52 protein-coding genes and 1 pseudogene (1 of these 53 only partly in view) are annotated in these 56,154 nt (G+C 62.6%); 28 read left to right on the top strand and 25 right to left on the bottom strand.

The features are described 5' to 3' along the window. Positions 1-353: 353 nt before the first annotated feature. Positions 354-2,033, bottom strand: a complete 1,680-nt coding sequence (locus NMG80_RS05130; RefSeq protein WP_254017142.1) for a tetratricopeptide repeat-containing sulfotransferase family protein — start codon at positions 2,031-2,033, stop codon at positions 354-356. A gap of 141 nt (positions 2,034-2,174) precedes the next feature. Between NMG80_RS05130 and NMG80_RS05135 the strand changes: the two genes are divergently transcribed. The 9 genes from NMG80_RS05135 (at position 2,175) to NMG80_RS05175 (ending at position 11,032) form a co-directional block, all read left to right on the top strand. Further along, complete coding sequence (locus NMG80_RS05135; protein ID WP_254017143.1) at positions 2,175-3,287, top strand: pyridoxal phosphate-dependent aminotransferase; 1,113 nt, start codon at positions 2,175-2,177, stop codon at positions 3,285-3,287. A 236-nt stretch (positions 3,288-3,523) separates the two neighbouring features. Continuing rightward, the gene (locus tag NMG80_RS05140) at positions 3,524-4,171 is read left to right on the top strand and encodes a TetR/AcrR family transcriptional regulator (RefSeq protein ID WP_254017144.1); all 648 of its coding nucleotides are present in this window, start codon (positions 3,524-3,526) and stop codon (positions 4,169-4,171) included. A 61-nt stretch (positions 4,172-4,232) separates the two neighbouring features. Continuing rightward, positions 4,233-5,396, top strand: a complete 1,164-nt coding sequence (locus tag NMG80_RS05145; protein ID WP_254017145.1) for an isovaleryl-CoA dehydrogenase — start codon at positions 4,233-4,235, stop codon at positions 5,394-5,396. An 84-nt stretch (positions 5,397-5,480) separates the two neighbouring features. Continuing rightward, a complete protein-coding gene (locus tag NMG80_RS05150; protein ID WP_254017146.1) occupies positions 5,481-5,867 on the top strand; it encodes an AbrB/MazE/SpoVT family DNA-binding domain-containing protein in 387 nt (128 codons plus the stop codon). Next, positions 5,864-6,247 (top strand): type II toxin-antitoxin system VapC family toxin, encoded by a 384-nt coding sequence (locus NMG80_RS05155; protein ID WP_254017147.1) that lies wholly within the window; start codon positions 5,864-5,866, stop codon positions 6,245-6,247. The genes NMG80_RS05150 and NMG80_RS05155 overlap by 4 nt, the downstream gene beginning before the upstream one ends. Before the next feature lie 4 nt (positions 6,248-6,251). Next, on the top strand, positions 6,252-7,859 hold the full coding sequence (locus NMG80_RS05160) for a carboxyl transferase domain-containing protein (RefSeq protein ID WP_254017148.1): 1,608 nt from the start codon (positions 6,252-6,254) through the stop codon (positions 7,857-7,859). Between the two features lie 2 nt (positions 7,860-7,861). After that, positions 7,862-8,404 (top strand): O-acetyl-ADP-ribose deacetylase, encoded by a 543-nt coding sequence (locus NMG80_RS05165; RefSeq protein WP_254017149.1) that lies wholly within the window; start codon positions 7,862-7,864, stop codon positions 8,402-8,404. A 177-nt stretch (positions 8,405-8,581) separates the two neighbouring features. Continuing rightward, positions 8,582-8,887, top strand: a complete 306-nt coding sequence (locus NMG80_RS05170) for a hypothetical protein (RefSeq protein ID WP_367185924.1) — start codon at positions 8,582-8,584, stop codon at positions 8,885-8,887. 186 nt (positions 8,888-9,073) lie between these two features. Beyond that, positions 9,074-11,032: an acetyl/propionyl/methylcrotonyl-CoA carboxylase subunit alpha gene (locus NMG80_RS05175; protein WP_254017151.1), complete on the top strand. Its 1,959-nt coding sequence runs from the start codon at positions 9,074-9,076 to the stop codon at positions 11,030-11,032. A gap of 115 nt (positions 11,033-11,147) precedes the next feature. Here NMG80_RS05175 and NMG80_RS05180 read toward each other — a convergent pair whose 3' ends face one another. Then, a complete protein-coding gene (locus NMG80_RS05180; protein ID WP_254017152.1) occupies positions 11,148-12,269 on the bottom strand; it encodes a branched-chain amino acid ABC transporter substrate-binding protein in 1,122 nt (373 codons plus the stop codon). Between the two features lie 479 nt (positions 12,270-12,748). After that, entirely contained in the window at positions 12,749-13,015 is a 267-nt protein-coding gene (locus tag NMG80_RS05185; protein ID WP_027152750.1) for an SEL1-like repeat protein, read from the bottom strand. 462 nt (positions 13,016-13,477) lie between these two features. On the opposite strand from NMG80_RS05185, the gene NMG80_RS05190 reads away from it, so the two are divergent. From NMG80_RS05190 to NMG80_RS05210, 5 genes are all read left to right on the top strand, one after another. Then, positions 13,478-13,822 carry a DUF2147 domain-containing protein gene (locus NMG80_RS05190; RefSeq protein WP_254017153.1) on the top strand — a complete coding sequence of 115 codons (345 nt, stop codon included), beginning with the start codon at positions 13,478-13,480 and terminating at the stop codon, positions 13,820-13,822. A gap of 284 nt (positions 13,823-14,106) precedes the next feature. Then, positions 14,107-14,256 (top strand): hypothetical protein, encoded by a 150-nt coding sequence (locus NMG80_RS05195; RefSeq protein ID WP_254017154.1) that lies wholly within the window; start codon positions 14,107-14,109, stop codon positions 14,254-14,256. Between the two features lie 35 nt (positions 14,257-14,291). After that, on the top strand, positions 14,292-14,486 hold the full coding sequence (locus tag NMG80_RS05200; protein ID WP_254017155.1) for a hypothetical protein: 195 nt from the start codon (positions 14,292-14,294) through the stop codon (positions 14,484-14,486). Positions 14,487-14,614: 128 nt separating this feature from the next. Then, entirely contained in the window at positions 14,615-16,075 is a 1,461-nt protein-coding gene (locus NMG80_RS05205) for an AMP nucleosidase (RefSeq protein ID WP_254017156.1), read from the top strand. A 106-nt stretch (positions 16,076-16,181) separates the two neighbouring features. Next, on the top strand, positions 16,182-17,243 hold the full coding sequence (locus tag NMG80_RS05210; protein WP_254017232.1) for an endonuclease/exonuclease/phosphatase family protein: 1,062 nt from the start codon (positions 16,182-16,184) through the stop codon (positions 17,241-17,243). 121 nt (positions 17,244-17,364) lie between these two features. Here NMG80_RS05210 and NMG80_RS05215 read toward each other — a convergent pair whose 3' ends face one another. Both NMG80_RS05215 and NMG80_RS05220 read right to left on the bottom strand, forming a co-directional pair. Continuing rightward, positions 17,365-17,970, bottom strand: a complete 606-nt coding sequence (locus tag NMG80_RS05215) for a DUF922 domain-containing protein (protein WP_254017157.1) — start codon at positions 17,968-17,970, stop codon at positions 17,365-17,367. A gap of 137 nt (positions 17,971-18,107) precedes the next feature. Continuing rightward, positions 18,108-19,787, bottom strand: a complete 1,680-nt coding sequence (locus NMG80_RS05220) for an electron transfer flavoprotein-ubiquinone oxidoreductase (RefSeq protein ID WP_254017158.1) — start codon at positions 19,785-19,787, stop codon at positions 18,108-18,110. A gap of 248 nt (positions 19,788-20,035) precedes the next feature. Here NMG80_RS05220 and NMG80_RS05225 point away from each other — a divergent pair, with 248 nt between their 5' ends. The 3 genes from NMG80_RS05225 to NMG80_RS05235 all read left to right on the top strand — a co-directional run bounded on the left by NMG80_RS05225 (position 20,036) and on the right by NMG80_RS05235 (position 22,620). Continuing rightward, on the top strand, positions 20,036-20,680 hold the full coding sequence (locus NMG80_RS05225) for a hypothetical protein (RefSeq protein ID WP_254017159.1): 645 nt from the start codon (positions 20,036-20,038) through the stop codon (positions 20,678-20,680). Positions 20,681-20,808: 128 nt separating this feature from the next. Continuing rightward, the gene (locus tag NMG80_RS05230) at positions 20,809-21,696 is read left to right on the top strand and encodes a uracil-DNA glycosylase (protein WP_254017160.1); all 888 of its coding nucleotides are present in this window, start codon (positions 20,809-20,811) and stop codon (positions 21,694-21,696) included. 111 nt (positions 21,697-21,807) lie between these two features. Continuing rightward, the gene (locus tag NMG80_RS05235) at positions 21,808-22,620 is read left to right on the top strand and encodes a helix-turn-helix domain-containing protein (protein WP_254017161.1); all 813 of its coding nucleotides are present in this window, start codon (positions 21,808-21,810) and stop codon (positions 22,618-22,620) included. On the opposite strand, the gene NMG80_RS05240 is transcribed toward NMG80_RS05235, so the two are convergent. Next, entirely contained in the window at positions 22,621-23,523 is a 903-nt protein-coding gene (locus NMG80_RS05240; RefSeq protein WP_128172792.1) for a DMT family transporter, read from the bottom strand. Between the two features lie 277 nt (positions 23,524-23,800). Here NMG80_RS05240 and pepN point away from each other — a divergent pair, with 277 nt between their 5' ends. Together pepN and NMG80_RS05250 are read left to right on the top strand one after the other, a co-directional pair. After that, entirely contained in the window at positions 23,801-26,446 is a 2,646-nt protein-coding gene (gene pepN / locus NMG80_RS05245) for an aminopeptidase N (RefSeq protein ID WP_254017162.1), read from the top strand. Between the two features lie 331 nt (positions 26,447-26,777). After that, positions 26,778-29,102 (top strand): PAS domain-containing sensor histidine kinase, encoded by a 2,325-nt coding sequence (locus tag NMG80_RS05250; protein WP_254017163.1) that lies wholly within the window; start codon positions 26,778-26,780, stop codon positions 29,100-29,102. A gap of 100 nt (positions 29,103-29,202) precedes the next feature. Here NMG80_RS05250 and NMG80_RS05255 read toward each other — a convergent pair whose 3' ends face one another. The 16 genes and pseudogenes from NMG80_RS05255 to NMG80_RS05330 form a co-directional block, all read right to left on the bottom strand. After that, on the bottom strand, positions 29,203-32,160 hold the full coding sequence (locus NMG80_RS05255) for a bifunctional [glutamine synthetase] adenylyltransferase/[glutamine synthetase]-adenylyl-L-tyrosine phosphorylase (RefSeq protein WP_254017164.1): 2,958 nt from the start codon (positions 32,158-32,160) through the stop codon (positions 29,203-29,205). Further along, positions 32,160-33,629, bottom strand: coding sequence for a sensor histidine kinase (locus NMG80_RS05260; RefSeq protein ID WP_254017165.1), 1,470 nt, complete (start codon positions 33,627-33,629; stop codon positions 32,160-32,162). The genes NMG80_RS05255 and NMG80_RS05260 overlap by 1 nt, the downstream gene beginning before the upstream one ends. Position 33,630: 1 nt before the next feature. Next, entirely contained in the window at positions 33,631-34,305 is a 675-nt protein-coding gene (locus NMG80_RS05265; RefSeq protein WP_023800810.1) for a response regulator transcription factor, read from the bottom strand. A gap of 326 nt (positions 34,306-34,631) precedes the next feature. Then, on the bottom strand, positions 34,632-36,161 hold the full coding sequence (locus NMG80_RS05270; protein ID WP_254017166.1) for a Do family serine endopeptidase: 1,530 nt from the start codon (positions 36,159-36,161) through the stop codon (positions 34,632-34,634). Between the two features lie 130 nt (positions 36,162-36,291). Beyond that, on the bottom strand, positions 36,292-36,759 hold the full coding sequence (locus tag NMG80_RS05275; protein WP_254017167.1) for a cytochrome c-type biogenesis protein: 468 nt from the start codon (positions 36,757-36,759) through the stop codon (positions 36,292-36,294). Further along, positions 36,756-38,747: a heme lyase CcmF/NrfE family subunit gene (locus tag NMG80_RS05280; RefSeq protein ID WP_254017168.1), complete on the bottom strand. Its 1,992-nt coding sequence runs from the start codon at positions 38,745-38,747 to the stop codon at positions 36,756-36,758. The genes NMG80_RS05275 and NMG80_RS05280 overlap by 4 nt, the downstream gene beginning before the upstream one ends. 77 nt (positions 38,748-38,824) lie before the next feature. Then, positions 38,825-39,268, bottom strand: a complete 444-nt coding sequence (ccmE, locus tag NMG80_RS05285) for a cytochrome c maturation protein CcmE (RefSeq protein ID WP_254017169.1) — start codon at positions 39,266-39,268, stop codon at positions 38,825-38,827. Between the two features lie 3 nt (positions 39,269-39,271). Further along, complete coding sequence (gene ccmI / locus NMG80_RS05290) at positions 39,272-40,405, bottom strand: c-type cytochrome biogenesis protein CcmI (protein WP_254017170.1); 1,134 nt, start codon at positions 40,403-40,405, stop codon at positions 39,272-39,274. 245 nt (positions 40,406-40,650) lie between these two features. Then, on the bottom strand, positions 40,651-41,091 hold the full coding sequence (locus NMG80_RS05295) for an RT0821/Lpp0805 family surface protein (protein WP_254017171.1): 441 nt from the start codon (positions 41,089-41,091) through the stop codon (positions 40,651-40,653). 177 nt (positions 41,092-41,268) lie between these two features. Then, positions 41,269-42,738 carry an ATP-binding protein gene (locus NMG80_RS05300; protein WP_301942692.1) on the bottom strand — a complete coding sequence of 490 codons (1,470 nt, stop codon included), beginning with the start codon at positions 42,736-42,738 and terminating at the stop codon, positions 41,269-41,271. Continuing rightward, positions 42,722-43,387, bottom strand: a complete 666-nt coding sequence (locus NMG80_RS05305) for a response regulator transcription factor (RefSeq protein ID WP_023800820.1) — start codon at positions 43,385-43,387, stop codon at positions 42,722-42,724. Before NMG80_RS05305 ends, NMG80_RS05300 begins: the two co-directional genes overlap by 17 nt. Positions 43,388-43,491: 104 nt before the next feature. After that, positions 43,492-43,791 carry a hypothetical protein gene (locus NMG80_RS05310; protein ID WP_254017172.1) on the bottom strand — a complete coding sequence of 100 codons (300 nt, stop codon included), beginning with the start codon at positions 43,789-43,791 and terminating at the stop codon, positions 43,492-43,494. A gap of 172 nt (positions 43,792-43,963) precedes the next feature. Continuing rightward, positions 43,964-44,374, bottom strand: a complete 411-nt coding sequence (locus tag NMG80_RS05315) for a DUF3168 domain-containing protein (protein WP_254017173.1) — start codon at positions 44,372-44,374, stop codon at positions 43,964-43,966. A gap of 135 nt (positions 44,375-44,509) precedes the next feature. Further along, positions 44,510-44,776, bottom strand: coding sequence for a DUF1488 family protein (locus NMG80_RS05320; protein ID WP_254017174.1), 267 nt, complete (start codon positions 44,774-44,776; stop codon positions 44,510-44,512). Between the two features lie 12 nt (positions 44,777-44,788). Then, positions 44,789-45,037: a hypothetical protein gene (locus NMG80_RS05325; RefSeq protein WP_023800824.1), complete on the bottom strand. Its 249-nt coding sequence runs from the start codon at positions 45,035-45,037 to the stop codon at positions 44,789-44,791. A gap of 429 nt (positions 45,038-45,466) precedes the next feature. Next, positions 45,467-46,219, bottom strand: a pseudogene (locus NMG80_RS05330) (trimethylamine methyltransferase family protein); the annotation flags it as partial. A 221-nt stretch (positions 46,220-46,440) separates the two neighbouring features. Between NMG80_RS05330 and NMG80_RS05335 the strand changes: the two are divergent. After that, positions 46,441-46,695, top strand: a complete 255-nt coding sequence (locus NMG80_RS05335; protein WP_254017176.1) for a hypothetical protein — start codon at positions 46,441-46,443, stop codon at positions 46,693-46,695. A 320-nt stretch (positions 46,696-47,015) separates the two neighbouring features. On the opposite strand, the gene NMG80_RS05340 is transcribed toward NMG80_RS05335, so the two are convergent. Next, positions 47,016-47,282 (bottom strand): DUF1488 family protein, encoded by a 267-nt coding sequence (locus NMG80_RS05340; RefSeq protein ID WP_027152775.1) that lies wholly within the window; start codon positions 47,280-47,282, stop codon positions 47,016-47,018. Next, a complete protein-coding gene (locus NMG80_RS05345; protein ID WP_254017177.1) occupies positions 47,279-47,551 on the bottom strand; it encodes a hypothetical protein in 273 nt (90 codons plus the stop codon). Before NMG80_RS05345 ends, NMG80_RS05340 begins: the two co-directional genes overlap by 4 nt. Positions 47,552-47,798: 247 nt before the next feature. Between NMG80_RS05345 and NMG80_RS05350 the strand changes: the two genes are divergently transcribed. From NMG80_RS05350 to NMG80_RS05365, 4 genes are all read left to right on the top strand, one after another. Next, entirely contained in the window at positions 47,799-48,113 is a 315-nt protein-coding gene (locus tag NMG80_RS05350; protein ID WP_254017178.1) for a co-chaperone GroES, read from the top strand. A gap of 178 nt (positions 48,114-48,291) precedes the next feature. After that, positions 48,292-49,911, top strand: a complete 1,620-nt coding sequence (gene groL, locus NMG80_RS05355) for a chaperonin GroEL (RefSeq protein ID WP_254017179.1) — start codon at positions 48,292-48,294, stop codon at positions 49,909-49,911. A gap of 109 nt (positions 49,912-50,020) precedes the next feature. Beyond that, complete coding sequence (locus NMG80_RS05360; protein ID WP_254017180.1) at positions 50,021-50,410, top strand: hypothetical protein; 390 nt, start codon at positions 50,021-50,023, stop codon at positions 50,408-50,410. A 99-nt stretch (positions 50,411-50,509) separates the two neighbouring features. Continuing rightward, positions 50,510-50,674 (top strand): hypothetical protein, encoded by a 165-nt coding sequence (locus tag NMG80_RS05365; RefSeq protein WP_167366301.1) that lies wholly within the window; start codon positions 50,510-50,512, stop codon positions 50,672-50,674. A gap of 18 nt (positions 50,675-50,692) precedes the next feature. Here NMG80_RS05365 and NMG80_RS05370 read toward each other — a convergent pair whose 3' ends face one another. Then, on the bottom strand, positions 50,693-52,246 hold the full coding sequence (locus NMG80_RS05370; RefSeq protein WP_254017181.1) for a trimethylamine methyltransferase family protein: 1,554 nt from the start codon (positions 52,244-52,246) through the stop codon (positions 50,693-50,695). Positions 52,247-52,417: 171 nt separating this feature from the next. Here NMG80_RS05370 and NMG80_RS05375 point away from each other — a divergent pair, with 171 nt between their 5' ends. The 4 genes from NMG80_RS05375 to NMG80_RS05390 form a co-directional block, all read left to right on the top strand. Further along, positions 52,418-53,056, top strand: a complete 639-nt coding sequence (locus NMG80_RS05375) for a TetR/AcrR family transcriptional regulator (protein WP_254017182.1) — start codon at positions 52,418-52,420, stop codon at positions 53,054-53,056. A gap of 172 nt (positions 53,057-53,228) precedes the next feature. Beyond that, a complete protein-coding gene (locus NMG80_RS05380; RefSeq protein ID WP_254017183.1) occupies positions 53,229-55,388 on the top strand; it encodes a transglycosylase domain-containing protein in 2,160 nt (719 codons plus the stop codon). A 109-nt stretch (positions 55,389-55,497) separates the two neighbouring features. Continuing rightward, entirely contained in the window at positions 55,498-56,082 is a 585-nt protein-coding gene (locus tag NMG80_RS05385) for a DUF1214 domain-containing protein (RefSeq protein ID WP_254017184.1), read from the top strand. Next, a protein-coding gene (locus tag NMG80_RS05390; RefSeq protein WP_254017185.1) for a DUF1254 domain-containing protein crosses the window boundary here: on the top strand, positions 56,075-56,154 show its 5' end (the start). 469 nt of this gene lie beyond the right edge of the window; the window shows 80 of its 549 coding nt (coding positions 1-80); it begins with the start codon at positions 56,075-56,077; the stop codon falls past the right edge of the window. Before NMG80_RS05385 ends, NMG80_RS05390 begins: the two co-directional genes overlap by 8 nt.

Below are 56,154 nucleotides of genomic sequence, written 5' to 3' on the forward strand. Positions count from 1 at the left end.
GCTTCTGCCTCAATACCTTTCGAGCCGACAGCAAAAAGGACACCATGCGTGGCAAAATGATGCGTGCAGGCTGGAACGATGCTTATCTCTTCCAGCTCATGACTCAAATGCGATAGCCCTGCTCTCGTGGGGGAGATGTCCGGCAGGACAGAGGGGGGCGCTGTCCCTCCAGCGTCTCGAACTATTCTGCACCGCAGCAGCGCTTGGACGGAACAGGATAGGGCGTCGCTGCGCCTGCGAAGGCATGGTGGCCTGCGGCCAATCGCAGATGTCGGGCATCTGGTGGCTGAAGATCGGCTGAACCTATGCGCTTGCGACCCTCGCGACCCGCGCAATGCGGACCATCCCCCCGGTCAAATCTCTGCAAGATCGCCCAGCGATTGTATCAGCGGCTGAATTTCGTTTTCATAATTCTTCCAGCGCTTGACCGACGATCTGTAAATCGGTTGGCGAACCTGCCAGCGGCTGGGCGTGTTGACCGAACCATCCCGATCGAAAAAGCGCAGGCAGGCGTCATCCCAGGGCAGCCCGAGATAATCTATCAGGCGGCGTGACTGGGCTTCCTGGTCCTCGACCAGCGTTTCGTAGCGGTTTTCGAAGATAAGGCCCGGAAAAACCTCGTTCCAATGCTGCATCAGGCGGTCATACTCGCGATAGTACAGGCCTAGTGTTTTCAGATCGGTATTGTAGCTGTGTGCCTCGCTGAAGTTGAGAACAAAGCAGGAGACGCAATTGTCGATGGCGTCACGACGGCAATGAATGATGCGTGCGTTGGGGAAGAGAAGCCCGATTAGGCCGATCAGTTCAAAATTGTGCGGCATCTTATCCACGACGCGAAGCGCGGCAGGCGCCCGCTCCCGCAAGTAGGACAGGTGCTCTTCGGCCAAGGTTCTGGACAGGTCTTCTGTAATCGACGTGACTGGCTGGTGCAAATCTCCAGCCGATGATGTCTTGAGACCGATCGCATTCGCGACCCGCCTTAGTTTGCTAAGCTCCCCCGCACCATGAACATCGGGATGGCTGGCGCAGATCTGCTCCGTGAGCGTCGTTCCCGAGCGGGGCATGCCAACCACGAACACGGGCAGTTCGGAAGGATTTCCATAGCCGGCCCTGGCAGCCAAAAAGTCCGGCGTGAAGGTTTCAATCATCGAATCGATCCACCGACGATACAAATCTATGTCGAACTTGTAGCCGGAGGCCTGTTTCGCCCTGTTGAAATGGTCGAATGCCTCATCATAGCGCTTGAGGTCGTTCAGCACCTTGCCGGCGGCGTGATGGAGTTGCTGCGCGGCTTTCGAACCAAGTTTCGGATTGCCAAGTTCACCAAGGATGGATTGCAGCTCCTCGGGCTCCTCGGTGAACTTTCGCGTCTGTACAAGGTCGTTGTAGGCGGCCGGCACCCCAATACGGCGATCGATCGCTTCTTTCAGATAGACGGCGGCTTCATCCATACGCCCCAGGCCGCTGAGCGCGCCGGCCAGCCCGGCTCGCACCTTGGGATGATCGCGGTTGATTTTCAGCGCCTTCTCGTAAAGCGGCAAAGCCATGTCGGGCTTGTCAAACGCCGTGTAGGTGAGGCCCAATGCGCAAAGTGCTTCGATAAGGCCGGGCTGCAGTTCCAGGGCATACTGCATATGCTTGATTGCTGGCGCATACTCGCTGACCTTCACATAGGCCTCGCCCAGACTGAGGTGGTAGTATGGGTTTTTAGGTTCCTCGCCGACCGCCCGTGCGAAATATCGCAAGGCCCTCTCGTCATCGTAACCCAGGTATATGGTCCCCAGAATGTACAAGGCGAGCGGATGGTTTGGCGTGCGCGCCAGAACCCGAAGGCATAGGTCCTGGGCCTCGTCGAGCCGCTTGGCCTGCTGAAAGGCATATGCCTGTTTCAGCAGCGCGTCGTCGGCCTGCGCACGCGATTGGGCGTTGCCTTTCTGCGGGCTCACTAAAGGCTTCGCTATCGGCACCTTCGCTTTCGGCGCGGGTCCGGGCTTGATGTGCTTTGACCAGGCAGGTGGGAGTCGATTGTTCATGATATCTCGCTTGCAAGAAGAAATATCTCGCTAGCAAAAAGTGAGGGGGGAATCCAGCATGCTGGCTCCAGCCAAGGCGGGAGCTTGCGCGGCCACCTGTGCCGCGCTAGCAAGAAGGCCCTTTTCGAGCGAGCCTTTGCCATGCGCCAGCGCCCTCCCCTCACGCCGATCATCAGCGCGCTACCTTCGACGGTGCCGTTTGTCGGCCCGGAGGCGCAGGAGCGTGATCGCGGTCGCGCCTTTCGCGCCCGTATCGGCGCCAATGAGAGCAGTTTTGGCCCCTCGCCGCGCGTCATCGCCCGCATGGCCGGCATCGCCGGCGACATGTGGATGTATTGTGATCCAGACAATCACGATCTGAAGCTGGCTGTTGCCGCGCATCTTGGCGTTGGCGTCGAAAACGTGGTGGTCGGCGAAGGCATAGACGGGTTGCTCAGCCTGGTGGCGCGCATGCATGTGGCGCCGGGCGACGCGGTGGTCACCTCGCTCGGCGCCTATCCGACCTTCAATTTCCATATTGCCGGCGTCGGCGGCCGGCTGGTCGCGGTGCCTTACGAGAACGACAGGGAAAGCCTCGACGGCCTGTTGGCGGCGGTGCGCAACGAAAATGCGCCGCTGGTCTATCTGTCCAACCCGGACAATCCGATGGGCAGCTGGTGGGAGGCTGCGGAGCTCATCCGCTTCATCGAAGCCCTGCCGGAGACCACCATGCTGGTGCTCGACGAGGCCTATGGCGAATTGGGCCCGGCCTCGGCGCTGCCGCCAATCGACGTGTCGCGGACGAACGTCATCCGCATGCGCACCTTCTCGAAAGCCTACGGGCTGGCCGGCATCCGCTGCGGCTATGCGGTGGCCGACGCCCAGGCGATCCGCGATTTCGAGAAGATCCGCAACCATTACGGCGTCAGCCGCATGGCGCAGATCGCTGGCGTCGAGGCGCTGGACGATCAGGACTATCTGCAAAGCGTGGTGGCGCGGGTCGCTTCCGGCCGCCGGCGCATCGCTGAGATCGCCGAGGCCAATGGGCTGAAGCCGCTGCCCTCGGCAACCAATTTCGTCACTCTGGACTGCGGCGGCGACGGCGCCTTTGCGCTGAAGGTGCTGCAGGCGCTGCTGTCGCGCGATGTGTTCATCCGCAAGCCGATGGTGCCGGTTCTCGACCGCTGCATCCGGGTCAGCGTCGGCCTCGGCCACGAGCTCGACATTTTTGCCGAGCAGCTGCCGGGCGCGCTGGCGGCGGCACGGGGGAACTGAAAGGCCGAACAGACGCGCGCTCTTCCTTCTCCCCTTCTTGTGGGAGAAGGCGGCCGAGCGAAGCTCGGTCGGATGAGGGGTGTTCCAGCTTGGCACCGACGGCGCTCCGTCCAACACCCCTCATCCGGCTCGGCGCTACGCGCCGATCCACCTTCTCCCACAAGGGGAGAAGGGAAGACCACTGCTTGAATTAATTGAACGTTCGTTTTATTATCCGCCTCCTCAACGAGGTTTCCATGGCGCGCACGACCGGTTCCGACGGCGAAAAGACCGAAGCAGCGGTCCGCGAGGCGGCGGTCAGCCTGATCGCGCGCCTTGGCTATGAGGCAATGTCGATGCGCCAGCTGGCCGCCGAGGTCGGCGTCCAGGCGGCGGCGCTCTACCGTTATTTTCCGACCAAGGAAGACCTGTTGTTCACGCTGATGCGCGAGCACATGGCAGGGCTGATCGAGGCGTGGGACGCGGCGCGCCCGGCCGCGGCCGATCCGGCGACCCGGCTCGCCGCCTATGTCGAAAACCACATCGCCTTCCACATCGAACGCCGCCATTCCACCCATGTCTCGAACATGGAATTGCGCAGCCTGTCGCATGACCGCCTGACGCAGATCCTCAAGCTGCGCACCGCCTATGAGAAGGAGCTGCGCGTCATCTTGCGCGACGGCGCGGAAGCCGGTGTCTTCGACGTCGAAGACACAGGGCTGACAGCCATGGCGCTGATCCAGATGATGACCGGCGTTATCGTCTGGTTCCGGCCGGGCGAGCGGCTATCGATCTCGGAGGTAACCGCCACATATCTTTCAATGACGATGCGCCTGGTTGGAGCAAAGGCCCATGGCGGGACAACGACCTGCAGCGCCGCAGCCGGCGAGCAAAGGACGCTGTAGCATTTTGATTTTGCGCCCTTCCCGAAATTGAATTTCGGGGCCGTGCGCCGGGAGGAAAGGCATGTACACGCACACACTCAACTTCGGGCTCGACGAAGACATCGAAGCGCTGCGCGACCTGGTGCGGCGCTTCGCCCAGGACAAGATCGCCCCGATCGCCGCCGAGATCGACCGCTCGAATGAATTTCCGGCGCATCTGTGGGCCGAGCTCGGTGGGCTCGGCCTGCTCGGCATCACCGCCGATCCGGATTTCGGCGGCACCGGCATGGGCTATCTCGCCCATGTCGTCGCGATGGAAGAGATTTCGCGCGCCTCGGCCTCGGTCGGCCTGTCCTACGGCGCCCATTCCAACCTCTGCGTCAACCAGATCAATCGCTGGGCAACGCCGGCGCAGAAGCAAAAATATCTGCCTGTGCTGTGCAGCGGCGAAAAGGTCGGCGCGCTGGCAATGTCGGAATCCGGCGCCGGCTCCGACGTCGTGTCGCTCAAATTGCGTGCCGAAAAGCGCAACGACCGCTACGTTCTCAACGGCACTAAGATGTGGATCACCAACGGCCCGGATGCCGAAACACTGGTCGTCTACGCCAAGACCGATCCGGCGCTCCAGTCGCGCGGCATCACCGCCTTTATCGTCGAAAAATCGATGGCCGGATTTTCCGTCGCGCAAAAGCTCGACAAGCTCGGCATGCGCGGCTCCAACACCGGCGAACTGGTTTTTTCGGATGTCGAAGTGCCGTTCGACAATGTACTGCATGAGGAAGGGCGTGGCGTCGAGGTGCTGATGTCGGGTCTCGACTACGAGCGCACGGTGCTCGCCGGCGGCCCGCTCGGGCTGATGGCGGCGTGCCTCGATGTGGCGGTCCCCTATGTGCACCAACGCAAGCAGTTCGGTCAGCCGATCGGGGAGTTCCAGCTGGTGCAGGGCAAGCTCGCCGACATGTATACGACGATGAACGCCGCGCGCGCCTATATCTATGCCGTCGCCGCTGCCTGCGACCGCGGCCAGGCGAGCCGCAAGGACGCCGCCGCTTGTGTGCTGTTCGCCGCCGAGAAGGCGACGCAGATGGCGCTCGACGCCATCCAGCTGCTGGGCGGCAATGGCTACATCAACGACTATCCGACCGGCCGGCTTCTGCGCGACGCCAAGCTCTACGAGATCGGCGCCGGCACCAGCGAGATCCGCCGTTGGCTGATCGGGCGGGAAATCATGGCGGAGGGGGTCTAATGGCGCTATCTGCGGAATTTGCCATTCGTGAGAACTTGTGCCATATTTTCCAGAATATGACATATTTCTGGAACGAGGCGGACCATGAGAACGGAAAAGGCTGGGTTAGACGAGAATCCGCAAACGCGCTTCGACGCAGAAGCTCAAAAAACTCCGCTCCGGGTGCCAGCGAAACGCGAGCGCGTCAGACTTGGCGAGGGGGGGCGTTTCGTCATTCCGGCTGCAATGCGCGAGGAGATGGGCGTGAAGCCTGGTGAAGACTTGATCCTTCATGTCGAGAACGGCGAGTTGCGGGTAAGGTCGTGGCTTCGAAATCTCAGGCGCGTCCAGGCCGAATTGTCAGCGTTGAAAAAGCCGGGCGAAAGTGTCGTCGACGAATTTCTGAAGGAGCGGCGGGAAGAACAGCGCCGAAGCGACAAGCGTTTCGACCGGCTGCATGCCGAAGGAACGGCGAGAAAGGGAGCGAAGTGAAACCCTACGTCATGGACAGCTCGGCGGCGCTTGCGATCCTGCTCAACGAGAAAGGCACCGACATTGCCTTGGGTTTCGCGCCGGATGCGCAATGCAGCTCCGTCAATGCAGCCGAAGTCATCGCCAAGCTGATCGACAAGGGACGCAGCATGGAAGAGGCCGCTGACGACCTCGCCAGCCTAGGCATGCCGGTCGCTGTTTTCGATGAAATGATGGGCATCGTCGCCGGTCAGCTTCGCGAACTGACGCGGCATCGCGGCTTGTCGCTGGGCGACCGGGCCTGCCTAGCGCTGGCAATTCGCGAGAATGCCATTGCCGTCACCGCCGACCGCGACTGGGGCGACCTCGATATCGGCTGCAAGATCGAACTGATCCGGTAACATCATGCCCACCCTCACTTCGCAGATCTCACCCGCCTCCGCCACCTTCCGCGCCAATGCCGAGCGCATGCGGGCGCTGGTCGCCGACATTGCAGAAAAGGTGGCAACCGTCGAGCGTGGCGGCTCGGAGGAAGCGCGTGAGCGCCACCAGAGCCGCGGCAAGCTTTTGCCGCGCGAGCGCCTTGCCCAGCTGCTCGACACCGGCTCGCCATTCCTCGAGATCGGCCAGTTCGCCGCGTGGTCGATGTATGGCGAAGACATCGCATCGGCCGGCATCATTACCGGTATCGGCCGCGTCGAAGGCACCGAAGTCATGGTCGTTGTCAACGACGCCACGGTGAAGGGCGGCACCTATTATCCGCTGACGGTGAAGAAGCATCTGCGCGCCCAGGAGATCGCGCTGCAGAACAGGTTGCCTTGCGTCTATCTGGTCGACAGCGGCGGCGCCAACCTGCCCAACCAGGACGAGGTGTTTCCCGACCGCGACCATTTCGGCCGCATCTTCTACAACCAGGCCAACATGTCGGCTGCGGGCATTCCGCAAATCGCCTGCGTCATGGGTTCGTGCACGGCGGGCGGCGCCTATGTGCCGGCGATGTCGGACGAGACGATCATGGTGCGCAACCAGGCCACCATCTTCCTTGGCGGCCCGCCGCTGGTGAAGGCCGCCACCGGCGAAGATGTCAGCGCAGAGGAACTGGGTGGCGCCGATGTGCACACCCGGCTTTCCGGCGTTGCCGACCATTATGCGCTGGACGACGAGCATGCGCTGGCGATCGCGCGCCGCATCGTCAGGAACCTCAATCGAAAGAAGCAGATCGGACTGGCACTTCGCGATCCGACCCCGCCGCTTCATGCAGCCGATGAGCTCTACGGCATCGTGCCGACGGATCTGCGCCAGCCCTATGACGTCCATGAAGTGATCGCGCGCATCGTCGACGGCTCCGAGTTCGACGAGTTCAAGCAGAACTATGGCACCACGCTGGTCACCGGCTTTGCCCATCTTGAGGGCATGCCGGTCGGCGTCATCGCCAACAACGGCGTGCTGTTCTCCGAAAGCGCGCTCAAGGGCGCGCATTTCATCGAGCTGTGCTGCCAGCGCAAGATCCCGCTGATCTTCCTGCAAAACATCACCGGCTTCATGGTCGGGCGAAAATACGAGGCCGGCGGCATCGCCAAGGACGGCGCCAAGCTGGTGATGGCCGTCGCCACGGCCCGCGTGCCGAAGGTAACCATGATCATCGGCGGCTCGTTCGGCGCCGGCAATTACGGCATGTGCGGACGCGCCTATTCGCCACGCTTCTTATGGATGTGGCCGAATGCCCGCATTTCGGTGATGGGTGGCGAGCAGGCGGCCACCGTGCTGGCCGTCGTCAAACGCGAGGGGATCGAGCGCAAGGGCGGGCAATGGAGCGCGGAGGAGGAGGCAAAATTCAAGAAGCCGATCCTGATGAAATACGAGCATGAAGGCCACCCGCTGTATTCCTCCGCCCGGCTCTGGGACGACGGCATCATCGATCCAGCCAAGACGCGCGAGGTGCTGGCGCTCAGCCTATCAGCCGCGCTGAACGCCGGGATCGAGGAGACAAGCTTCGGCGTGTTCAGGATGTGACGATGAGCGAGGTCGACCCCAGGATTCGCGTTCATATCGGCGACATCACCAAGCTGCCGGTCGATGCCATCGTCAACGCCGCCAACACCTCACTTCTGGGCGGCGGAGGCGTCGACGGTGCAATTCACCGTGCGGCCGGCCCCGAACTCCTGGCCGAATGCCGGACACTCAATGGCTGCAAGGTCGGCGACGCAAAACTCACCAAGGGTTACAGGCTGCCGGCACGCTATGTCATCCACACGGTCGGACCGGTTTGGCAAGGCGGCGGCAAGGGCGAAGCCGAGCTGTTGGCCTCCTGCTATCGCCGGTCGCTCGAACTCGCCGCCGCCAAGGATTGCCAGATCGTGGCATTTCCGGCGATCTCGACCGGTGTATACCGGTATCCAAAGGACCGGGCGACGCAGATCGCCATTGGCACCGTGAGCGCCTTTATCAGCCACAACGCGGTTCCGGAAACCGTCATTTTCTGCTGCTTCGAACAGCGAACGGCGGAACTATACCAGCAGGCGTTGCTGCGCCTGACAGAGCGCGAACGGCATAGGTAAGAAAATCCCTTCATAGTTTTCACACTTATTTTAATTCCCCGATCTGGCCAGACGAAAGAATCGCGGTTATTGCTTATCGCAAATACCAATGGGGATTGGGCGAAGATGAGACTGCAGATATTTCATAAAACAACTGTGTCGGTACTTGCGGGGTTGCTTATATTAGTAGCGCCTGGCGTGGGAGCGGCGGAATCGCTGGCGGGGAACAAAGGCGACGGCCGTTTCGCCGTCAATTTTCCGCCAGGTTCGACCGGAGATTGCCCGAAGGCCTACAAAGCCTATGTCGCGGCCAGCGGCCATTCGGCCTATGCGACGACCTTCTATTCGCGCGTCAGCGACCTCTATATCATCTGTGGCTCCAAGCTCAACGCACCCTCGCAACAGGCCGCGGAAGAGATTGCGTTGCGAAATTGCCAGGCCGGCTTGACGAGGTGGAAGCTCAAGACCACGGCCGGCGGCTGCGCCATCGCCGCCTCCAAATAGGTTGCAGCAGCGACGGGCGCAAATACCAGTGGGACGGGCGAAGATGAAACTGCAACGTTTTCAGACGTAGGCAGGCCTGGCTTACCGATCCTTTGACAACGGCCGGACCGCAAAGCAGGGTGTTGCCACAGCTCGGGTGAAGGAGCATTCGCGCCGTTGGCGGTAAGCTCTGGCTTTGGAGGTCCCATGTTCGCCAAAATCCTGATCGCCAACCGCGGCGAGATCGCTTGCCGGGTGATCCACACGGCACGTAAGCTGGGCGTGCGCAGTGTTGCCGTCTATTCCGACGCCGACGCGGGCGCCTTGCATGTCGAGAAGGCCGACGAGGCGGTGCATATCGGCCCCTCGCCTGTCGGCGAAAGTTATCTGCGCGGCGACAGGATTGTCGCGGCGGCTTTGGCCACCGGCGCCGAAGCCATCCATCCCGGCTACGGTTTTCTGTCGGAAAACCCTGATTTCGTCGATCAGGTGACAGCGGCCGGGCTCGTCTTCATCGGCCCGTCGGCCGCCTCGATCCGCGCCATGGGGCTGAAGGACGCGGCCAAGCGGCTGATGGAGAAGGCCGGCGTGCCGGTCGTGCCAGGCTATCACGGCGAGGCGCAGGAGATCGTGCTGCTCGCCTCCAAGGCACGCGAGATCGGCTATCCCGTGCTGATCAAGGCGCGCGCCGGTGGCGGCGGCAAGGGCATGCGGCGCGTCGAACATCCCGACGACTTTTCCGAGGCGCTGTCGGGTGCGCGGCGCGAGGCCAAGGCCGCTTTCGGCGACGACCGCGTCCTGGTCGAGAAATATGTCGAGAAGCCGCGCCACATCGAGGTTCAGGTTTTCGGCGATATCTTCGGCAATGTCGTGCATCTCTACGAGCGCGACTGCTCGGCGCAGCGCCGCCACCAAAAGGTCATCGAGGAAGCCCCCGCCCCCGGCATGACGCCGGCATTGCGCAAGGCGATGACGGAGGCGGCGGTGAAGGCCGCCAAGGCGATCAACTATTCCGGCGCCGGCACCATCGAGTTCATCGTCGACGCCTCGCAAGGGCTGAAGGCCGACCGCTTCTGGTTCATGGAAATGAACACCCGCCTGCAGGTCGAGCACCCCGTCACCGAAATGGTCACCGGCACCGACCTGGTCGAGTGGCAGTTGCGGGTGGCGTCCGGCGAAAAGCTGCCGAAGACACAGAGTGAGATCACGCTCTCCGGACACGCCTTCGAGGCGCGCATCTATGCCGAGGACGCGGCAAAGGGTTTTTTGCCGGCGACCGGCACGCTGCATCACCTGAAGTTTCCGGATACAGCGCCCGAGGGCGCCAGCATGCGGATCGAGACCGGCGTGCGGACCGGCGATGCTATCTCGCCCTTCTACGACCCGATGATCGCCAAGGTGGTCGTGCACGGCAAGGGCAGGCAGGCGGCGCTCGGAGCCCTGGGCGCAGCTCTTTCGCAGACGGAGATCGCCGGCTCGACCGTCAACACCGCCTTTCTCGCCGCCCTCGCCGCTGACGCGGATTTTTCGGCAGGCGACGTCGACACCGGGCTGATCGACAGGCACCAGCAAGCGCTGACCGCAGTGCCGCCGCCGAGCAGCGAGATCGTCGCCGCGGCCGCGCTTGCGGCGTCCGGCGCCGAGGGTCAGGCGCCGACCCGCGATCCGTGGTCGTCGCTTGCCGGCTATGCGCATTTCCACGCGATCACGCGGCGCACGCGGCTTCGCTACGGAGAGGACGATATCCTCGCGCTTGTGTCGATGCGGCCGGACGGGCGCTTCCAAGTGGCACTGGACGCACCTTATGACAGCGCGCTTGATCTTCGCGCTGCCCGTCGCCTCGCCAGCTGGCCAGGTCATGTCACAGTCTTTTCGGGTGCTGTCGGCTACAGCTTCGCGGTGCCGGACCCGTTGGCAAAGGCCGACGAAATCGCCGCCGGCGCCGACAGCCTGCGCGCGCCGATGCCGGGTCTGGTCAAGCTGGTGCGCGCGGCAAAAGGCGAAGCCGTCATCAAGGGCCAGCCGCTTTTGATCCTGGAAGCGATGAAGATGGAGCACACGATTTCCGCCACTCATGACGGGACGATCGCCGAGATCGCAACAGAGGGCGCGCAGGTCACCGACGGGACGGTGCTGGTGCGTTTTGCCGAGGAAGCCCACAGCTGACCGCTGTTCATCCACGAGGCGACGTCGGAAGACACGCTCCACAAACGCATGCCCAAAATGAAAATGGCCGGATCTGCCCCGGCCATCTCCGATAATCGCTAGGCGACGCCAGCCATTACGGCTTGATCGGCGCGTATTTGCCGTCGTGCCACTGGTTGATGTCGTAGCTGACATTCTTGAGGTCGCCCTTTTCATCGAAAGTGACAGGGCCGACGACGGTGCTGATCGGCTCACCGTTCTTCAACGCTTCGGCAACCTTGGCCGGGTCGTCGCTGCCGGCGCGCTTGATACCCTCGGCAAAGGCCTGGATCACGGCATAGGAGAACAGCGTAAAGCCCTCGGGCACGAAGCCGCCCGCCTTGATCTTTTCGATAGCCTGCTTGGCTTCGGGCTTCGCCTGCGGATCCGACGGGAAGACGAACATGGTGCCTTCGCCGGCCGGGCCGGCAACCTGCCAGAATTCCGGCGTGGCAATCGAGTCCGGCATGATCAGCTGGAACTTGAAGTTCTGTTCCGCCGACTGGCGAAGGATGAGGCCGGCCTCTGGGTGGTAGCCGCCGAAATAGACCACATCCGCCTTCAGCTCCTTGAGCTTGGTGACAAGCGCCGAGTAGTCCTTTTCGCCGGCGTTGATGCCCTCGTAGAGGATCTCTTTGAGACCGTTCTGGTTCATCGTTGCCTTGACGGCGTCGGCCACGCCCTGCCCATAGGCGCTCTTGTCATGCATGATGACGACCTTCTTGCCGGCGTATTTCTTGGCGATCCATGGACCGATGAAGGCGCCTTGCGCATCGTCGCGCGTGTAAAGGCGCATGATCGTCGGCCAGCCGGCTTTCGCCGCCGCGTCCGTCAGCTCTGGGTTCGACGAAGCCGGACTCATCATCAGCGCACCGGCTTCGGCATAGACGGCCGAGGCCGGGATGCTCGAGCCCGAGCAGGCATGGCCATCGATGAACTTGACGCCGTTGGCGACGATGCGGTTGGCGACCGAAACCGCCTGCTTCGGATCGCACTGGTCATCCTGGACGTCGAGCTTGATCTGGCGGCCGTCGACGCCGCCGGCGGCGTTGATCGCATCGGCGGCGGCTTGCGCGCCCTGCTTGAACTGATCGCCGATGGTGGCAAGCTGTCCCGTCATCGGTCCGACCACCGAAAAGGTGATGTCTTCGGCGATGGCAACCGGCGCACTCATCACCAGGCCGACGATGGCCGCGCTCAAAATAACCAACTTTTTCATGGCGATACAACTCCTCCACTCGCGCACGGCCGCTTCGGCCGCGCCTCTTCCAGAATAGGTGGGAGAATTTCACCCCTCGCCAAGCCTGTCTAGGCGCATCGGCGGCACTCGATTGGGCCTGCCGCCTTTCTGTTTGACATGATCTTTTTCCAAAAACCGGTTTCCACTTTTGGGATCATGGTCCGAAGACGCAAAAGCCGCGCCGGCCTTGTTCCGGCCGGTCGCGGCATTTGTCGATCGAACAATCCCGAACGCTCCCACGCGCGCCCCGAAAACCGCTCGCCTTCCCTGTCCGTCGCGCAGCTTGGCCGTATCCGGTCTGCAGCGTTCTTGTCATTGTTGGTCCGGCCGTCTTGCGCGGCCTTGGTCTTGCCGGTCCGGCCGTCTTGCGCGGCCTTGAAGCGTCCCTGTCAGTGATCTCAATGCCTGATGAACGAAGAGGCCCGATGAACTGAGGGCCTGATGAACTCAGGTCAGACTTAGTGCATCGTCATCCATTCGCGGGCTTCGCGCAACGCCCTGGCGATCTCGACCTTCGACATGGCCGCCGACAGTTCCGAGCGCAGTTCCGCTGCCCGGACCGAGCCCTTGATCGCAGCGATGTTGAACCATTTGTGGGCGGCGACGACATCGGTCTCGCAATCGCGGCCGGTCGCATACATCATGCCCAGTTCGAAAAGAATGTCGGCCTGGGCAGTTGCCCCCATGGCGCCGAAGCCGGCTTCAGGCATTTCAAAACGTGCCATTTCAATCCCCTGTTCTAGCCCCTGTCAGGCTCCCGAGAGCTGCGTCGTTCTGTCCCTTGGAGACCCTTGGGGCGGCCGCTCTTTCGATGCTTTCGAGAATGAACCGAAGGCTTGAATCCGTCGTTAAACGTCGTGCTTAATTTGAGGAAAACAAAGCTAAAACAAGAGGTAAACGCGGAAATTCATTAACGATGCAAAACCAGCAATTGCGCCGGTTTGGGCTAAAATTGACGAAAATTTGCGAGGCGAAAATCAAGACTCCGCTAACCACGGGAGACAAAGCCAGCACGCAAGGCGTTTCATTTCTCGCTGACCAGACCGCTTCGGGCGGCCGGAAAATCCCGAAGTCTTCCGCAGCGGCACCGCTTTTGTTTTGCCGGGAGGTGGATTAGCTTACGTTTGCGTAAGAGGCAGACTGGCGGGGCGCAACATCCGTCCGGATGTCCCACAGGGAGGAGAAACATGTTTCGCAAAATCAGCATGGCCGTTGCGGCCACATTGATCATGGCCGGCACGGCTTGGGCCGACCCGATCGAAGGCAACTGGAAAACGCAAGCCGGTTCGACCGCCGCCATCGCGGGCGGCGGCGGCGCATTTTCCATCACGCTCAAATCTGGCAAGTTTGCCGGCAAGCGCATCGGTTCGTTCAAGGTGTCCGGCGCCAACAAATATACTGGGACGATAACCGACCCGGAGACCGACAAGACCTATTCGGGCAAGGCCTCGGTCTCAGGCGCTTCGCTCAAGATGAGCGGCTGCGTACTCGGCGGGCTGATCTGTAGGAGCCAGACCTGGCACAAGCTCTGATCGTTTCGACTGCACCAAAATGAAAACGGGGCCGCGAAGGCCCCGTTTTTGTTCGCGCCTCTGTGTTTGGGCCACCGATCGATCGCGCGGGCTGCGCCTACTGCGCCCTAACAGCAATTTTTGCGCATCCTTCGTCCCCTGTCGGCGAGATTTGGGTCGGCAAGATTTGGTGGACGGTTGGCAGCCGGCACTCCGTCTAAATTTGAACCGCAGATGAACGCCGGCATCAGAACCGGTTCAGTTGCATCAGGGCATTCTCATGCGTGTTGAAGGAGAACCACGCCATGTTCGCCCGCCGCTTCACCATCGTCTGCCTGCTGATGAGCCTGTTCGGCATGTCGTTCGCCATCCTGGTTGCCGAGGGGCGCCCGGCCCGCAACTGGGACCAGGCCAATTCCTGCCGGTTCGGTTGCCCGAGCCACCTTCGCCATTGACGCCGACAAAAACCCTCAGAGAGAAGCAACAAGCCATGAACCGCATCGTCGCCAACGCCCTCAACACCCTTCGGCTTGTGCCGCGGGCGACGCTCATCCTGATGGTTCTTGCAGCGCCGGTTCTGGCCGTGCCCACGATGCGCGCCGATGCCGACTTGATGATCGAAGCGCCAGCGCTGAAGAAGACCGGCGTCGGGTTTGTGCTGTTGGTCAGCCTGCGGCGTGGTTAGGCAATCTGCCTTCATCGAAACCATTCAAAATAAAAACGACCCTTCGGCCCCCTCCCAACCGCATCTCCAAGCCTCTATATTGGGTCATGGAAAAGCGAATCTATCCCCAAGCCATAGACTCAGTCGTGATGCCGGAGCCGTTTGGCCGGCAGATCTTCAATGATGCAGGAAAGGCCGTCGCGGCCTTGCAGGCGCTCTACGACCGCAACACCAAATTCCTGCGCGATTCGTTTACGGCGCTCGCCGCAGGCGGCAACAACAACAAGCGCTACCGGGCGTTTTATCCGGAGGTCGGTGTCACCACGACTTCGTTCACCCAGATCGACTCGCGGCAGGCTTACGGCCATATGCCGACGCCCGGGCATTTCTCGACCACCATAACCCAGCCCGCCCTTTTCGAACGCTATCTCATCGAACAGCTTCGCCTGATCATGCGCAATCACGGCGTTCCGGTCACGGTTTCAGAATCGACGACGCCCATTCCGCTGCATTTCGCGTTCCTGGAAGGCTCCCATGTCGACGGCGCGGCAGCCGAGCGCATCAGGCGGCCGATCCGTGACCTGTTCGACGTGCCGGATCTCGACGGCACCGACGACCAGATCGCCAACGGCACGTTCGAAGTTGCGCTAGGCGAAGCCAGGCCATTGGCGGCGTTCACGGCGCAACGCATCGACTACTCGCTGCACCGGATGTCGCACTACACGGCGACCAGTCCCCAGCATTTCCAGAATTTCGTGCTGTTCACCAATTACCAGTTCTACATCGACGAATTCGTCGCCCGTGCGCACGATCTGATGGCGAAAGGCGGCGGCGGATACGTCGAATTCGTCGAACCGGGAAACGTCGTCACCAAGGCTGGACAGAGCGCGCCCAGCCATGGCGTGGCGCCGCTTCGCCTGCCGCAGATGCCGGCCTATCATCTGAAGAAGCCGAACCATGGCGGCATCACCATGGTCAATATCGGAGTCGGCCCCTCAAACGCCAAGACGATCACCGACCACATAGCGGTGCTCAGGCCGCATGCCTGGGTGATGCTCGGCCATTGCGCCGGCCTGCGCAACAGCCAGGCGCTGGGCGACTATGTGCTGGCGCATGCCTATGTGCGGGAAGATCATGTTCTGGACGACGACCTTCCGGTCTGGGTGCCGATCCCGCCGCTGGCCGAAATCCAGGTGGCGCTGCAGGAGGCAGTCGCCGAAGTCACCGGCCTTTCCGGCTATGACCTCAAGCGTATCATGCGCACTGGCACCGTTGCCACCATCGACAACCGCAACTGGGAGTTGCGCGACCAGCGTGGGCCGGTGCAGCGGCTGTCGCAATCACGGGCGATCGCGCTCGACATGGAGTCGGCGACGATCGCCGCCAATGGCTTCCGCTTCCGCGTACCCTACGGTACGCTGCTTTGCGTCTCCGACAAGCCCCTGCATGGCGAATTGAAGCTGCCAGGCATGGCGACCGAATTCTACAAGCGGCAGGTGGCACAGCATTTGACCATCGGCATCAGAGCGATGGAAAAACTGGCCGAGATGCCGATGGAACGGTTGCATTCGCGCAAGCTCAGAAGCTTTTCGGAGACGGCGTTCCAGTAGCACCGCTCGGCCTGCGACCTTGGCAACAGCGCGGCAGAGCATCTCGTAAGCTTGATTTGGGCTGCATTTCTGCCGATAAGCAAAGTAGATGGCACGCGCTCGAAAGATGATAATGTCGGCGGCATTCGTAGCAATGCTCGTCTTCTCGTTTGCGCTGGTGGCCGGGTTTTTCGGAACGCTGCATCCGGCCTTCGATTCCTTCGCTCATTTCCGCGTCCATCTTGCCGTGCTGATGGCGCTTTGCGCGCTGCCGCTGCTGGCGACCTCGTTTCGCCTGCAGGCGGCCACGGCGCTGCTCTTTGCGGTGGCTGCCTTTGCCACCACCTCGGACGCCCTGTCGGTGCCCCGCCTGTGGCCGGTCCAGGCAGCCTACGAAGCCGAGGCCGGCGACCAATCGGTCTACCCCGGTGATCACGCGGTCCACCCCGGTGACCAAGCGGTCTACCGCCTGCTGCAGATGAACCTGCGGTTCAACAATCCAACGCCTGAAAAAGTACTGTCGCTGATCGGCCGGACCCAGCCTGATGTGATCACGCTCAACGAGGTGTCCGACATGTGGAAGGCGAAGCTTGGCCTTCTCGCCAGCGCCTACCCCCACCGGATCCTCTGCCCCTACCCCAATGGCGTGTTCGGCGTTGCGCTGCTGTCCAGACGGCCGTTTGCCGCCACCACGCAACCGCGCTGCGATGGCCGCGGCGCGATGGCCATGGCGACGGTCGATTTCGGCGGAACCGACGTCGACGTCGCCGCCTTGCACCTCACCTGGCCATGGCCGCGCAACCAGCCACGGCAGATCGGCGGATTGTCGGGGGAGTTCGCCTCGCTCGGCGAGACATCGATCATGGCATGCGACTGCAATGCCGTGCCGTGGAGCGCCGCCGTCCGGCGCGTCGCAAGTCTTGGCAAGCTGACCGTGGCGCCTTCGCCGGGGCCGACCTGGCTCCCTATCAAGCTGCCGGAATTCCTGCGCTTCGCCGGCCTGCCGATCGACCTTGTTTTCAGCAAGGGCGCGGTTCTCATCCATTCGGTGTCGGGGCTGGAAAACACCGGCTCCGACCATCTTCCGGTGATGGTGGAGTTCTCGCTCAGGCCGGAACAGAAGAAGCCGGTCGACGAACACGAAACCGCGACGGCATCTGTGAGACAGAACGGCAGGACCCGAAGCTGAGCCCCTAAAGCGCGTCGGGCCGCATGGATTCATGCGACGCGCTTTAAGTTCTTGGTTTCATGCATGTCGTTACCGCAAAACCGCTGCGCACCCTCGAGGGCATGCTTTTGCGCGACATGCATTACTGCTTGCGCAACAGCGCCCTGATGAGGTGCTCGACATGGCCGCCGTCGCGATGCTCGCGCGCGTCGAAGGCGTTCTGTTTCGCCTCGTATTCGGCATAGACGGCCTTGATCCGGCGCCTCGCCTCGCGGTGCGTCTTGCTGCAAAACAAGTTGTCGGCGAACTCCAGTCCAGTGATCGATCTTTCGGTCGCCCGCATCATTGTCTTGGCGATGCGGCCATGGTTATGCTCGTGAGCACGAACGCCCGCGAAAAACCGCTTCCAGCGCTTCTGCAGCGCCGGTGTCGCGGCTGAGGCCAAACGCGGCAAGGTGTAGGTGAGATCGAGTGTGCCATTGGCCTGCCGCAGACGGCAGACACCACCATCCCTTATGACGTCAAGGTCCCAGTTTACGGTATAGGCGGTCAGCGCGATGGCGTGCGTCATGAAGCCGTGCCGCTTCGGACCGTTGCGGTCCATAGCTTCGATCAGGGCGGCGCCCGTGGTTCCAGTGATGTCATAGCTCCGGGTCTTGACCAGCACCTTCGTGTCAGCCAACGCCGACGGCGCGAAGCCGCACAAGCCACCAATCGCCACAAGGCACGTCAGAACCGCCAGGCGCATGGTCATCTCCCCGGGTCAGGAGGAAAGGGAACCACAAGCGCCGCGCCGCTTCAACTTCTTTTAGACGCCGCACATATAATAGGCTTTACGGGCTTTCATTTGGTAACGTCGAGACGGCCGGCAGCCGTTCTGGCGGACTACATATTCTGGTAGACAGGTCCTTCGCCTCCTTGCGGCGGCACCCAGGTTATGTTTCGGTTCGGGTCCTTGATGTCGCAGGTCTTGCAGTGGACGCAGTTCTGCGCATTGATGACGAAGCGCACGTCCTTCGCTGCGAGATCGGCGGCGGCGTTGCCATCCTTGTCGACCCATTCGTAGACGCCGGCCGGGCAGTAGCGTGTCGAGGGCCCGGCATAGACATCGTGTTCGGAACGCTGCTGCAGGTCCATATCCGCGACCACCAGATGGACAGGCTCGTTTTCCTCGTGGTTGGTGTTGGAGAGGAACACCGAGGACAGGCGGTCGAAGGTGAGCACGCCATCCGGCTTCGGATAGGCGATCTTCTTATGCTTGGCGGCCGGCTCCAGCGTCGCATAATCGGCCTTGCCGTGCTTCAGCGTGCCAAAAGGCGAGAACCCGAACAGCGAATTCAACCACATGTCGAGGCCGCCTATGCCGACGCCGACGACGGTGCCGAAGCGCGACCACAATGGCTTGACGTTGCGCACCTTCTTCAAATCCCTGCCGATGTCGGTCGCCCGCCATGCCGCCTCGTAGGAAGCCAATTCGTCATTGCCGCGGCCGGCACCGATCGCCTCGGCGACATGCTCGGCCGCCAGCATTCCGGAGAGCACGGCATTGTGCGAACCCTTGATGCGCGGCACGTTGACGAACCCGGCAGCGCACCCAATCAGCGCGCCGCCCGGGAAGGACAGTTTCGGCACCGACTGCCAGCCACCCTCGGTGATGGCACGGGCGCCATAGCCCAGCCGCTTTGCGCCCTCGAACGTGCCCCTGATCGCCGGGTGGGTCTTGAAGCGCTGGAACTCGTCGAACGGCGACAGATAGGGGTTGTTGTAGTTGAGGTGGACGACGAAGCCGACCGCGACCTGGTTGTCCTCCAGATGGTAGAGGAAGGAGCCGCCGCCGGTCTTCATGTCAAGCGGCCAGCCGAAGGAGTGCTGGACAAGGCCTGGCCGATGGTTCTCCGGCTTGACCTGCCAGAGCTCCTTGAGACCGATGCCGTATTTGCCGGGCTCGCGACCGTCGGAAAGATGGTACTTGGCGATCAGCTGCTTGGCCAGCGAGCCGCGCGCGCCCTCGCCGATCAGCACATATTTACCCATCAGCGCCATGCCCGGCGCGAAGCCCGGGCCATGCGTGCCATCCTTCTCGACGCCCATGTCGCCGGTGACAACGCCTGTGACCGCGCCCTCGTCACTGTAAATGAGGTCCACGGCGGCAAAGCCCGGATAGATCTCGACGCCAAGCGCCTCGGCCTTGGTCGCCAGCCAGCGACAGACATTGCCGAGCGAAACGATGTAATTGCCGTGGTTGTTCATCAGCGGCGGCATCAGGATATTGGGCAGACGGAACGAACCGGCGGGGCCGAGGACCAGGAAATGGTCTGCAGTGACCGGCGTCTTGAACGGATGTCCCTCCTCGTCACGCCAGCCCGGCAGCAGCCGGTCGATGCCGATCGGATCGACGACGGCGCCGGATAGGATGTGGGCACCGACTTCGCCACCCTTTTCCAGGACGACGACGGAAAGCTCGGGATTGACCTGCTTGAGACGGATCGCGGCGGCGAGGCCGGCCGGACCGGCGCCGACGATGACCACGTCGAATTCCATGCTTTCGCGTTCGATCTCGCTCATCAACCCCTCACTGGCTGCCGCATTTGCGCATCTTGCTGGCTTATCCGCTGCATAGCGCATCAATTCGCGACGCGAAACCGGCGCTGACGTGACAATACCGATTTCGTTAAAAAGGTCGCGCATCGTACTACAAGATCGCGATTTGCGGTCACCGGAACATCGATCCGGGTCAAGCCATTCCAAAGAGAGCCGTTGCCCTGACGTTTTTTAATTGTTCGGCGGCTTGCTTATCGGCCATACTTCGAACCATGCGCAAATACCGGCCATCCGGCTTTTCATCGACGCGCTTTTTTTCGTCGCCCGGACGGATTTGCCGGGCGCTCGTTTTGGCCCTTTTGCCGCTGGCGTCTGTTGGCGCCCACGCCGAGCCGCAAAGGGTCTGGGTGGCCGGAGCCTACTCCTTTTCCGACGAGTTGGGCGGCTTCCGTATCACCAGCGCCTCGGGCATCGGGACAAAGGAGGACCCGCTTGTCATCACCGAAGAGCTGAATTCGGCGACACCAGTGACACTGACGATCCGCACGACGAAGCCGATCCAGCCCTTCGGCACTGCGGGCCAATTTGCCAACGGCCTCATGTATATGCGCATCGACGTGCTCAACAACAGCGGCCAGGCCTGGGTCGAGTTCCAGTTCGAGCTCCAGGAGATACTCCACCGGCCGAGCGTGTTCGGCGACGGCCTGTCGTTCGACCAGCGCAACAAAACGCCTGACAACATCGGGTCGAGCAGCTTTGCCGATTTCGATCGCGACTTCGAACCCTATGACCGGTTGCTGTTCAAGAGCGGCAAGATCGACCCGTTGAAGACAGCAAAATTCGATTACCTGATCACCGACTACACACCGCGCTGGACGTTCTATCTGGTGCAGGATCCGCGTATACCGTCGAGCTGAGCTACTTCGTCATTCCAGGGTCTTCGCAACGCCGCTTCGCTCCTGCTCCGCCCCAGGATGTCGAAATCATGAAGCATCGCGCCAATCACGATGTTGCAAATTCCTGCCGCGCAGCTGAATGTGAAAGCATGACTGCCGTTTCCCGAGACAACCGACCTGATATTGCCGACCTGCTGGCCTTCTACGCCAGCGCCGGGGTCGATGAAGCGCTCGAAGAGGAGCCGCTGAACAGGTTTGCCGAGGCTGCGTCAAAGCCGCCTGAGCGGGCGCCAGCGACAGTTACGCCGCCAACCGGTGAAAACGCAGCGCTCCCACGCTCGACAAGCCTGTCACGCGCCGGAATGGGTGAATGGCAAGCTGCGGCACCGGCGGTGCGCGCGCCGTCCGGTACGGCGACAGTGCCCGACGAGCAGCAAGCGGCATTAGCTCGCCAATTGGCGACGACGGCGACGACCCTGGACGAGCTTCGCCAGTACATGGCGGCTTTCGACGGCTGCAACCTCAAATTCACCGCCAAGAACCTGGTATTCGCCGACGGCAATCCGAATGCCGCGGTAATGCTGGTCGGCGAGGCGCCCGGGCGCGACGAGGACATCGAGGGATTGCCGTTCGTCGGCCGCTCGGGCCGGCTGCTCGACCGGATGCTGGCCGCGATCGGCCTCGACCGGACCTCGGCCTACATCGCCAATGTCATCCCCTGGCGGCCGCCGGGCAACCGCACGCCGACGCCGCACGAGACCGAGATTTGCCGGCCGTTCATCGAACGGCAGATCGAGCTGGTCAATCCGAAGGTGCTGGTCAATTTGGGCGGCCCCTCGGCAAACACCCTTCTCAACACCACAGAGGGCATCCTGCGGCTGCGCGGCAACTGGCGCGTCCACACGACCGCCGCCGGCATTGCCATTCCAGCCATGCCGACGCTTCATCCGGCCTATCTCTTGAGAACCCCCGCGCACAAGAAGCTGGCATGGCGGGATTTCCTTGAAGTGAAGGCGAAACTGCGGACGCTGGGTTGAAGGTTCGAGATTGGCTGTCATCACCGCTTTCGCCAATATCCGAAGTAGATGCTGTACCAATAACCTCCCCGGTAATTGAAATGCATCCGCTGCCGGCCTAGTCATGCGCTCATGACAGCAACCCAGACTTCCGCCGGCAGCCTCATTCGCGAATGGCGCATGCGTCGGCGCATGAGCCAGCTCGATCTCGCCATGGAAGCCGAAATCTCGCAACGGCATCTGAGTTTCGTGGAAAGCGGCCGCGCGGCACCCTCGCGCGACATGGTGCTGCATCTGGCCGAGCAGCTGTCGATCCCGCTGAGGCAGCGCAACCAGCTCCTGCTGGCCGCAGGCTTTGCCCCTAGCTTCAGCGAGCGTTCGCTCACCGATGCCTCGCTGGCGCCGGCGATGGCGGCGGTCGAGATCGTGCTCAAGGGGCACGAACCCTTCCCAGCACTGGCTGTCGACCGGCACTGGAACCTGGTGTCGGCGAACGCCGCCATCGGCCCGTTCTTGGCCAATGTCGCCGAGCCTTCCTTGCTGAAGCCGCCGGTCAACGTGCTGCGGCTCAGCCTACACCCGGGTGGCGTCGCGCCGCGCATCGTCAACCTGGCCGAATGGCGTGCGCATCTTCTCGACCGGCTGAAACACCAGAACGACGCCACTGGCGACCCGGTTCTGGTCGAACTGGAGCGCGAGCTTCGGACCTATCCGTCCGGCCTGAACGGCGCACGGCCGGTGCCGGTCGAGCCGAACGCGATCGTGCACCCGCTGCGGCTTGCGCATGGCGATGCCGTGCTGTCGTTCATCAGCACCATCACCGTGTTCGGCACGCCGCTCGACGTGACGCTGTCGGAACTGGCGATCGAATCCTTTTTCCCCGCCGATGAGCAGACAAGGACCGTGCTGGTGCGATTGGCGAACGAGCGGACCGAGCCGTCCTGATCATCCTTGCGGCGGGGTCGCCTGGCGGGTGCGGGCACGTTCAAGGCCCAGTTGCCGCTCGCGCCAGATGATGAAGATGCCCGCGGCAACGACGATCACGCCGCCGATGAGCATATGAACCGTCGGGACATCGCCGAAGGCGAGATAGCCGACAACGATGCCAAGCAGCATCGACGTGTATTCGAAAGGCGCTACGACCGAGGCCTCGGCATGTCGATAAGCTGCCGTCATCAGAATCTGAGCGAGCCCGCCGCAAAAGCCTGCAGCGATGAGCAGGCCCGCCTGCGCCGGTGTCAGCGCCTGCCAGCCGAACGGCAGCGACAGCAACGCCAGCAGGCTCGCCGTCACCGAAAACCACAGCACGATGGTTGCCGTCGGTTCGCTCTGGACGAGGTTGCGCACCAGCAGCATGGCGACGGCCGAGATCGCAGCCGCGACCAGTGCGGCGATGACGCCGAGCACCTCTTGATCGCCGAGTGCTGCGCCCGAACCCAGCAGCGTCAGTTCCGGCCATGAGATGACCAACACCCCGACCAGTCCGACCGCAACCGCGCTCCAGCGATAGACGCGGATCGCTTCGCCGAGGAAGATCGAACTGAACACCACCACCAGCAGCGGCTGTGCGTAGTTCAGCGCGATCGCTTCCGGCAGCGGCAACCGTATCAGCGCGAAGAAGCCGAGCCCCATGGCGCAGACGCCGACAACGCCGCGCGCAATGTGGTTGAGCGGGCGCTTGGTCGAAAACGCGGTGCCAAGTTTTCCCTGGAAGGCCAGGAAGACGACGATCGGAAAAATGGCAAAAAACGAGCGGAAGAAGACGATCTGGCCCGCCGGCACCGTGCCCGCCGCCTTGATGCAGGACGACATGGCGACAAAGACCGCCACCGAGACGATCTTGAGCATGATCCCTGTCAGCGTATTGTGCCCGCCGGGATGATCCGCCGGGTTCACTTGGCAGCTGCTTCCTGGTCCTCGCGACGCAGCACGGAGGCACCGACGCCGAAATTCGGTGTGACGACGGTCATGGATACCTCGCGACGATGATTGGAAAACGAGTGCCTGAAATAGGCGCTGCGCCAGTTTTGTCGAGTGACGGTTTCGTGTAAAGAGCGCGTGCTTCAAATTTCTTCGACCAGCGGATCCACCTGCCGCTGCCGGAATCGACAGGAAACCTCACGAAATGCGCACGGACACCGGCCAGGTCTTCAAGCTCGAAGACTATCGCCCCACCGACTATCTCATTCCGGAAACCGGCCTGACTTTCCGCCTGTCGCCAGAAGCCACACGCGTCACCGCCGTGCTGACGGTCGAGCGCCGCGACGGCGTCGCGGCGTCAGTACCGCTGGTGCTGGACGGCGATGGCCTGACGCTCGGCCGCGTCGCAATCGACGGCCAGACACTTGCGCCGACCGATTTTTTCGCCACGCCCGATCAGTTGACGATCACCACGCCGCCCGCGGCAGCCCGCTTCCAGCTCCTGATCGAAACCGAGCTGGCGCCGGCGCACAACGAGGCCCTGATGGGCCTCTATCGCTCCAGCAACGTCTATTGCACGCAATGCGAGGCCGAGGGCTTTCGGCGCATCACCTATTTTCTCGATCGCCCGGATATCCTGTCCATCTATACGGTACGCATCGAGGCGCCGCACCACGAGGCGCCACTGCTTCTTTCCAACGGCAACCCGGTTGGCAGCGGCGAACTTGCCGACGGCTGGCACTATGCAGTCTGGCACGACCCCTTCCCCAAGCCGTCCTATCTGTTCGCCCTGGTCGCGGGCGCTCTCGGCAAGGTCGCGGACAGCTTCGTCACTTTGTCCGGCCGCGAGGTCGAGCTCGGCATCTTTGTTGAGCCGGGCAAGGAGCGGCTCGCTGGCTACGCCATGGACGCCCTGAAACGGTCGATGAAATGGGACGAGGAGGCGTTCGGCCGCGAATACGACCTCGGCGTCTTCAACATCGTCGCCGTGTCCGACTTCAACATGGGCGCGATGGAGAACAAGGGCCTCAACATCTTCAACGACAAGTATGTGCTGGCCGACCACGAGACCGCAACGGACGCCGATTTCGCCAATATCGAGGCGATCATCGCGCACGAGTATTTCCACAATTGGACTGGCAACAGAATCACTTGCCGCGACTGGTTCCAGCTTTGCCTGAAGGAAGGGCTGACGGTTTTCCGCGATCACGAATTCTCCGCCGACCAGCGATCGCGAGCGGTGAAACGCATTGCCGAAGTGCGCACGCTCAAGGCACATCAGTTTCCCGAAGACCAGGGACCGCTGGCGCATCCGGTGCGACCGCGCCGCTACCGCGAGATCAACAATTTCTACACAGCGACAGTCTACGAAAAGGGCTCGGAAGTGGTGCGCATGATCCGCACCATTCTCGGCGCCGAGACGTTCCGGGCCGGCATGGATCTCTATTTCGAGCGCCATGATGGCGAGGCAGCAACGATCGAGGACTTCATCAAGGTGTTCGAGGATGTGTCCGGGCGCGACCTCTCGCAATTTTCGCTCTGGTACCATCAGGCCGGCACGCCCAATCTGACCATCAGTTCGACCCACAATGCGGCGGCCCAGGAATTCACGCTCGAGATCGAGCAGTCGGTACCGCCAACGCCGTCCGAAAGCCGCAAGCGGCTGATGCATATTCCGCTGGCCTTTAGCCTGGTCGGCGCCGACGGCAAAGCAATAGAATATAGCGGCGTCGAGGGCGCCAGCGTCGAGGACGGCGTCATCCATATCCGCAAGCGCCGGCACATGGTGCGCTTCTCGGGCGTCGCCGAGCGCCCGGCGATGTCGCTCAACCGCGGCTTCTCGGCGCCGGTGACGCTTTCCGTCGAGCAGAGGGCCGACGATCAGTTCTTCCTTGCCGGCCATGACAACGATACCTTCTCACGCTGGCAGGCGTTCAACACGCTTTTGACCGAGGTGCTGATCTCAGCCTTCCGCCAGGTCCTTGACGGCAGGCAGCCAGGTTTCGCATCGCGGTTGATCGAACTTGCCGGCAAAATAGCCGGCGACGAGACACTCGAACCGGCCTATCGGGCGCTGGCTCTGGCGCTTCCGAGCGAAGCCGATATCGCCCGTGACATAGGCAAGAACATCGACCCCGATGCCATTTTCTCGGCCCGCGAGGCGCTGACGGTCGCGATCGCCGAGGCGAACCGCGAGATATTCTCCGACCTCTACGATCGACTGACCGACAAGGACGAGTTCAGGCCGGATGCGGCCAGCGCCGGTCGCCGGGCGCTGCGCAACACCTTGCTCGACTATCTTTCGCTGCTGCAGGGAGGTGCGGCGCTTGCGGCTCGGCATTTCCAGTCCGCGACCAACATGACCGACCGCGCCGCCGCATTGAGCGTGCTTGCGCTCCGCCATAACGGTTCGCCGGAGACGGTCAAGGCGCTTGCGGACTTCGAAGCGAAATATGCGACCGATCCGCTGGTGATGGACAAATGGTTCCAGATCCAGGCGAGCGTGCCAGGCCCGCAAACCATTCATGCGGTGCGCGCCCTGACCGGCCACCCGGCCTTCTCGATGGCCAACCCGAACCGGGTGCGCTCGCTCGTCGGCACGTTTTCCAGCGCCAACCAGACCGGCTTCCATCGCGCCGACGGCGAAGGCTACCGGTTTTTCGTCGAAACGGTCCTGCAGGTCGAAAAGCGCAACCCGCAATTGGCCGCCAGGCTGGCGACGGCACTCAGATCATGGCGCTCGCTCGAACCTGCCCGACAGGGCAAGGCAAGGGAAGCGCTGCTTTCGATTGCCAATACCGAGAACCTGTCGGCCGATTTGCGCGACATCGTCGAGCGCACGCTGGCGTGATCCCTCCCCCTTGAGGGGAGGGTGGACAGCCGCCGAAGGCGGATGGACGGGTGGGGTCGCTGCGGCAGTGCGCGGCCTCGACCGACGCCACCCGCCCCGACCTTTGATTCAAAGATGGAGCGCTTCGCCGGGGACCCCTCCCGGCCCTACGGGCCACCCTCCCCTCAAGGAGGAGCGAGATCGGCGGCTTTAGCCACTATTTTAGTCGATTTTTAATCTTTTTTCGCCCCGCCTCTGGACAAGCCGAATCACCTTTGATTCTTTAGGTGAAGATTCGGAAGTGCGGCGTCGCCGGATCGTCAAGCAGATTTAGTATCGGGGAGAGCCATTTATGGCCAAGGCGGACGCGTGGGGCGCGCCCGGAGGCACGGGTTTTGAGCGTGAGGCGGGAAGCGACGGTCTCGCCGGCAACGCTCGGCTCATCGCCGAACCCGCCTACCGACGGCTCCTGGCAGCCGAGCCATTGCTGCGCCGATCGATACCGGCCCTCATCATCATTTTCCTGCTTGTCATCGCGGCGCTGCGGTTCCTGTCGCTGATGCACGAGCGCGACGACGTGGAACGCGACGCCAAGGCGATCCTCTCGCTCGCGGCGGGCCAATTGGCCAGTTCGATTAGCGTCGATGCGAGCACGGCCTCGACGCCTGGCGCGACGCAGGACCTGTTGGAGGGCATCAGCCGTCAGGGCGCCATGGGCCGAAGCCACGTGCTTGCGGTCACCGACAGCGCGTTCAAGATCGTTGCCGTGACACCGCAATCGACGGGCTGGGAAGGGCGGTCGCTCGACGCCATCGCCCAGGGCGGTCAACCGCTGTTCATGTTCGGCGATCGCGCCGGGGTGATGGAGGTCAGCATCGGCGGCCAGGACTGGTTTGCCGCGGTGAGCCTGGCAAATGGCAGGAATGGTGCTGCCGCAGCGCTCGTTCCGCAGGATGCGGTCTTCGACACGTGGCGCAAAACCGTTTCGCTCAACGTCACGCTGTTCGTGCTGACGGCCGGCGTGCTGATCATCATTCTCTATGCCTATTTCGGCCAGGCGGCGCGCGCCCAGGCCGCCGACCGCATCTATCTCGAAGCGCACCAGCGCATCGACATGGCGCTGGTGCGCGGCCGCTGCGGCCTGTGGGACTGGGACATGGTGCGCGGCAAAATGTACTGGTCGCGTTCGATGTACGACATGCTGGGCTATGAGCCCTGCGACACGATGCTGTCGTTCGGCGAGGTCGACGGGATCATCCATCCCGACGACGGCGACCTGTTCCAACTCGCCAACAGGATCGTCGCACGCGAGATCGACCATATCGACCAGGTGTTCCGGATGCGCCACGCCGACGGACAATGGGTATGGATGCGCGCAAGGGCGCAGGTGATCGACCCGGAAGCGCCGGAGATCCAGCTGATCGGCATCGCCGTCGACGTCACCGAGCAGCGGCACCTGGCGCTACGCTCCGAGGCCGCGGATCTTCGCCTGCGAACGGCCATCGAAAACATCAACGAATCCTTCGTGCTCTGGGATTCGGCCCAGCGCCTGATCATGTGCAATTCCAAGTACCAGCAGGACAACGGCCTGTCGGATCGCGACGTGATGCCGGGCGCCTCGCGCGCCGTTCTCGAAGATCGCATGCTTGCCTTCGCCTCGGAGCGCCGGCTTGCCAACACCAACGGGCAGCAAGGCGGCGTGACCTTCGAGCGGCAGCTTGCCGATGGCCGCTGGCTGCAGGTGAACGAGCTGCGGACCAGGGACGGCGGCACCGTCTCGGTCGGCTCCGACATCACCCAGATCAAGCTGCACCAGGAGAAGCTGGTCGACAGCGAGCGCCGGCTGATGGCGACGATCCATGACCTCAGCCTTGCCCGCCGGGCAGAGGAAGAACGCTCGCGCGAACTGGTCGAGCTCAATCACAAATACATGAAGGAAACCGAGCGAGCTGAGGCCGCGAACCGGGCCAAATCCGAGTTTCTGGCCAACATGTCGCATGAATTGCGCACGCCGCTCAACGCGATCATCGGCTTCTCCGAGCTGATGGAACAGGCGCTGTTCGGGCCCTTGGGTTCGCCGCGCTACGAGGAATATGCCACCGACATCAACGGCAGCGGCAAGTATCTTCTGGGCGTCATCAACGACATCCTCGACATGTCAAAGATCGAGGCCGGCCAGTTCTCGATGGATCAGGAGGAAATCGACCTCTGCCCGCTGATGCGGGAAACGGTGCGCGTCATCTCGCTGCAGGCGGCGGAAAAGTCGATCACCGTCGAAACACGCATCCCCGATTCACTGACGCTGTTCGCCGACCGCCGGGCGATCAAGCAGATCATCATCAACCTGCTGTCAAATGCGGTGAAGTTCACCGGACAGGGCGGCCGCATTGCGGTAAGGGCCCGCAACACGTCCAGCGCTCTGGTCCTGACGATCGAAGACAATGGCTGCGGCATCCCGAAGGAGGCGCTGAGCAAGCTCGGGCGGCCGTTCGAACAGGTGCAGAACCAGTTTTCCAAGAGCCATGCCGGTTCCGGCCTTGGCCTTGCCATCTCACGCTCGTTGGCCGAGCTTCAGGGCGGCGCCTTGAAAATCCGCTCCACCGAAGGCACCGGCACGATCGTGTCGGTGCGCATTCCGACCAGGAAGCCGACGCAGCTGGTCAGAGCCGCCGCATGACTAGTGAATAGTGAATATCAGTAGTCAGTAGTGAATATCTAATTCCATTCACCATTCACCATTCACTACTCACTACTCACCATTCACTACTCACTACTCACTACTCCTTCGCACGAAGCAAAAGGTCGAAATCCTTCCTGACCTTTTTCGACGTCTCCTTGAGGTGCGCTTCCAGCACGCCGAAATCCGGCAGGTCGGTGACCGCCAGAAGCAGATCCGAAAGCCCCGGCGGAACGTCGTCCCGTTCGAATGCGCCGGTGAGGCAGAGCCGCGTCATCTGGGTCAGCGCCAGATAGAGCGTATAGGCACCGCAAAGCTCCTGCCTGACCTGCGCCTCGGCGAAATCTGGCGCCAGCCTCGACAGCACGTCCGCTGTCCCGGTGACCCGGCGGCCGGCTTCGACCTTTCGCGTTATCACCGCCACCTGCGCGATGAATTCGAGATCGATGAGACCACCCGGGATCAGCTTGATGTCCCAGAGATCGCGCGGCGGCTTCTCCTTCTCGATCATCGCGCGCATCTCGGCCGCCTCGGCGATCACCTTGGCGCTGTCGCGCGGCAGGGCAAGCACCTGTGCCACTTCAGCCTCAACCTCGGCGCATAGCGCTTGATCGCCGCCGATCGCGCGGGCCCTTGACAGCGCCATATGCTCCCAGGTCCACGCGTCCCGGCGCTGGTACTTCTTGAAAGCATCAACATGGGTCGCCACCGGCCCCTTGTTGCCGGACGGCCGCAAGCGAAGGTCGAGTTCGTAGAGAACGCCCTCGGCGGTCGGCGCGGACACCGCAGCGATCAGCCGCTGCGTCATCCTGGCGTAATAGTGAGACGGGGCGAGCGGCTTGCCGCCATCGGATTCTTCGGCATCGGCGTCGTGATCATAAAGCAGGATGAGGTCGACATCTGAGCCGGCCGTCAATTCGCGGCTGCCGAGCTTGCCCATGCCGAGCAGCGCAACCGTGCCGCCGGCGATGCGACCGTGGCGTAGCGCGAACTCGGCGATGACCGCCTGCAGCGCCGCGCCGATGGTGAGATCGGCCAGATCGGAAAAGGCACGGCCGGCGCGGGCCGGATCGATCGAGCCGGCAAGCAGCCTGACGCCGATCAGGAATTTTTGCTCGGACGCAAAGATGCGCAAGCGGTCGAGCACGTCCTCATAGGCCCTGTCGCCCTCGAGGAACGCCGAAAGACGGCCGGACAGATAGGCGCGGTCCGGCAGTTCGGTCAAAAGGGCCGGATCAAGCAGGCCGTCAAACACGTGCGGGCGGCGTGTGATGATGGCGGCCAGCCGGGGCGCTGCGCCCATGATGGTCGCCAGCAGCTTCAGCAGAGCTGGATTGGAGTTGAGCAGCGAGAAGAGCTGAATGCCGGCGGGCAGACCGGCAAGGAATTCGTCGAAGCGTATCAACGCCTCGTCCGCCCGGCGCGTCTGGCCGAAGGATTGCAGCAGCGCCGGCGTCAGTTCGGTCAACCGCTCGCGCGCCTCGGCCGACTGAGTGACGCGATAACGGCCGAAATGCCAGCCGCGGATGACGCGGCAGATGTCGCTCGCCCGCTGGAATCCCAATCTCTGCAGGGTCTGCAATGTATCGGGGTCGTCTACATCGCCGGTAAAGACCAGATTGCCGATGCCCGCCGAAAGCTCGGGCGCGGTCTCGAAAAGCGCTGCGTAGTGGCGTTCGACCTGATGGAGTGCGGCGCGGAACGCCTCGGCAAAGGTCGCCGCATCGGTAAAACCGAGCATGCGGGCAATGCGTTCGAGCCCTTCGTCATCTTCCGGCAGTATATGGATCTGCTCGTCGGCGACCATCTGGACGGCGTGCTCGACGCGGCGCAGGAGCCAGTACTGCCTTGTGAGCGTATCGCGCGCATCGGCCGTGATCCAGCCGCGTGCCGCAAGCTGGCCAAGCATCGGCACCGTCTCGCGGCCGCGCAGTTCGGAGAAGCGGCCGCCGGCGATGAGCTGCTGGGTCTGGACGAAGAACTCGATCTCGCGGATGCCGCCGCGTCCGAGCTTGACGTTGTGGCCCTTCACCGCGATCTCGCCAAGACCCTTGTGTGCGTGGATCTGGCGCTTGATCGAATGGACGTCGGCGATCGCCGCATAGTCCATGTATTTGCGCCAGATGTAGGGCTGGAGGTCCTTCAGGAACGCCGTGCCGGCGGCGACATCGCCGGCCACCGGACGCGCCTTGATCATCGCGGCCCTCTCCCAGTTCTGGCCCCGCGCCTCGTAGTAGCGCAGCGCTGCCTCGACCGGGATCGCCAGCGGCGTCGAACCGGGGTCGGGACGAAGCCTGAGGTCGGTGCGGAAAACATAGCCGTGTTCGGTGCGGTCCTGGAGAATGCGGACCAGCCGGCGCGTCAGGCGCGAAAACAGCTCCGTCGCATCGAGCGGATCGACGACTGCTGGCGCTTGCGGGTCAAAGAAAACGACGAGGTCGATGTCGGAAGAGAAGTTCAATTCATGCGCGCCAAGCTTGCCCATGCCGAGTAGGATCCAGCCCGACCGGCGCGCCGGATCCTCAAGGTCCGGCAGTTTGAGCTTGCCTTGTCCGTGCGCGTCGCGAAGCAGGAAATCGACAGCAGCGCGGGTGCAGGCGTCGGCAAGATCGCTCAGCCGCCGTACTGTGATTGCTGTTTCGGCCTCGCCCGCAAGATCGGCCAGCGCGATCAGAACATGCGCTTCCGCTTTCCATTGCCGCAGTTCCATCATCAGGCTGCTTTCGGCCATGATTTCCGACCGCGCGGCCTTGTCGATCGCGGCGCCGATCGATGCCAGCCGGGCCTCGACGTTCTCATCTAAAAGCGCATCCAGGATCTGCGGGCGGCGGCGCACCGTATCGCGCAGGAACGGCGACAGGTCGAAAACTGCCGCGAGGAACTCCTGGACGGCGCCCTTGCCGGCCAGGAATTTCGCCAGCCGGGCAAACCCCTTTTCCTGCGCTGCGTAAGCGATCTCCGACAATTCCCGCCGGGCTCGGTTCTGATCCAGAGGCACGAGCTTTGCCGCCGGCTTTAGAAGCCAGTTGGTGTGTTCCGCAGCCGCCTTCACCGCCATCAGCGATCCTCCCGTACGGGAAAACTCATGACCACCGACAATCCAGGATTGCCGGGCAGGAGATCAAGCCGCCCGTTGTGGAATGTCATGATCGCCTTGGCGAGGCTGAGGCCGAGACCGGAACCCGGCTGCGAGCGGCTCTTCTCCAGCCGCACGAATCGCTCGGTCGCCCTGGCGCGATCGGCATCGTCGGGAATGCCCTGGCCGTTGTCTGTGACGGAAAGCCTGATTTCGCTGCCGACGCGATCGAGCGCCACGCGGACCGTCGGCTTGGCTGTCGAGTCGATTGAATATTTGATTGCGTTGTCGACGATGTTCGATAGCGCCTGACCAATCAGCTCGCGATTGCCTTCAACGGCGAAGCCATCCTGCACCGAGGTCTCGAGTGTCACTCCCGCCTCCTCCGCCACCGGCTCGTAGAGCTCGACGACATCGCGCACGGAAGCAGCCAGATCGACCCGGCTGGTGCTTTCTGAGGAATAGCCCGCCTCCAGCCTTGAGATCATCAGGATGGCGTTGAAGGTCTTTATCAGCTGGTCGGACTCGGCGATGGTCGCTTCCAGCGCCTGCCGGTAGTCGGTGGGGGTGTGCTTGCCGGAGAGGGTCGCCTCGGCGCGGTTGCGCAGCCGGGTCAGCGGCGTCTTCAGATCGTGGGCGATGTTGTCGGAGACCTGCTTCAGCCCTTCGTTCAGCGTGGCGATCCTGGCCAGCATGGAATTGAGATTTTCGGAGAGCCGATCGAACTCGTCGCCGGCCCCGGTGACCGGCAGCCGGCCGGAAAGGTCGCCGCCCATGATCCGGCGACTGGCCTGCGACACCGAGTCGATGCGCTTCAGCGCCGCGCGGCCGACGAAGAACCAGATCAAAATTCCGCCAAGCGCCATCATGCCGAGCGCCAGCGTCAAGGCGCGGCGGATGACGGCGCGGAACCGCTCAGGCTCGCCGAGATCGCGACCGACCAGCATGATCATCTGATTCGGCAGGCGCAGCACCAAGGCAATGGCGTTGTGGCCCTTCTCACCTTCGACCTGGACTTCGCTCTGGCTGGATTCGTTCGGGTCGGCGATCGCGTTGCGTTGCCGTTCGAGCTCGCCCTCGCCGAAGCGCCGGTAGGAAAACGGCTCCGTCGTCCAGCCCTCGGCCTCGAGAACGCCGGGCTCCAGGCTCTGCACGTTTCCGGTCAGGATCTGGCCGTTGGCGTCGGCGATCAAATAGAGATTGGCGCCGGGCTGGCGGGAGCGCTGCTCGACCACGCGGACCAGCAGCGGCAAGCCGCCGCGCTGATAGACCCGGGCGAGGCCGAGCACCTCGTCGTTGATGGTCTCCTGCGTCTGGCCGGTCAGCATGCGCGCCGACAGGGAGGTCATGTAGAAGACGAGCAGCACCGCACAGATGGCGAACAGCAGGAGATAGAGCGCCGAAAGCCGCGCTGCCGTCGTCTTCATGATGGCCGGCATGGAAAGAGCCATGCTAGCCGCTCTTGAGCATATAGCCGGCGCCACGAACCGTGTGCAGGATCGGCTTGTCGAAGCCTTTTTCGATCTTGCCGCGCAGCCGCGAGACGTGAACGTCGATGACGTTGGTCTGCGGATCGAAATGATAGTCCCAGACATTTTCCAGCAGCATGGTGCGCGTCACCACCTGGCCGGCATGGCGCATCAGATATTCGAGCAGGCGGAATTCGCGCGGCTGCAGCGTAATCTCGCGGGCCGCGCGCCGCACCGAATGCGACAGCCTGTCGAGTTCGAGATCGCCGACCCGGTAGACGGTTTCGGCCTCCCTGGCGCTGGCGCGGCGGTTCAGCACCTCGACCCGGGCCAGAAGCTCGGAAAAGGCATAGGGCTTGGTCAGATAGTCGTCGCCGCCGGCGCGCAAGCCGGTGACCCGGTCGTCGACTTCGCCGAGCGCCGACAGGATCAGCACCGGGGTAGTCTTGCCTCGGGATCTCAGACCGGCGATGACCGACAGGCCGTCGCGGCGCGGCAACATGCGGTCGACGACCATCACGTCATAGTCGCCAGAGTCAGCGAGCGCGAAACCGGTTTCGCCGTCGCCGGCGACATGGGCGGTATGCCCGGCCTCGGTAAAGGCTTTCTGGAGGTAATCGGCCGCTTCGCGATCGTCTTCTATGACGAGAATCTTCATAGGACCGTTATACGCGATTTCGCTGGAAGATTGAGTGGCCGGCATATGCATCATGGCCTGGAGGTGTATCGCGAACAAAGTGATTCAAGAACGAGCAGTAAGTCTTTGTTTTGGAATGTTGTTGGACCCGAGCCGCGGCATCCTCGGATTTGGCCGAGATGATTTGTTGTTTGAGCATATCATGCTCTATTCGAGCGGCAGCGGGCGATGGGAGCCCGCTGCCGCTGGGGCGGAACACGATGACTGACTAACGTATTCAAGCCCCGTGCTTTCCCATGCGACGGCTCGGGGTGTTTGAAACCGCCGCATCGGAAAAGTCTGGAACGTCAGCCCTTGGCGACAGGCAGCGCGACGAAACGGTTGCTGTCGTCACGGGTGATCTGCATCAGCACCGCCTTGCGGCCCGACTTCACCGCGTCGGCCATGGCCCTAGCGACGTCGTCGGTGCCATTGACCTCCGTCGAATTGACCGAGGTGATGACGTCGCCGGGCTGGATGCCGCGATCGGCGGCATCGCTGTCGGGATCGACATCGGTCACCACAAGCCCTTTGCCATCGTCGGACCTGGTGACGGTGAGACCGAGATCGGCCAGCGTATCGGCCTTTGGCGGAGCTGAAGGCTGCTGGTCGGCGGAAGCCTGCTTGTCAGTCGAAGGCAGCGTGCCGAGGTCGACCTTGACCGTTTCACTCTTGCCGTCGCGCCACAGCGTGACGTCGACCGGCTTGCCGGGCGGGTAGGCGCCGATCAGACGGGCGAGCTCCTTCGGCGAAGCGACATCCTTGCCGTCCACCTGAGTGATGACGTCACCAACCGATATGCCGGCCCTCTTGCCGGGACCATCGTCCTGGGCGCTGGAAACGAGCGCCCCCTTATCGGACTTCAGCCCGAGCGATTCGGCTATTTCGGAGGTGACCGGCTGGATCTCGACGCCAAGCCAGCCGCGCTGGACGGTGCCGTCCTTCATCAGATCCTGCACGACCTGTTTGGCGGTCGAGGCGGGAATGTCGAAGGCAATGCCGACGCTGCCGCCGGACGGCGAGAAGATCGCGGTGTTGATGCCGACGACCTGGCCGTTGAGGTTGAAGGTCGGGCCGCCCGAATTGCCGCGGTTCACCGAGGCATCGATCTGGATGAAGTCATCATAAGGACCGGCGCCGATGTCGCGACCACGGGCCGAGACAATGCCGGCGGTGACCGTGCCGCCGAGGCCGAACGGATTGCCGACGGCCACGACCCAATCGCCGACGCGAACCTTTGAATCATCGGCGAAGTCGACATAGGTGAACTTGCCGTCGCCTTCGACCTTGAGCACTGCGAGATCGGTGCGCGGATCTGTGCCGACCAACTTGGCGTCGAGTTCCTTGCCGTCATGCATCACCACCGTGAAGGACGAGCCCTCTCCAACGACATGGTTGTTGGTGACGAGGTAGCCATCCTCGGAGATGAAGAAACCGGAACCCTGGGCGACCGGCCGTGGCTGACGGTCACGGTGTCCGAAACGTCGCATTCCATCTCGACCATCCTGATCACCAAAGCCACGGAACTCCCTGAAGAAGCGGCGCAATTGCGGATCATCGGGAAGGTTGCCGAAGGCATCGGGCAGGTCGGAGCCATCGTCGGCGGTCGATTCTATCTTGGCCTTGACGCGGACACTGACAACCGCCGGGGAAACGCGCTCGACCACGTCGGCGAAGCTCGGGACCTGCGGTGCCTCGACACGCACGGCCTCGGCCAGCACCGGGGCGGTCCCGGTGGCAACCGCGCCGAAGCCGATCGCGCCGGCAATGGCCACTGATGCGGCGGCAGCCATCAGTCGTTTGCGGGTGCGGGAATGTGAATTGGGGGCAATTTTCATGGGTCTCGTATCCTCTTTCAAGGGATGCGCTTCGGTCGGCATCCTCGGGCAAGAGAAATAGAGGCGCACACATTACGGCGCCATTTCCGGTGCATGAAACTTTGGTAATGTTTGCGGGCGGCCGCCGTCATCAGTCCCGGTGCAAAATAGTATCCAGCTCCGCCTGTTCCTCGGCGGTCAACGTATTGGTTGCCGTCGAACGGCGCGACCGGGTGGTCAGCACGATAAAAATCCCGCCGGCAAGCAGCAGAAGGACCGGCGTGCCCCAGAGCAACGCGTTGCGCAGGCTGAAGCGCGGCTTCAACAGCACGAACTCGCCGTAGCGGGAAACGATGTAGTCTATCACCTGCCGGTCTGTGTCGCCGGCGACGAGGCGCTGGCGCACCAGCACGCGCAGGTCGCGGGCAAGGTCGGCATCGGATTCGTCGATCGACTGGTTCTGGCAAACCATGCAGCGCAGCTCTTCCGAAAGCGTCCGCGCCCGCGCCTCGAGCGCCGGGTCGGCCAGAACCTCGTCGGGCTTCACCGCAAGTGCGGCGCCGGCAAACAACAGCGTCAGCAGCAGGATCAGGGAGGCCAGTGAAAATCTTGCGGTCATGGCAGGCTCGCGGAAGGCACGGCGCCCGCCGACTTGCGGCGGCGCGACGGTGCGCCGACGCGCAGCCGCCGGTCCATGAGCGACATCGCAGCACCTGCCATCATGACAAGGCCGCCGCCCCAGATCAGCGTCACCAGCGGCTTCCACCACAGCCGCACCACGACGGAGCCGTCGGTCGCCTCGTCGCCAAGCGAGAGGTAGAGCTGGCTGAACCCGATCGTCTTGATACCGGACTCGGTCGTCGTCATCTGCCGGACCGGATAGGAGCGCTTGGACGAGGTGATCATGGCGGTGGTGCTTCCATCGGCGCCGAGCAGGGCGAAGCGGCCACGATCCTCGCTGTAATTTGGCCCCTGGGCCGGATAGAGCCCTTCGAAACGCAGCGTGTGGCCGGACAGTTGCACAGTCTCGCCTGCATGCATCGACAAGATCTTCTCGGTGCCGAAGCAAAGCGTGCCGACGATGCCCAGCGTCGTCAGCCCAAGGCCGAGATGGGCGAGCGCGGTGCCGAAGACCGAACGCGGCAGGCCGGCGAAGCGCCTGAGCATGATGCCGGGCGCGACACTGCCAAAGCCGGACTTGACGGCAATATCGGTGAGCGCGCCGCAGATCAGCCAGAAGGCCAAGCCGACGCCAAGTGCAGCGAACACCGACGCGCCGTCGATGAACAAGGCCGTCACCAGCACGGCCAGAAGCGCTGCGGCGAAGGCCGCCATCAGCCGCTGGGCGACGGCGAAAATGTCGCCGCGCTTCCAGGCCAGAAGCGGCCCGAACGGAACCACGACCAGAAGCGGCACCATCAGCGGGCCGAATGTCAGGTTGAAGAATGGCGCGCCGACCGAAATCTTGTCGGCTGAAACGGCCTCGACGACCAGCGGATACAGCGTGCCGATCAGCACAGTGGCGGTGGCCGTGGTCAGGAACAGGTTGTTGAGGACCAGCGCCCCTTCGCGCGAGACCGGATGAAACAGGCCGCCGGCCGTCAACCTCGAGGCGCGAAAGGCGAACAACGCCAGTGATCCGCCGATGAACAGTGTCAGGATGCAGAGAATGAACACGCCGCGCGTCGGATCGGTGGCGAAGGCGTGGACGGAGGTGAGCACGCCGGAGCGCACCAGGAAGGTGCCGAGCAGCGACAGCGAGAAGGTCAGGATCGCCAGCAACAGCGTCCAGATCTTCAGGGCCGAGCGCTTTTCCATGACGATCGCCGAATGGAGCAGCGCCGTGCCGGCCAGCCAAGGCATGAACGAAGCGTTCTCGACCGGATCCCAGAACCAGAAACCGCCCCAGCCAAGTTCGTAATAGGCCCAGTAGGAACCCATGGCAATGCCGCCGGTCAGGAACATCCAGGCGACCAGCGTCCATGGCCGCACCCAGCGCGCCCAGGACGCGTCGATGCGGCCTTCGATGAGGGCGGCGACCGAGAAGGAAAAGCAGATCGAGAACCCGACATAGCCGAGATAGAGCAGCGGCGGATGGATGGCGAGGCCGAGATCCTGCAGGATCGGGTTGAGATCGCGGCCCTCGATCGGCGCCGGGTTGAGCCTGGCGAACGGATTGGACGTCGCCAGGATGAACAGCAAGAAGGTGGCGCCGATCGCGCCTTGCACCGCCAGCACGTTGGCTCGAAGGGTCGCGGGAAGATTGCTGCCGAAAGCAGCGACGAGCGCCCCGAAGAAGGTCAGGATCAGCACCCAGAGCAGCATCGAGCCCTCGTGATTGCCCCAAGTGCCGGTGATCTTGTAGATCAGCGGCTGCAGCGAATGCGAGTTGTCCCAGACGTTGGCCACCGAAAAGTCGGACGTCGCATAGGCCGTTGCCAGCGCCGCGAAGGAGAGAGCGGTCAAGGCAAAGCCGGTCACCGCGACCGGACCGCCGACGGCCATCATCTTCTGGTTGTTGATGCGCGCCCCGAACAGCGGCACCAGCGTCTGCACCAAAGACAGCGCGAACGCCAGGACCAGTGCGAAATGTCCGGTTTCAACCATTGTGTCCAAGCCCGCCAGGTTTTTGTTTTGTCGAAGGGTCTTGCCGCAAAACCGTGGGACACTTTTGCGGAACCTGCTTAGTCACTTTTGCTCTCCTGCCACACGCCCTTGGATTTGAGGCCGTCGGCCACCTCCTTGGGCATGTAGTTCTCGTCGTGCTTGGCCAGCACGCTGTCGGCGACGAAGACGCCGTCCGGCCGAAACGCGCCTTCAGTGATGACGCCCTGCTCCTCGCGGAAAAGGTCGGGAAGAATGCCGGTGTAGGTGACCTTGACCTGCTTCTGGTTGTCGGTCACCGAAAAAGCGACGGTTGTCCCCTGACCGCGCTCGATCGTGCCTTTTTCGACGAGGCCGCCGAGCCTGATACGCTGCCCGGGCTGCAGGCTGGCGGTGGTCAGATCGGCGGGCATGTAGAAGTAGGAGGCCTTCTGGCCGAGCGCGTAGAAGGTCAGGCCGGTGGCGGCACCGAGGAAGGCCAACCCTCCGGCGATCACCGACAGTCTCTTCTGCTTGCGCGTCATTCTTTACTCCGTCGCCGTCAGGCCAAGCGAGACGGCAAAGGCGGTGAATTTCTTTGCTTCGTCACTATCGGAGCCAAAAACGGCGATACCGCGATTGAGCGCGTCGCGCGCCTGATCGGCCTTTCCCAGCACGACATAGGAACGAATAAGCTGCATCCATCCTTCCGCATCGCGCGGATTTTGCCGCAGTTTTTCATCAAGCCTCGCAACCATGGTGTTGATCATCGCTTCCCTATCCTGCGGCGACATCGACGAGGCGGCATCGACATCCCCGGCGTCCGGGCCTTTTGCAGGGTCTCCCGAAGCGACGCTTCGCCTGGCGGATTCGGCCAGTGCCTGCTCGACGGCGCCGCGCCAGGCTGAGTCCTGCGGCAAGGCCGCGAGCATTTTCTGCCAGCCAGCCGTCGCCTCCTCAATACGGCCTTCCTGCGCCATGCCCATCGCCAGATAAAAGCTGGCCTTCGGATTTGCCGGATCGAGTTTCAGCGCCGCCTCGAAGGCGGCCTGAGCGTCGGCCGAGACAATGCCGCCCGCTGCGCTGGCGATCGCCTCGCCGAGGCCGGCCTGGCGGGCTGCGCTGTCGCCGTCGAGGCGAATGGCGTTGCGGTAGGCTGTCACCGCGTCGGAGAACCGCTGCATGCGCAGATAGATTGGCGCCAGGACATCCCAACCCCTGCCGTCGGACGGGTTGGCGGCAAGATGGGCCTCGGCACGTGCAACCAGTTCGTCCACCGAACTGTCGGCGGGATTCTTGGCCAGTCGCTCGCTGAGCGGCTGCGACGGCAGATCGGGCGAGCCGAGTTGGCTGTACAAGCCCCAACTGACCAGCGGAACCGCCAGGACAGCGGCCGTCGCAACCAGCCTGGTCGCCATCGACGGCTGCCGAGCCGCTGCTTTGTCAGCGGCATTGTCGAGGCGAAGGATGCGGCGGGCGATCTCCGCACGCGCCTCTTCGGCCTCCGCCGGCTGGATCAGGCCACGCGCCACGTCGCGGTCAAGCTCGGACAGCTGGTCGCGATAGACTTCAAGGTCATGATCGCTGCTCGCCGAACCACCCTTCGGGCCGCCGGCCAGCGGCAGCAGAACCGCCAGGCTTGCACCCAGCGTGAGAATGGCAGCTATGACCCAGAACAGCATGCTTCTTCCAATAACGGCAGAGCCCTGCCCTGCCAACACAGGCGTCCTGCGACGCTTTGACGGCAGATGCGTCGCATGTCCTTGATTGATGTCAACCGGACCTAAAGCGCGTCGCGTTCGACCGGCGTAATGCGACGCGCTTCAGGTTGTTGTTTTCATGCCTGTCGTTGTCGCAAAACCGCTGCACACCCTCGGTTCAAGCCCGAGGGCATGCTTTTGCGCGACATGCATTATCCGGCCGGTCGTCACGTCAGCGGCGTCCAGCTGCCATCGGCGTTGCGGCAAGCGGTTCCGCGCGCGGCAGCGCCGGCGGCGCCGGTAAAGACCGTATGGGTGTATTGTCGGCAGTCCTGCGAGCCGACACGATAGGGCTGGGCGGGCACGACTTCACCGTAATGCGCCGACCGATCGCTCTTCCACGTCACCTTCTGGCCGCTCGCCGTGTACTCGAGCGCCTTGTATTCCGCCTCCAGCGCCTTGCGTTTTTCGGGATCGCTCAAGCCGGTACCGATCGATCCGCTGACGAGGCCGCCCCCCATGGCGGAAATGACCGTCGTCGCGATCTTGCCGTCGCTTGGTGGCGTTGCGGCCGGCTGCGGCGCCACCGTGGGGCCAGGGCTGTTGCGCAGCGTCGTGCAGCCCGAAACGGCCAGCAGTGCGGAAACGAGCGCTACGCGAATCTTCATGCCAACAACCGGTTTTCTTGAGTTAAAGCTGGGGCCGCGCCATCGGGAAGTCGGCGTGGCCATAGTGTCGATGTTTGTCGGAAATTTGGCCGCGGCAGACGGCTCCGGGACCAGTCGACATGCCGCAATATCACGCACCGTCGATCAATGTCGACTGGCCCAGCAAAAAGCATAAGTCTAGTGAAGGCTCCGCAATCGAACCACCGCCTTCAACCCGCCCATACTGGACCGTTCCAGAGCCAGAACGCCTCCATACTCGTTGACGAGGTCGGCGACAATGGCAAGTCCAAGCCCGGTCCCCGGCTTTGTCTCGTCGAGACGCCGTCCGCGCTTCAGCGCCTCGCGTGCCTTGTCTTCTGGAATGCCCGGGCCGTCATCCTCGATGCTGATCTCGAACAGATTGACAGCACCCTCCTTGCCGGCGCCACTCTTCTTGCCGGAGCCAGTCTTGTTGCCGGAGATTGGCGCCACCGATACCGCGACCGCGCTCTTTGCCCATTTCATGGCGTTGTCGAGCAAATTGCCAAGCAATTCTTCCAGATCCTCGCGTTCGCCGGCAAAGACGATATCGACCGCCGGCAGCGAAAGCGAGAGAGCGGTCTGCGGATTGAGTTTTTGCAGCACGCGCACCATGCGCTGGACCAGCGGCGCCACCGGCGTGCGGTAGACGACGCTGTCTCGTTGCGCCGCAACGCGGGCGCGCTGCAGATAATGATCAACCTGCTTCTGCATAGAGACGGCCTGCTCGGCTATGAGCTGGCCCTTGGCGCCGCCGAGCGCCCGTCCCTCGTTGATCAGCACCGCCAGCGGCGTCTTCAGTGAATGGGCGAGGTTGCCGACCTGCGTTCGCGAGCGCTCGACGATACGCCTGTTGTTTTCGATCAACGCGTTGGTCTCGTCGGCGAGCGGCTCGATCTCGGCAGGGAAGCGACCGTCGAGCTTTTGCGCGGTTCCTTCGCGCACCATGGCGAGAGCGTCCCTGACCCGGCGCAATGGCTGCAGGCCCAACAGGATCGCGATGGCGTTGATGGCGATCATGCCAACGCCGAACAGGGAAAGATAGGTCAGCAGGCGACGCTGAAAGGCGCTTATCTCCTGCTCGAGCTCGGTCCGGTTGCCCATGACGCGGAAGCGCGCGGCGCGATTTTTCGCGTCGAGAACGAATTCGCTCTCGAACACTTCCAGTTCCTCGCCATCGATGCCTTCTGTCGCATAGCTGCGCTGGAAGCTGGCATTGAAAGGAACCTCGGCGACACTTGGCGACAGGATCGCCTTGGTCATCGAGGAGGAGTGCAACTCACCGCTCACGCCTTCCGACGCAGGCTCGACCGACCAGTACCAGCCGGAATTCGGCTCCGAGAACCGAAGGTCGCCCAGGTCGGGAGCGCCGGTCAGCGAACCGCCTTCGGACACCCCGACCGAGCCGATCAGATTGAACAGATGCGCCGACAACAGGCTGTCGAAACCGCGCTCGCTCGCCTGGCGATAGAGGGTGGTGATCAGCGTGAAGATGACAATCAGGGTGAGTATCGCCCAGACCGTGGAAAAGGCGATCACCCGGAACGCTAGCGAACGCGGCCCGAACCGCAGTGAAAGCGGCGTCCTTGCAGTCTGTTTGAGCGGTTCCGCCTTACGCCTCCGGCTCACGCATTCGATAGCCCATGCCGCGAACGGTTTCTATCATGTCGATGCCCATCTTCTTGCGAAGCCGCCCGACAAAGACCTCGATTGTGTTGGAATCGCGGTCGAAATCCTGATCGTAAAGGTGCTCGACCAACTCGGTTCGGGACACGACCTCGCCCATATGGTGCATCAAATAGGCAAGCAGGCGAAATTCGTGCGACGTCAGCTTCAACGGCACGCCGTCGACATCGGCCTTGGAGGCTTTGGTGTCGAGCCGCAGCGGCCCGCAGGTCAGCTCCGACGACGCATGGCCGGCCGCGCGCCGGATGAGCGCTCGGACCCTGGCCAGCACCTCTTCGATGTGGAACGGCTTGGTGACATAATCGTCGGCGCCGGCATCGATCCCGGATACCTTGTCGCTCCAGCGATCGCGCGCCGTCAGAATCAGGACCGGCATCTTGCGGCCACCGCGCCGCCAGCGTTCGACCACGCTGATGCCGTCCATCTGCGGCAAGCCGATGTCGAGCACCACGGCGTCATAGGGTTCGGTGTCGCCGAGGAAATGCCCTTCCTCACCGTCGAAAGCCCGGTCGACAACATAGCCGGCATCGACCAGCGCGTCTGATATCTGCCGGTTCAGATCCTTATCATCTTCGACAACGAGTACGCGCATGCGGAGATCATACCTGTTGAAGAATCGGCCTGTTGGAGAATAGGCCTGTTGAGGAGCTGGACGTCAGATATAGGCCGATTCCAGCGCCTGGGATACGCCAGTCATCAGTTCAGCGGAACGACGATCTCCGTGCGGCGCGGACGCTGCCCATCCTTGCCCGGAACCAGCACGACGATGACGCAGACCGGGTGGCCACCGCGCGTCGACTGCGACGCCTTGGCCAGGGTGCCGCCATTCTGCTCGGCGACCTGCTGACCGATCGCGTAGCAGTCGGAGGCGGCCAGGACGATCGGCCGGTTCTGCTCGGGCACGACGATCGGCAGCGCCGTCGCCTGCGCCGCAAACAGACCGGCAGCGCAGAGCGCAAGTGTCGCGGTTGGGAAGTGGGAGCGAAGCGTTTTCATGATCAGCGTCCTAACGCATCGGTGCTGAACGTGATATGAACATCGAACGCCTGCAACACATGCCTGTCTCACCCCCTGAAATGCAAGACAACCGACCTTGTGATTTTCGCCGCCCCAACCCGGCAAATCCAAGCGCCAGTCTAGACTGTGTTGCAGCCAAATTGAAAGCGCGTCAGGCGTTTTCTTCCGTCACGGCAAGAAAGCGCAGCAGCCCGTGACAGGCTGAAAGATCCTCGTCGTAACGGACCTCGGTGAATTCGAGCCTGAGATTGACGCGGTGATGCTCGTCGAGCACCAGCGCCGCATCCTGGAGACGGGTACTGACAAGATCCATCACGTCGAGCATTTCTTTCCTGGCCTCGGATTTCGACCAGAAATGCAGAGTGAAAAGCTGCTCGGCGTCGTTCTCCCTGCCTGTTACCCAGTCATAGACGCTGGTCCGGCCGAACGTCACGTAGGGAAACGGGATGTTTTCCGGGGCATGGTCGAATAGTTTTGCGCCGCCCAATGCCGCTGACAGGGAACCGTCACCGTTCAGCGCATGGAACAAAGCCTTCTGCAACGCGGCAGCCGGCGCGGTCATTGTATTCTCCCTCGCCTGTCGCGGCTGAACAGGCCTTCATCCGACAGCGATTTCCGCCTGCAGCGTAGCCGCATTGAAGTTCTGCCGCCAGATCACGGGATTTCCAAGGCCTTGCTCGCGCGGACAGTCGGGGATTTATCGAAAATCGGCTGCGGTCAGCACATACATGCTCTTGCCGGTACGCGCATAAGCGTTCCTTGCGACGTCATGTATGGGACCGACGGCCGAATCAAAGGCGGCAAGATATGTGGCTTCGGCTGTCACCGTCCCCGGCGGCGCCGTCGAGATGGCGTCTGCATGGACAAAGAAAGAGATCTGGGACATGCCATCATAGCCGACGAAGCGGATCCGCCGGCTCGCCTCGTCGTAGCTTCGGCTTAGGTTTGGAAATGTCAGGCTCATGACTTGATGCCGTTAAGCGGCCCCCGCTTTCTTGCCTGCCGCCCGCTTTTTCTTGGGAGCGACGGGATTGAGGGCTTCTGCCGCACGGTCGGCCTCTTCCTTGGCCAGCCGCAGCGCCCGCAACTTTTCGGTCTTGATGGTCCTGGCCTTGGCCTCGGAAATATATTCGGCCGTAGCCTGGTTTCGCTCGGCGGTTTTCTTCTGCTTCTCCATGAAGCGCGCTTCAGCTTTTTCCATGATATTCTGATTGGGTTCCGCCATCGATAAAATCTCCTTTTCGCTGAGGTGATGAAAGTTAGTTTCTCTCCTAAAATAGGAACTCAGAACGGAAAAACCAATTTTCAGAATGTTTTTGAATGATCAAATGCTTGAAATGACATCGTGAAATAATACTAGAAATTGCATTCGCACCGACCCCAATACCGTACCGACTGCTCATATACCCCGCTCCGATCAGCGTTAGATCGGGAAACCGCACGCGCCGGCCCCGCTGGCTTCAGGCTGACGGTTCTTTGCCTTGGTGGCCCGGCAAACTCGAGCTCACGCTGCGGACGAGGACGAGCATGGCCTCCACCGCCTCCTCGTTCGAAAGCCCCTGGTTCTCAACAAGCGAGACGGCAAGGCGCAGCATCCGCGGTCCGGAATACGCCAGGGCTCACGTCTATTCGGGCACGGACGCTGCGCAGATCCTCACGAGACCGGTACTGCACCGCCCTCTGCCGTGCGCCGCGCTATGAATTCGTCGAGAACCCCTGATGTGGCAGCGGCGGATGCCGGCGGCCGGAATTCGGCCAGCATCCGTTTCCAGATGCCGGTGGCGCGCTCAGTCGCGGTTTTTGACCCGGCCTGCGTCCAGTTGCCGAAATTCGACCAATCGGCCACCAGCGGCTCGTAGAAAGCGGTGCGGTAGCGCGCCATTGTGTGCCCGGCCGAAAAGAAATGCCCGCCCGGCTGCACTTCGGCGATGGCCTCGAAGCCGATCGCAGCCTCGTCGCCGGGCGTCGCCGCGCAGAGTTCCGCGATGGTCTGCAGCGCCTCGATATCGGTGATCAGCTTCTCGAACGAGACGCTCAACCCGCCTTCGAGCCAGCCCGCAGCATAGATGCAGACCGTCGCGCCGGCGAGCACCGAACCCCACAGCGCGAACTGCGTTTCATGGGCTGCCTGCGCGTCCGAAATGTTGGCGGCACTGCCGCCGCCGGACCGCCAGGGAAGGCCGGTGAATCGTGCAAGCTGACCGGCGCCGAGCGTCGCCTTGACGTGCTCCGGCGTGCCGAAGGCCGGCGCCCCGGACTTCGTGTCGACATTGGAGGAGAAGGAGCCATAGACGACCGGCGCGCCCGGCCGCACGATCTGGGCCAGCGTCAGCCCTGCCAGCGCTTCGGCGTGCTGCAGCGTCAGCGCGCCGGCCACGGTGATCGGCGCCATGGCGCCCCTCTGACAGGGAACCGTCACCGTTCAGCGCTTCAAACAAGGCATTCTGCAACGCGGCAGCCGGCGCGGTCATTATGTTCTTCCTCGCCCGTCGCGGCTGAACAGGCCTTTGTGCTGTCAACGTTTCGTGCTTGCAGCGTAGCCGCGAGGTTGCTGCGCCAGATCAGGGGGATCTCAGGTGGCTACCCACACCTTTAATTTGACATGCAAGGCGTTTGAAAAACGATGCTATGGAGTGTTTGTTTCTCCAGACCTTCGAGGTTGTTTTCGTGCGCGAGCCATCGCTGCTGCCTGTTTTCGGAAAGCTTGGGATCAAGACGCCAGTCGTCGTTGCGGCGGCGCCGACCATGTCGAAAAGCATTAAGAACATTGTGCCCCCCATGCGGGAGGTCCTGTCTTCATACGGAGGCCTAGCCTTGAAGCTGTTCGTCGTCGTGTGGACGGTCCTTGTCCTGGCGGCAGTGTTCTACATCACGCAGGCCTGACCAATCGCATTCATCGATCGGGGGCGGAAACGAAAAGGATGCCGGAATGGCAAACCGCTACGCACTGCGCATGGAGCATCCGCACAGCTGGACCGTCTTCGATGTTTCACCGGCCAGTCCGTCGAGCTTAAGCACCAGGTCTTGGTTGGCATGAACACGCGCGATGCAGACGCGATGGTCGATCGGCTGAACAGCCGAGAAGTCAAGCGACGGGCAAAGGCGGACAGCAAGCCCTAATCCTGCCGCTAGGTTCACTCGGCACATTCGTGCGCCTGGATCGGATCTGGCGCGTTGGCCCTGAACGCGATGACGTTCGGGATTTAACGAAAATCGGCCGCCGTCAGCACATATATGCTCTTGCGGGTCCGGTCATAGGCATTCCTGGCAACGTCGTGGATGGAGCTGGAAGCTGTATCGAAGGCGGCGAGATAGGTGGCTTCTGCAGTTGGTGTTCCTGACTCTGCCTTCGAGATGGCATCCGTGGCGACGGAGAAGGAAATCTGGAACATGCCGTCATGGCCGACGAAGCGGATGCGTTTGCCCGCCTCGTCGTAGCTGCGGCTTCGATTGGGAAATGTCAGGCTCATGACGTGACCTCCGTTGATCCAACGTTTGCCTTCTTGACTGCCCGCGACGCCCGCTTTTTCTTAGGCGGGGCCGGATTGAGGGCCTCCGCGGCGCGGTCGGCCTCTTCCTTGGCCAGCCGCAATGCCCGCAATCTTGCCGTCTTGATGACCCTGGCCTTGGCCTCGGAAACATATTCGGCCGTTGCCTGATTTCGCTCCGCAGTCTTTTTCTGCTTTTCCATGAAGCGCGCCTCAGCCTTTTCCATGATATTCTGACTGAATTCCGCCATCGATTAAACTCTCCTCTTTGCTATAATGATGAAAATGCTTTACTCACTTAAAATAGGGACTCCGGGTGGAAAAATCAATTTCTGATCTACTTTTGTTCGAGCAAATTTCTGAAAACGAAAAGGCAAAATAATACTATTCAATATTTTAGGACGGCCAATGAATATTTTTTGGCACTCCTATCTATCGAGTGCCAAAAGGCTTATGTAAGGGCGTGGCCGCCTAAGCCGGCCCCAGAAAGAAGTTCCCATGAAATTCCGGCCACTCCACGATCGCGTCGTCATTCGGCGCGCCGAAAGCGACACCAAATCCAAGGGCGGCATCATCATTCCCGACAATGCCAAGGAAAAGCCGCAGGAAGGCGAAGTGATCGCCGTCGGGCCGGGCGCGCGTGCCGAAAGCGGCGCGCTGATCGCACTCGACGTCAAGGCCGGCGACCTCATCCTGTTCGGCAAATGGTCGGGAACCGAGGTCAAGATCGACGGCGAGGACCTTCTGATCATGAAGGAGGCCGACATTATGGGCATCATCGAGAAGACCGTAGCCGTCAAGAAAGCCGCCTGATCGGAGCGCCACGCGTCCTCTTGGACGCGCAAAGGACGCTCCAAGTTTTTGAATCTACGCATCGTGCTTTTCCGAAAATCGATTCCGATTTTCGAGCCGATGCTTCAGGCGGAACGCCGAAGTCTTTCTGGTTCCAAAGCAAACGGGCCTACTCCACACACAAACGGGATGAAAAATCATGTCTGCCAAGGAAATCAAATTCTCCACCGATGCGCGTGACCGCATGCTGCGCGGTGTCGAAATCCTCAACAACGCCGTCAAGGTGACGCTCGGCCCCAAGGGCCGCAACGTCGTCATCGAGAAGGCCTATGGCGCGCCGCGCATCACCAAGGACGGGGTGGCGGTAGCCAAGGAAATCGAGCTTGCCGACAAGTTCGAGAACATGGGTGCGCAGATGGTGCGCGAAGTGGCCTCGAAGACCAACGACCTTGCCGGCGACGGCACCACCACCGCTACCGTGCTTGCCGCTTCCATCTTGCGGGAGGGCGCCAAATTCGTTGCCGCCGGCATGAACCCGATGGACCTCAAGCGCGGCATCGACCTCGCCGTTGCCGCCGTCGTCAAGGAGATCCAGGCGCGGGCCAAGAAGGTCAAATCTTCCGGTGAAATCGCGCAGGTCGGCACCATTGCCGCCAATGGCGACACCACCGTCGGCGCCATGATCGCCAAGGCGATGGACAAGGTCGGCAATGACGGCGTCATCACCGTCGAGGAAGCCAAGACCGCCGAAACCGAACTCGACGTCGTCGAGGGCATGCAGTTCGACCGCGGCTATCTCTCGCCCTATTTCGTCACCAATGCCGAGAAGATGCGCGCCGAGCTGGAGGACCCTTACGTCCTCATCCATGAAAAGAAGCTCGGCAATCTGCAGGCGCTGCTGCCGATCCTCGAAGCCGTGGTGCAAAGCGGCAAGCCGCTGGTGATCATCTCCGAGGACGTCGAAGGCGAAGCGCTGGCGACGCTGGTCGTCAACAAATTGCGCGGCGGCCTCAAGGTGGCGGCCGTCAAGGCGCCGGGCTTCGGTGACCGCCGCAAGGCGATGCTGGAAGACATCGCGGTGCTCACCGCCGGCCAGATGATTTCCGAAGACCTCGGCATCAAGCTCGAAAACATCACCCTCGACATGCTCGGCCGCGCCAAGCGCGTGCTGATCGAAAAGGATACGACGACGATCATCGATGGCGCCGGCGAGAAGGCCACCATCCAGGCACGTGTCCAGCAGATCAAGGGGCAGATCGAGGAGACCACCTCCGACTACGACAAGGAGAAGCTGCAGGAGCGGCTGGCTAAGCTCGCCGGCGGCGTCGCGGTCATTCGCGTCGGCGGCGCGACCGAGTCCGAGGTCAAGGAAAAGAAGGACCGCATCGACGATGCGCTGAACGCCACGCGCGCGGCAGTGGAAGAAGGCATCGTTCCCGGCGGCGGCGTTGCGCTGCTGCGCGCCAAGGCCGTACTGAAAGGGCTGACCGGGGCCAATGCCGATGTGACAGCAGGCATTTCGATCGTGTCGAGAGCGCTCGAAGCGCCGATCCGCCAGATCGCCGAGAATTCCGGCGTTGAAGGTTCGATCGTCGTCGGCAAGCTCTCCGACAGCAAGGATCACGATCAGGGCTTCGACGCCCAGAACGAGACTTATGTCGACATGATCAAGGCCGGCATCGTCGATCCCGCAAAGGTGGTGCGGACCGCGTTGCAGGATGCCGGGTCGATCGCGGCGCTGCTGATCACCGCGGAAGCCATGATCACCGACATTCCAGCAAAAGACGCTGCGCCTTCGGCCGGCATGGGCGGCTACTGACCACCCCCTCTCGTAAATAGGCCGTGCAAGGCCTGGCCCCAGCAAGGCCGGGCGACCGATCCCAACATCAACCAGACCGATCCCAACATCAACCAGGAAGGAACTGTCCGTGGCCACACAAAGCAGCAAGCCATCTCTCGCGCGTCGATGGGAAGATTACCAGCCGGCCAAATCCACGCTTTTTTGGGCATGCGCTGCAACCTTCGTCGCCACGCTGATCATCGGTTTCAACTGGGGTGGCTGGGTGACCGGCGGCACCTCGCGCGCGCTGGCGGCCACCGCCGGCGATACGGCGCGCGGCGAACTGGCCTCGGCGGTCTGCGTCGATCGCTTCAATACGGCGCCCGACGCGGCCGCCAAACTTGTCGAGTTCAAGGCCATAACCGACAGCTACAAGAAGCGGCAGTTCATCGAGACGGGCGGCTGGGCGACCATGCCCGGAAAAACCTCGCCCGACAGGCTGGGTGCGCAAAGCTGCGCGGTCGCTCTCGCCACCTAACATCTTCGACCTCTCGGAGAGAACGTGCTCTTGACGAGAGCCTGAAAGACAGCCGCCGGGGCATCCCCGGCGCGCAGCCGTCGGCAAGGAGATCGATCCATGATTGCATTCGTCCCGAAGCCAAATGCTGTAGTAAAGACCAAAGTGGCCGAGGAAAGCCGCTTCGATCGCATTCGCAGACTCGCCGCCGACAAGCACAGGAAAGCCGATGCCGGCACGATCCGCCGCGACCCGCAGAAGGCAGGCGACAAGCGCCCCATGTAACGCGCTCGCTGAACTACATCACGAAACCGGTACTGCACCGCCCTCTGCCGTGCGCCGCGCTATGAATTCATCGAGAATGGCTGATGTGGCAGCGGCGGATGCCGGCGGCCGGAATTCGGCCAGCATCCGTTTCCAGATGCCGGTGGCTCGCTCCGTGGCGGTTCTTGACCCGGCCTGCGTCCAGTTGCCGAAATTCGACCAATCGGCCACCAGCGGCTCGTAGAAAGCGGTGCGGTAGCGCGCCATTGTGTGCCCGGCCGAAAAGAAATGCCCGCCCGGCTGCACTTCGGCGATGGCCTCGAAGCCGATCGCAGCCTCGTCGCCGGGCGTCGCCGCGCAGAGTTCGGCGATGGTCTGCAGCGCCTCGATATCGGTGATCAGCTTCTCGAACGAGACGCTCAACCCGCCTTCGAGCCAGCCCGCAGCATGGATGCAGACCGTCGCGCCGGCGAGCACCGAACCCCACAGCGCGAACTGCGTTTCGTGGGCTGCCTGCGCGTCCGAAATGTTGGCGGCACTGCCGCCGCCGGACCGCCAGGGAAGGCCGGTGAAGCGTGCAAGCTGACCGGCGCCGAGCGTCGCCTTGACGTGCTCCGGCGTGCCGAAAGCCGGCGCCCCGGACTTCATGTCGACATTGGAGGAGAAAGAGCCATAGACGACCGGCGCGCCCGGCCGCACGATCTGGGCCAGCGTCAGCCCGGCCATCGCTTCGGCGTGCTGCAGCGTCAGCGCGCCGGCCACGGTGATCGGCGCCATGGCGCCGGCCAGGCAGAAGGGCGTGATGATCAGCACCTGCCCCGCCTTGGCAAAGTCGATGATGCCTTGTGCCATCGGAACATCGAGCTGACGCGGCGAGTTGGTGTTGATGACGGTGTAGCAATGAGCGCCCGAACGGAATTCGGCCTCGGACAAGCCGCGCACCAGCCGCAGCATCTCGAAGCCGTCCTCGACCTGCGGCGTGCCGCGCGCGAACACGAACGGCAGCTTGTCGGAGAGCGTCAGCTGCGCGCGGTTGACGGCATAGTGGCGGAAGCGGTTGTCAACGTCCTGCGGCTCGATGCAAGGTCCCAGCATGTGCAGCACGTCGAAATGCTGCACCAGGCGGATGAGATCCTCGAAAGCGGCAAGCGTTCCCGGCCGCCGGCCGCGCTCTAGATCGGTGACGTTCGGCGCCCCGGATCCTGCCAGGAACGCCATCGAGCCGAGCTCGAGCGTCAGGTCGCGGGCACGGTCACCGGCATGGACGCGGATCGATTTCGGCGCCGAGGCCAGCGCCGCCGCGACGATGTCGCGGCCGATGCGCACCATCTGGCTGTCCTCGTCGACCAAAGCGCCGGCACGGGCAAGAATGGCGCGCGCCTCCGGCAGCAGCACCTTGACGCCGAGTTGCTCGAGCACGCGCAGCGCCGTGTCGTGGATCGCGGCGACCTGGTCGGCCGAAAAGATCGGCTGCGGCAGGAACGGGTTCTTCAGCGAACGATAGTCCGGCCGGCGGCTGGTCTCGCTGCCGGCTTCGCCGGTTCGTCCGCGCCTGCGTTCGCGCCTGAGGTTGCGTGCGGCGTCATCGACCATGGCGGATATTCCTCATTGCCGTATTGCCCTGCCTTGCGGATCGTAGGGAGGAGCCGCGATGACGCGCGTCGGCCGCTCGGCCCAGTTCGTTGAGGCAGACAGGATACTTGCACTGTACATATGTGTCTAGTACGGTTGTATGCAGTTCGCCCTCATCCCTATTGTGCGGCCATGATCATGATTGCTCCGCAGGACGAACCGGCGCCCGGCAACACCAAGGTGACGCGCCGGGACTGGATCAATCTTGCGCTCCAGACACTGATTTCAGACGGCATCGAAAGCGTGCGCGTGCTGCCGCTCGGCCAGAAGCTCGGCGTCTCGCGCTCAAGCTTCTACTGGTATTTCGAGAGCCGTCAGGACCTGCTCGACCAGTTGCTTGCCCATTGGCGGGACACCAACACCAAGTCGATCGTCGAACGCGCGCAGCGGCCGGCCGAAAGTATCATCATGGGGGTCATGAACGTGTTCGAATGCTGGGCGGACGAACGCCTGTTCGATCCCAGGCTCGACTTCGCCATCCGGGAATGGGCGCGGCGCTCCGACGACGTGCGCCGGGCCATCGACCAGGCCGACAATGACCGACTGGGCGCGATCCGTGACATGTATCGCCGGCATGGCTACGGCGAAGAGGATGCCTTCATCCGCGCCCGTGTGCTCTACTACATGCAGATCGGCTATTATGTGCTAGACCTCAAGGAACCGGTCGAGGCGAGGGTCAGTTATCTCGCCGCCTATCTGCGCAGTTTCACCGGCCAGGAGCCAAGCGATGCCGACGTGGCGCATTTCATGCGCTTTATCGCGGCGCGGTAGGTGGATGCGAGGTGGCGGTGGTGGCAGGCCCGACCCTGGTATCAACAAACTGTACCGCGAAAGCCCCTCGCCCTTGTGAGAGGGGCCAAAATGGACAAATAGTCTGGTGCCGCCCTGAAATTGCCCGCAAGCAGTTTCTCAGTGGGAGGCGTAGCCGCAGCCGGATCTTGGAATGGCCAGTCCTTTGAAATCGCGCACGAGAAGGGGTCCGATTGCCGCAAGACTGCTGGCGGCGGATGCGTGGTTCGATTCCTCGCTCTACGAGACCGGCTTCAAGGCGCGCCGGTTCTGGGAAGCGGCCACCATTTTTTTCCGGCGCTTCCGCGTCTCCGGCTGGCGCCGCGGCATCATCGAACTGTTGAGTGAGGGCTTCACGCTTGGCGCCGGCGGCATCGTCGTCATGCTGGCGCTCGCTTTGCCGGCCTTCCAGGAAACCGCCGGCGACTGGCGCGCCCAGGGCGATTTCGCCATCACCTTCCTCGACCGCTACGGCAATGAGATCGGCCAGCGCGGCATCATCCAGCGGGATTCGGTGCCGGTCGACGAGATGCCCGACCAGGTCATCAAGGCGGTGCTGGCCACCGAGGATCGGCGTTTCTTCGATCACTACGGCATCGACGCGCTCGGCCTTTCGCGCGCGATCTTCGCCAATGTGCGGGCGAATTCCGTGGTGCAGGGCGGCTCGAGCATCACCCAGCAGCTGGCCAAGAACCTGTTCCTGACCAATGAACGGACGTTGGAGCGGAAGGTCAAGGAAGCCTTCCTGGCGCTGTGGCTCGAGGCCAATCTGTCGAAGAAGGAGATCCTGCAGCTCTATCTCGACCGCGTCTATATGGGCGGCGGCACGTTCGGCATCGAAGCGGCCGCCGATTTCTATTTCGGCAAAAGCGTCAAGGATGTGAACCTCGCCGAAGCGGCGATGCTGGCCGGCCTGTTCAAGGCACCGACCAAATACGCGCCGCACATCAACCTGCCTGCTGCCAGGGCGCGGGCCAATGTGGTGCTGTCGAATCTCGTCGAAGGCGGCTTCATGAGCGAGGGTCAGGTGCTGCAGGCGCGGCTGCATCCGGCTGAAATCGTTGACCGCGGCGAGCAGAAGAGCCCGGATTACTACCTCGACTGGGCATTCGAAGAGGTCAAGAAGATCGCCGCGAAGTCCGGCCAGCATTCGCTGGTCGCCCACACCACTTTCGACGCCAACATCCAGAAGGCGGCGGAAGAATCGATGGAATTCCATCTCCGCCAGTTCGGCAAGGAATACAACGTCACCGAAGGCGCCATGGTCGTCATCGAAACCAATGGCGCAGTCAGGGCGATCGTCGGCGGCCGCGACTACGGTGCCAGCCAGTTCAACCGCGCCACCAAGGCGCTGCGCCAGAGCGGCTCATCGTTTAAACCCTACGTATACGCAACAGCGATGGAGCACGGCTTCACGCCGGACTCCGTCGTTTCCGGCGCGCCGATCTCCTGGGGGGCCTGGTCGCCTCACAATTACAATGACGGACGGGCCGGCAAGGTCACGCTAATCACGGCGATGGCCAAATCGGTCAACACCGTGCCGGTGCGGCTGGCCAAGAATCATCTCGGCATCAAGCCGATCAAGGCGATGGCGGAAGCCATGGGCGTCGAATCGCCGCTCGAATCGCACAAGACGATGGTGCTCGGCACATCGGGCATGACCGTGATGGACCAGGCGACAGGCTATAGCGTGTTCGCCCAGAACGGCTTTGTCGGCTCCCGGCATGGCGTCACCCAGCTCGTCACCCGTACCGGCGAGGTGGTTTACGATTTCGCCAAGGATGCGCCGCCGCCGCGCCGTGTGCTCTCGGAGCAGGCGCTGAAATCTATGAACACCATGCTGGCGGCGGTGCCGGTGATGGGCACGGCGCGGCGCGCTGCGCTTCCCAATATCGTTTCGGCCGGCAAGACCGGCACAACGCAGTCTTACCGCGACGCCTGGTATGTTGGCTTTACCGGCAACTACACGGCTGCCGTGTGGCTCGGCAATGACGACTTCACCCCGACCAACAACATGACCGGCGGATCGCTGCCGGCGATGGTTTGGCAGCGGCTGATGGTCTATGCGCACCAGAATATCGACCTAAAGCCGATCCCCGGTCTCGATCATCCCTTCGTCGACAAAGAGATTGCCGCCAAGGCCGAGGAAGCGGAAAAGAAGAATGCCGAGCAGGAAGCGGCCGACGCCGCCGCCGAGCGCCCACCGGTGCTGTCCAGCCAGACGACGCGGGCGCTCAGGGACATCACAAGGCTCTTCCAGTCGGCGCCCGTCCTCCAGGCGCCTGCGACGCCGGAGACCCTGTCGGCGCTTTGATGCCGGCATGACGGGCCAGGCCATCCCTCGCGCCGGCAATTCCACCGCTTGCCATGGCCCCCTGCCCCGCGATATCCCCCAGCGGCACTCCTCTTTCCCGCGGCTTTTCATGCTCAAAAATGCATTCCTGACGCTCCTCGCGCTTGCCATAGCCATCGGCGGCGGCGGCGGCAGCGTCTGGTACGCTCTCAAGACGCAGGATGGCATTGGCGCGATCAGGATCGGCCCATGGACAGCGTTTCCCGATATCGGCACGCAGGCGGCGGATCCTTATTCGAAAGCCCGCGTGGCGCGCGAGGGTGTCCTTGCACTCGGGCAGGCAGAAGGCCTGTCGTTTATCGCCGAACGCGATACCGATGGCGAACAATTGAAACGCCAATGCGCCTATGAAATCGAAGGCGGATTTCCCACAGCCCGGTTCTGGACCCTCTATGCCGCCGATCGGTCGCTCGGCGTGGTCGAGACCGGCAAGCCAAGGCTTGCGGCACTTCAGTCCTACCAGGTGCTGCGCCAGCCCGACAATTCCGTGGTTATTTCCGTCAGCAACCGCCCCGCGCCGGGCAACTGGCTGCTTTCCGACGGCTTCGGCCGGATGCATCTCGTGCTGACATTCTACGACACGCCGATCGCCAGCAGCACGGGTCTTTCGGATGTCACGCTGCCGCAGATCGTGAAGGTCGGCTGCAATGCGTAGGCTGCTGCACGCGATCTTGCTCGGCCTGCTTGGCGCCGGCATCGTACACATCAGCGTGCTGCTGCTCGTCCC

The organism is Mesorhizobium escarrei (assembly GCF_935825525.1).
In the GTDB taxonomy this organism is placed as follows: domain Bacteria; phylum Pseudomonadota; class Alphaproteobacteria; order Rhizobiales; family Rhizobiaceae; genus Mesorhizobium; species Mesorhizobium escarrei.

What these genes read in the sequence shown, in the direction of transcription:
- NMG80_RS05200 (WP_254017155.1), top strand. Translation starts at nt 14,292, where the DNA reads ATGAACCGCATCGTCGCCAACGCCCTCAACACCCTTCGGCTTGTGCCG.
- NMG80_RS05225 (WP_254017159.1), top strand. Translation starts at nt 20,036, where the DNA reads ATGCGCAAATACCGGCCATCCGGCTTTTCATCGACGCGCTTTTTTTCG.
- NMG80_RS05305 (WP_023800820.1), bottom strand. Translation starts at nt 43,387, where the DNA reads ATGCGCGTACTCGTTGTCGAAGATGATAAGGATCTGAACCGGCAGATA.
- NMG80_RS05140 (WP_254017144.1), top strand. Translation starts at nt 3,524, where the DNA reads ATGGCGCGCACGACCGGTTCCGACGGCGAAAAGACCGAAGCAGCGGTC.
- NMG80_RS05295 (WP_254017171.1), bottom strand. Translation starts at nt 41,091, where the DNA reads ATGAAGATTCGCGTAGCGCTCGTTTCCGCACTGCTGGCCGTTTCGGGC.
- NMG80_RS05210 (WP_254017232.1), top strand. Translation starts at nt 16,182, where the DNA reads ATGATAATGTCGGCGGCATTCGTAGCAATGCTCGTCTTCTCGTTTGCG.
- NMG80_RS05180 (WP_254017152.1), bottom strand. Translation starts at nt 12,269, where the DNA reads ATGAAAAAGTTGGTTATTTTGAGCGCGGCCATCGTCGGCCTGGTGATG.
- NMG80_RS05230 (WP_254017160.1), top strand. Translation starts at nt 20,809, where the DNA reads ATGACTGCCGTTTCCCGAGACAACCGACCTGATATTGCCGACCTGCTG.
- NMG80_RS05280 (WP_254017168.1), bottom strand. Translation starts at nt 38,747, where the DNA reads ATGGTTGAAACCGGACATTTCGCACTGGTCCTGGCGTTCGCGCTGTCT.
- NMG80_RS05365 (WP_167366301.1), top strand. Translation starts at nt 50,510, where the DNA reads ATGATTGCATTCGTCCCGAAGCCAAATGCTGTAGTAAAGACCAAAGTG.
- NMG80_RS05345 (WP_254017177.1), bottom strand. Translation starts at nt 47,551, where the DNA reads ATGGCGGAATTCAGTCAGAATATCATGGAAAAGGCTGAGGCGCGCTTC.
- NMG80_RS05350 (WP_254017178.1), top strand. Translation starts at nt 47,799, where the DNA reads ATGAAATTCCGGCCACTCCACGATCGCGTCGTCATTCGGCGCGCCGAA.
- NMG80_RS05185 (WP_027152750.1), bottom strand. Translation starts at nt 13,015, where the DNA reads ATGGCACGTTTTGAAATGCCTGAAGCCGGCTTCGGCGCCATGGGGGCA.
- NMG80_RS05370 (WP_254017181.1), bottom strand. Translation starts at nt 52,246, where the DNA reads ATGGTCGATGACGCCGCACGCAACCTCAGGCGCGAACGCAGGCGCGGA.
- NMG80_RS05275 (WP_254017167.1), bottom strand. Translation starts at nt 36,759, where the DNA reads ATGACCGCAAGATTTTCACTGGCCTCCCTGATCCTGCTGCTGACGCTG.
- NMG80_RS05310 (WP_254017172.1), bottom strand. Translation starts at nt 43,791, where the DNA reads ATGAAAACGCTTCGCTCCCACTTCCCAACCGCGACACTTGCGCTCTGC.
- NMG80_RS05375 (WP_254017182.1), top strand. Translation starts at nt 52,418, where the DNA reads ATGATCATGATTGCTCCGCAGGACGAACCGGCGCCCGGCAACACCAAG.
- NMG80_RS05335 (WP_254017176.1), top strand. Translation starts at nt 46,441, where the DNA reads ATGGAGTGTTTGTTTCTCCAGACCTTCGAGGTTGTTTTCGTGCGCGAG.
- NMG80_RS05215 (WP_254017157.1), bottom strand. Translation starts at nt 17,970, where the DNA reads ATGCGCCTGGCGGTTCTGACGTGCCTTGTGGCGATTGGTGGCTTGTGC.
- groL (WP_254017179.1), top strand. Translation starts at nt 48,292, where the DNA reads ATGTCTGCCAAGGAAATCAAATTCTCCACCGATGCGCGTGACCGCATG.
- ccmE (WP_254017169.1), bottom strand. Translation starts at nt 39,268, where the DNA reads ATGACGCGCAAGCAGAAGAGACTGTCGGTGATCGCCGGAGGGTTGGCC.
- ccmI (WP_254017170.1), bottom strand. Translation starts at nt 40,405, where the DNA reads ATGCTGTTCTGGGTCATAGCTGCCATTCTCACGCTGGGTGCAAGCCTG.
- NMG80_RS05385 (WP_254017184.1), top strand. Translation starts at nt 55,498, where the DNA reads ATGCTCAAAAATGCATTCCTGACGCTCCTCGCGCTTGCCATAGCCATC.
- NMG80_RS05160 (WP_254017148.1), top strand. Translation starts at nt 6,252, where the DNA reads ATGCCCACCCTCACTTCGCAGATCTCACCCGCCTCCGCCACCTTCCGC.
- NMG80_RS05205 (WP_254017156.1), top strand. Translation starts at nt 14,615, where the DNA reads ATGCCGGAGCCGTTTGGCCGGCAGATCTTCAATGATGCAGGAAAGGCC.
- NMG80_RS05265 (WP_023800810.1), bottom strand. Translation starts at nt 34,305, where the DNA reads ATGAAGATTCTCGTCATAGAAGACGATCGCGAAGCGGCCGATTACCTC.
- NMG80_RS05340 (WP_027152775.1), bottom strand. Translation starts at nt 47,282, where the DNA reads ATGAGCCTGACATTTCCCAATCGAAGCCGCAGCTACGACGAGGCGGGC.
- NMG80_RS05145 (WP_254017145.1), top strand. Translation starts at nt 4,233, where the DNA reads ATGTACACGCACACACTCAACTTCGGGCTCGACGAAGACATCGAAGCG.
- NMG80_RS05150 (WP_254017146.1), top strand. Translation starts at nt 5,481, where the DNA reads ATGAGAACGGAAAAGGCTGGGTTAGACGAGAATCCGCAAACGCGCTTC.
- NMG80_RS05165 (WP_254017149.1), top strand. Translation starts at nt 7,862, where the DNA reads ATGAGCGAGGTCGACCCCAGGATTCGCGTTCATATCGGCGACATCACC.
- NMG80_RS05270 (WP_254017166.1), bottom strand. Translation starts at nt 36,161, where the DNA reads ATGAAAATTGCCCCCAATTCACATTCCCGCACCCGCAAACGACTGATG.
- NMG80_RS05135 (WP_254017143.1), top strand. Translation starts at nt 2,175, where the DNA reads ATGCGCCAGCGCCCTCCCCTCACGCCGATCATCAGCGCGCTACCTTCG.
- NMG80_RS05240 (WP_128172792.1), bottom strand. Translation starts at nt 23,523, where the DNA reads ATGCTCAAGATCGTCTCGGTGGCGGTCTTTGTCGCCATGTCGTCCTGC.
- NMG80_RS05235 (WP_254017161.1), top strand. Translation starts at nt 21,808, where the DNA reads ATGACAGCAACCCAGACTTCCGCCGGCAGCCTCATTCGCGAATGGCGC.
- NMG80_RS05190 (WP_254017153.1), top strand. Translation starts at nt 13,478, where the DNA reads ATGTTTCGCAAAATCAGCATGGCCGTTGCGGCCACATTGATCATGGCC.
- pepN (WP_254017162.1), top strand. Translation starts at nt 23,801, where the DNA reads ATGCGCACGGACACCGGCCAGGTCTTCAAGCTCGAAGACTATCGCCCC.
- NMG80_RS05220 (WP_254017158.1), bottom strand. Translation starts at nt 19,787, where the DNA reads ATGAGCGAGATCGAACGCGAAAGCATGGAATTCGACGTGGTCATCGTC.
- NMG80_RS05260 (WP_254017165.1), bottom strand. Translation starts at nt 33,629, where the DNA reads ATGGCTCTTTCCATGCCGGCCATCATGAAGACGACGGCAGCGCGGCTT.
- NMG80_RS05175 (WP_254017151.1), top strand. Translation starts at nt 9,074, where the DNA reads ATGTTCGCCAAAATCCTGATCGCCAACCGCGGCGAGATCGCTTGCCGG.
- NMG80_RS05380 (WP_254017183.1), top strand. Translation starts at nt 53,229, where the DNA reads ATGGCCAGTCCTTTGAAATCGCGCACGAGAAGGGGTCCGATTGCCGCA.
- NMG80_RS05320 (WP_254017174.1), bottom strand. Translation starts at nt 44,776, where the DNA reads ATGAGCCTGACATTTCCAAACCTAAGCCGAAGCTACGACGAGGCGAGC.
- NMG80_RS05130 (WP_254017142.1), bottom strand. Translation starts at nt 2,033, where the DNA reads ATGAACAATCGACTCCCACCTGCCTGGTCAAAGCACATCAAGCCCGGA.
- NMG80_RS05325 (WP_023800824.1), bottom strand. Translation starts at nt 45,037, where the DNA reads ATGGCGGAACCCAATCAGAATATCATGGAAAAAGCTGAAGCGCGCTTC.
- NMG80_RS05250 (WP_254017163.1), top strand. Translation starts at nt 26,778, where the DNA reads ATGGCCAAGGCGGACGCGTGGGGCGCGCCCGGAGGCACGGGTTTTGAG.
- NMG80_RS05315 (WP_254017173.1), bottom strand. Translation starts at nt 44,374, where the DNA reads ATGACCGCGCCGGCTGCCGCGTTGCAGAAGGCTTTGTTCCATGCGCTG.
- NMG80_RS05255 (WP_254017164.1), bottom strand. Translation starts at nt 32,160, where the DNA reads ATGGCGGTGAAGGCGGCTGCGGAACACACCAACTGGCTTCTAAAGCCG.
- NMG80_RS05195 (WP_254017154.1), top strand. Translation starts at nt 14,107, where the DNA reads ATGTTCGCCCGCCGCTTCACCATCGTCTGCCTGCTGATGAGCCTGTTC.